Below are 57,671 nucleotides of genomic sequence, written 5' to 3'. Positions count from 1 at the left end.
AGATCTCGCCGGAGGACTTCGGGACCAACAGCCAGTGAGACGCCGGTGAGCGCCCCGTCGGCCCGCTGCCGGCGAACATTCGGTCAGCCTTTCCCCGGAAGAGGGCACGGGAAACCACACTCAGGGTGATTATCACCCGGCGTGGCGAGTGTGGCGATCGTTGACGCACCCCGGGTGACTGCCTACCTTCGACAAGGCAGGTCAAGGACGGAGGGTCGGCGTGAGAAGCAGCGGCGACAGTACGGCGGCGAGCGGGCCGTTTCCGCTTCACAGCAGCGCGGCCGGCCCCGGCGCGGAGACGGTCGGATACCGAGGCCCGACCGCCTGCGCCGCGGCGGGCATCACCTACCGCCAACTGGACTACTGGGCGCGTACGGGACTGGTCGAGCCGAGTGTCCGGCCGGCCTACGGTTCGGGCACGCAGCGCCTGTACAGCTTCCGGGACGTCGTCGTCCTCAAGATCGTGAAGCGGTTCCTGGACACCGGGGTCGCCCTGCAGAACATCAGGGCCGCGGTCCAGCACCTGCGCGCGCGGGGGTTCCAGGATCTGGAGCGGATGACGTTGATGAGCGACGGCGCGACCGTCCACGAGTGCACCTCTCCCGACGAGGTGGTCAGCCTGCTCCAAGGGGGCCAGGGGGTCTTCGGGATCGCCGTGGGGGTCGTGTGGCGGGACGTGGAGGCCGCGCTCTCGCAGTTGCACGGGGAGCGGGTCGACACCGGCGAGACGCTGATCGGGAACAACCCGGCGGACGAACTGGCCAGGCGCCGCCGAGACCGGGCGGTCTGACCGCGCGCCTTTTTTGGGGCTCGGTTCGCGGCGGACGTGGCCACCCCGGACGTACCGGGCACCCGGCCCGGACGACGGAAGCCGAATGTCAGTGGCGTGAGGGACGATCGGCAGTGTGAGAACCGCACCGACGATCCTGCATCTGGACATGGACGCCTTCTACGCCGCGGTGGAGCAGGCGGCCAAGCCCAGTCTGCGCGGAAAACCGGTGATCGTCGGCGGGCTCGGTCCGCGCGGGGTGGTCTCGACGGCGTCGTACGAGGCGCGGCGGTTCGGGGTGCACTCGGCCATGCCCATGGCCCAGGCGCGCCGGCTGGCGCCGAACGCGGCTTTCCTCACCCCCCGCTTCCGGCTCTATCGCGAGGTCAGCGACCAGGTGATGGAGCTGCTGAGCAGGCTTTCCCCGCTGGTGGAGCCGTTGAGCCTGGACGAGGCGTTCGTGGACCTGGAGGCGGGCGGCGCGGCGGACGACACCGCCTCGGCGCGAGCGTCGGGTGAGAGGCTGCGCGCGGACATCAGGGCGGCCACCGGGCTGGCCGGGTCGGTGGGGCTGGCGGGGTCCAAGATGCTCGCCAAGATCGGCTCCGAGCAGGCCAAGCCCGACGGTCTGGTCATCATCCCGCCCGGCTCCGAGCGGGAGATGCTGGGACCCCTGACGGTCCGGACGCTGCCCGGGGTGGGACCGGCGACGGGTGAGCACCTGCGCAGGGCAGGGATGACGACGGTCGCGCATCTGGCCGAGGCGGGCGAGGACGAGCTCGTACGGCTGCTGGGCAAGGCGCACGGAGCGTCGCTGTACCGGATGGCGCGGGGCCACGACGACCGGCCGGTGGTCTCCGAGCGTGACGCCAAGTCCGTGTCGGTGGAGGACACCTTCGACGTCGACCTGCACGACCGGGTGCGGGTGCGTGCCGAGGTGGAGCGGCTCGCGGAGCGGTGCGTGCGGCGCCTGCGGGACGCGGGGCGGTCCGGGCGGACGGTGGTCCTCAAGGTCCGGCGGTACGACTTCTCGACGCTGACGCGGTCGGACACGCTGCGCGGGCCCACGGACGACCCGGTCGTGGTGCGTGAGGCGGCGGCGCGGCTGCTGGAGGCGGTGGACACCACCGGCGGCGTGCGGCTGCTGGGGGTGGGCGTGACGGGGCTGGCCGACTACACGCAGGAGGACCTCTTCGCCCAGGCGGCGGCCGACGCCCCCGTCGGCAGGGTCGGCGAGGGGAGCGCCGTTGGGGGCGGCACCCCGGCGCCGCCGGCGGACCCGGCGGCGGGAGGCGGGGACGCCGGAGGCGGGGAAGCGGGGAGCACGGCGGATGACCGACCGGCGGTCGTGGCGGGACCGGCGTCGGCCGACGCCGGGGAGGGGCCCGCGCAGCGGCGCTTCCCCGCCGGTCACGACGTGCGCCACGCCGCGTTCGGGGCGGGCTGGGTGCAGGGCAGCGGGCTGGGGAGGGTGACCGTACGGTTCGAGGAACCGGGCTCCGCGCCCGGGCGGGTGCGCACCTTCTGGGTCGACGACCCCGATCTCGAGCTCTCCGATCCGCTGCCCCTCATACCGGGGGCGGTGGCGGGCGCGGTTGTGGGGCCGGCCGACGCGGACGCGGCCGTGACGGGTGGGGGGAACGAGCGCGAAGCAACCGCGGACGGGGCGGAAGGGGGGCCGGGACCGGAGGGAAGGGCCGGGGGCGGTACGCGGGACGACGCGACGGTGGGCGGTGCGGCGGGGCCTGCCGAGGGTCAGTCGTCCTGGTCGGCGAGGCGCCCGAAGCCGCGCTCCGCGTCACGGTCCGACAGGGAGGCGGACGGGTCGGCCGGGTCGGCCGGCTCCGGAGCGGGGAGGGGGAGTCCGTAGTGGTGGTAGAGCTCCAGCTCCTGCTCGGGTGAGAGGTGACGCCCTACGCCGAAGTCGGGCGCGTCCCTGATCAGGGCGCGGCCGAAGGGGACGCGCAGCCCGCCGTCCAGCAGTGTGCTGGGCGCGAGGGGGACGAAGGCGTCGCGGCTGAAGATTCCCGTGCGGACGGCCGCCCATTCGGGGACGCCGGTCGCGTCGTCCAGATACACCTCGTCCACCGTGCCGATCTTGCGGCCGTCCCGGTCGAATGCCTTGCGCCCTATCAGGCTGCGCGGATCGATGTCGGTTTCCACCGTCGCTCCCTTCGGTCGCACTGGTCGCGTTGGTCGCACTGGTCGCTACGGAATACCAAAGTGCAGATTTCGGGCGTCGGCCACTCGAAAGCCGCCTGTAACACCGCGCTGGTAGGCTGGCAGTCGGCTGCTGACCCCATGCGGGAGAGTCCTCCGGAGAGATGGCCGGGGGCGCCGAAGGAGCAAATCCTCCCCGGAATCTCTCAGGCACCCGTACCGCATGGACGAGGTCACTCTGGAAAGCAGGGCGGGCGTCGGACGGCTCCCGCTCTCACCGACGGTGAAAGCCGGACCGTGTGCGGCGGGCCGGTGAAGCTCTCAGGTCGAGATGACAGAGGGGGAGGCCGTCCGGGTGCCCGTTCGCGCGGGTGCCTCTCGCAGGTCGTGACAGACCAGGAGGCCTCTCCATGACCGACCGTCGCATTCCGCTCGCCGAGCTGGAGCGGGGCACACCCTTCGAGCAGCGCCACATCGGGCCCGACGCGGAGGCGCGGGCGAAGATGCTGGCGCAGGTCGGCTACGGCTCGCTCGACGAGCTGACCGCCGCCGCCGTGCCCGACGCCATCAAGAGCGTGGAGGCGCTGCGGCTGCCCGGTTCCCGTACCGAGCCGGAGGTGCTGGCCGAGTTGCGGTCGCTGGCGGACCGCAACGAGGTGCGGACGTCGATGATCGGGCTCGGCTACTACGGCACCTTCACCCCGCCCGTGATCCTGCGCAACGTGCTGGAGAACCCGGCCTGGTACACCGCGTACACGCCGTACCAGCCGGAGATCTCCCAGGGCCGGCTGGAGGCGCTGCTCAACTTCCAGACCGTCGTCGCCGAGCTGACCGGACTGCCGACCTCGAGCGCCTCACTGCTCGACGAGAGCACGGCGGCGGCCGAGGCGATGGCGCTGTCGCGCCGCGTCGGCAAGGTCAAGGACGGGGTGTTCCTGGTGGACGCCGACACCCTGCCGCAGACGATCGCCGTCGTCGAGACCCGGGCCGAACCGACCGGCGTCGAGGTCGTGGTCGCCGACCTGAGCGAGGGCATCCCGGCCGAGGTGGCCGAGCGCGGTGTCTTCGGAGTGCTGCTCCAGTACCCGGGCGCCTCCGGGGCCGTCCGCGACCTCGGGCCCGTGATCGAACGGGCCCACGAACTCGGCGCGGTGGTCACCGTCGCCGCCGATCTGCTGGCGCTGACGCTCCTCACCCCGCCCGGGGAACTGGGCGCGGACATCGCGGTCGGCACCACCCAGCGCTTCGGCGTCCCGATGGGCTTCGGCGGCCCGCACGCCGGCTACATGTCCGTACGGGAGAACTTCGCGCGCAACCTGCCGGGCCGGCTGGTCGGGGTGTCCGTGGACGCCGACGGGGACCGGGCGTACCGGCTGGCGCTCCAGACGCGGGAGCAGCACATCCGCCGGGAGAAGGCCACGAGCAACATCTGCACCGCGCAGGTCCTGCTGGCCGTCATGGCCGGGATGTACGCCGTGTACCACGGCCCGGACGGGCTGCGGGCGATCGCGCGCCGCACCCACCGGTACGCGGCGCTGCTCGCCGAGGGGCTGCGCGCGGGCGGGGTGGAGGTCGTGCACGGCGCGTTCTTCGACACGCTGACGGCCCGGGTCCCGGGCCGGGCCGCCGAGGTCGTCGCCGCGGCCCTGGCGAGCGGGATCAACCTCCGCCTCGTGGACGGGGACCACGTCTCGGTCGCCTGTGACGAGACGACGGGCCGTGCCCAGCTGACCGCGGTGTGGGCCGCCTTCGGGGTGGCCGCCGACATCGAGGCGCTCGACGCGGCCACGGACGACGCCCTGCCGGCCGGTCTGCTGCGCGCCGACTCGTATCTGACGCACCCGGTCTTCCACCGTCACCGCTCCGAGACGGCGATGCTGCGCTACCTGCGCCGGCTCGCCGACCGGGACTACGCGCTGGACCGGGGCATGATCCCGCTCGGCTCCTGCACGATGAAGCTGAACGCGACCACGGAGATGGAGCCGGTCACCTGGCCCGAGTTCGGGGCGCTGCACCCGTTCGCGCCGGCGGAGCAGGCGAGCGGCTATCTGACGCTGATCCGGGAGCTGGAGGAGCGGCTCGCCGAGGTCACCGGGTACGACGCGGTGTCCCTCCAGCCGAACGCCGGCTCGCAGGGGGAGCTGGCCGGTCTGCTGGCCGTACGGGCGTACCACCGCGCCAACGGCGACACCGGCCGCACGGTCTGTCTCATCCCCTCCTCCGCGCACGGGACGAACGCCGCGAGCGCGGTGATGGCCGGGATGAAGGTCGTCGTCGTCAAGACCGGTGAGAACGGTGACGTGGACCTGGCGGACCTGCACGCCAAGATCGAACGGCACGGCGCGGAGCTGGCCGTCCTCATGGTCACCTACCCCTCCACGCACGGCGTTTTCGAGGAGCACATCGGGGACATCTGCGCGGCCGTGCACGACGCGGGCGGGCAGGTCTACGTCGACGGCGCGAACCTCAACGCGCTGGTGGGGCTGGCGAAGCCGGGCCGGTTCGGCTCGGACGTGTCGCACCTGAATCTGCACAAGACGTTCTGCATCCCGCACGGCGGCGGTGGCCCGGGGGTCGGTCCCGTCGGCGTACGGGCGCATCTCGCGCCGTACCTGCCGAACCACCCGCTCCAGCCGGCGGCCGGGCCCGGGACGGGCGTCGGGCCCGTCTCGGCGGCTCCCTGGGGCTCGGCGGGCATCCTGCCCATCTCCTGGGCGTACGTGCGGCTGATGGGCGGCGAGGGGCTGAAGCGGGCGACCCAGGTCGCCGTGCTCGCCGCCAACTACGTCGCCAAGCGACTGGAGCCGCACTACCCGGTGCTCTACACCGGTCCGGCCGGTCTGGTGGCGCACGAGTGCATCGTGGATCTTCGGCCGCTGTCCAAGGCCACGGGAGTGAGCGTCGACGACATCGCGAAGCGGCTGATCGACTACGGCTTCCACGCGCCGACGATGTCGTTCCCCGTGGCGGGCACGCTGATGATCGAGCCCACCGAGAGCGAGGACCTGGCGGAGATCGACCGGTTCTGCGAGGCGATGATCGCGATCCGCCGGGAGATCGACAAGGTCGCGTCGGGGGAGTGGCCGGCGGACGACAACCCGCTGCGCAACGCCCCGCACACGGCCGCCGCGCTGGGCGGCGAGTGGGACCGTCCGTACAGCCGTACCGAGGCGGCCTTCCCGGCCGGTGTCTCGGCCGCCGACAAGTACTGGCCGCCGGTCCGCCGGATCGACGGCGCGTTCGGCGACCGCAACCTGGTCTGCTCCTGCCCGCCGCTTGACGCGTACGACGACTGACCGTCCGGGGCGCCGGGCAGGCCGTCCGGCCGGGGCCGTGGTCCCGGCCGCTCGGCGCCCGAGGGGCCGAACGGCCCGGTCCCCGCGCCCGATGTGACCGGTACGGTGCCGGGCCGGTCGGAGAGCGGTTTCCGGGCCGGCCTCGCGGCGGCGGGAGAACCAGGCGGAAGCGACCGGTCCGGCTCGGCCGAAGTGCCGGGTCGGCCGACGGAGCACGGGGCAGCCGACGGAGCACCGAGCCGGTCGACGTGCCGAGCCGGCCCCGACGGGCGCTGGATCGCCGGCCGCGCCGGGTCAGGACCGACAGGGCGGGGGCGCCGCGGGCGGCATGCCGCCCACCCGTTGTCCGCCGGGCGCTCGGGACGCTCCGGCCGCGCCGTGGCGGCGCGTCAGGCCGCCGTGATCGTCTGCCCGCCGCGCGACGACCGGTGCGGGGCGATGATCTTGCCGTCCGGCAGCAGCTCGCCGGTGTCCTCGAAGACGAGGACACCGTTGCACAGCAGACTCCAGCCCTGCTCCGGGTGGTGCGCCAGCAATCGTGCGGCGTCGCGGTCGGCGGAATCGGCTGTCGGACAGGCTGGCTGGTGCTGGCACATGGATGGGTTCTTTCGCTGCGTCGTGGTGTGTGTCCCGCGGCTTGACGTCGTCATGGCCGCTCCCCCGTATCTGTCTGGTCCGGTCCTAGTGTTGCCCCACGGACGGCGATCCGCAGGGATTTCGCGGCAGCTCTCCTTTCTGCTCAAAGACGTATCACCCGCACGGACGGTTCAGCTCAACTCGCCGGTCTTTTCGGGTGGTTCGACGTGGCCGAAGAGAACTAGTGTCCCTCCGGCGGCCCGTTCGCGGGCGTGGGACGCGCCCGGCGCGCCGGGTCGGTACCGCGGAACGCGCCGGTGCCCCGTGACCGGTGAGGTCGCGGGGCACCGAAGAGGCGCACGGGACGAGCGGGGCGGGAGCCCGTCATTCCCGTCAGGCCGGAGCGCGCAGCAGTGGCGGTGCCGCCCCGAGCCGTAGCCCGATCACCGGCAGCAGATCGGCGACCCGGTGCGGGCGGTGGGCCGCGATGCCCGGCGGGGCCGGTGCGAGAGGCACCAGGATGTCGGCCGGCCCGAGCGCGCCCTCGGCGGCGTCGTCCCGCGTGTCCTCGTGCAGCCAGAGCGCGAGCATGTAGAGCTCGGCCACCCACAACAGCCGCGGCTGGTACGGCGTGGTCAGCGACTCGGTCTGGCGCAGCGCGCGCTCCGTGGCGGTGAGGTAGGGGCCCTCGAAGAAGCGGGAGAACGCCCAGCCGTCCGCGGTGAGCATCGCGTCGGCGGCGGCGACCGCTCGGTCACCGCTGCGGATCAGGAAGCGCCAGCCGGTCAATCTGGTCCGTGGCGCCCGGCCCGCGGCTGCCGCTTCTCCCGCCGGCGCGACCAGGTCGAGCGTGTGGAGGGGCAGGGGCATTTCGGGGGTCAGCGGCCCCGGGGCGGCCTGGAGCGCCGGTGTGCGGGCATCGCGCACGGCGGTGGGGGAACTGAGTGCCGCGAGAACGCTGCGCAGGGCAGGCGCGGGGGCCGGAGGAACATGCAGCGGCATGGTGGGTTGCCTCTCACTTCAGGAGACACAGGGGTGATGCGTGAAGGGGAGCGTGAACCGGTGCGGACGTCACTGTCAGCGTGCGGGGTCAGAGGTGGGCCTCACAGATCGCAATGCCGGGACGCCGACTCTCCGCCTCGTACGCGAAGTTTATACGACATGTGTTCACGCCAGGTTTCTTCTAGCTCTCGCCGATATTGCGGACAAGGCGATATCCGGACCTCGTCCGGTGCGGTTACTGTGGATAAACGGCGAAGGCACGCGTCTGGCCTGGGTCGATTCCTTCGAACGGGTCGGCTGAAAATCACCACCAACTCTTCGGCGTTTTTCCCCGGATGTCGGGCATCGGAAACGCCGTAGTCAACGCCATGCCAAAGGAATGTGCCGATCGACCGGGGGCACCACTGTAGCGGTCGGCCGCCGTCCGTGGGGGTCCGTCGGCCGACCGGGACGTTATGGATCACGCTGTGTGGGCATTATCGATCGTGACGCGATGCTCGTGCCGCGGGCTGCCCACGAGGAGGGACACTTCGATGGGGGAGAAGGTCGAGGCGGGCGGTTCCGACCTGTCCGATCGGCAGAAATACCGCAGGAAGCTCCAGCAGTGCCTGGCGGTACTGGAGCGGTTGCTGGCGGACGGGAGGTTCGACCGCCCCAAGAATCTGATGGGGCTGGAGATCGAGCTCAATCTCGCGGGCACCGACGGGATGCCCCGGATGCTGAATGCGGAGGTGCTGCGGCGCATCGCGAGCGGGGATTTCCAGACCGAACTCGGCATGTTCAACATGGAAGTAAATATCGCTCCGCACCGTATCGGCGGTCGGGTCCTCGATCAGCTCGCGGAGGAACTGCGCGCCGGGCTCGGATATGCTCACCGTAAAGCGCGTGAGGTCGACGCGGGGATCGTGATGATCGGAATTCTCCCCACCCTCACCCAGCACGACGTGGTCTCCGAGAATCTCTCGGACGTCCGCCGCTACGCACTCCTGAACGAGCAGATGCACGCGGCCCGCGGGGAGGATTTCACGCTGGACATCGAAGGGGTGGAACGGCTGTCCACCACCTCGTCGTCGATAGCCCCGGAAGCGGCCTGCACCTCCGTGCAACTGCACCTCCAGGTGACGCCGGACCGCTTCGCCGATGTGTGGAACGCCGCGGAGGCCGTGGCATCGGTCCAGGTGGCACTGGGTGCCAATGCTCCGTTCCTGTTCGGCCGCGAGCTGTGGCGCGAGTCCCGGCCGCCGCTGTTCGAACAGGCCACCGACACCCGCCCGCCCGAGCTCAAGGCGCAGGGCGTGCGCCCCAGGACCTGGTTCGGCGAGCGCTGGATCGACTCCGCGTACGACCTTTTCGAGGAGAACCTCCGCTACTTCCCGCCCGTGCTGCCGATCTGCGACGACGAGGACCCGCAGCGGGTCCTGGACGCCGGCGGTGTGCCGGGGCTCCCGGAACTGGCGCTGCACAACGGCACGGTCTACCGCTGGAACCGCCCGGTGTACGAGGTCGTCGACGGCGTACCGCACCTACGGGTGGAGAACCGGGTGCTGCCCTCCGGCCCCACGGTCACCGACGTCGTCGCCAACGCGGCGTTCTACTATGGCCTGGTGCGGGCGCTCGCCGAGGACGTCAGGCCGGTCTGGAGCAGACTGTCCTTCGCCGAGGCAGCGGAGAACTTCGACGTGGCGTGCCGGTACGGCATCGACGCCGAGCTGCGCTGGCCACGCCCGGGCCGGGCGGGCGGGACCACGAGCGTTCCGGTGGTCAAGCTCGTACGGGACGAGCTGCTGCCGCTCGCCGCCGCGGGCCTCGACGCCTGGCAGGTCGAGCCGGCGGACCGTGACTTCTACCTCGGGGTGATCGAGGAGCGGTGCAAGCGGCGGGTGAACGGGGCGTCGTGGCAGGTGGACACGTTCCACCGGGCGCTGGAGGCCGGGCTGGACCGGGACGCCGCACTCGCCGCCACCACCCGCCGCTACTGTGAGCTGATGCACGCGGGCGAGCCGGTGCACACCTGGCCCGCCGGATTCCCCGCGCGGGCCGCGGTCCGGGCGGTGTGAGCGGTTCCGGTGCGAGTGGTACCGGTGAGGGCGGCTCCGGCGTGAGGCGTGGTCCGCCCGGGCGGCACCAGTGGACGTGCGCGCGGTGCGAGCCGTCGTCCGTCCGGCGGCGATACGAGTGTGGTCGCGCGGGCGGTGCGAGCCGTCGGATCCGGGCCTGACCGCACTCTCTCCGGGCCGGTCGGGCAAGCTGTGAGGTCACAGGATCTGGCCCTCGGCCGGTCGCGTGCGCTCCGGCGTTCCCGCGCGCCCGTCGGCGACACCACGGGTCCGGGGACGACTCAACTGGAGGCACGTGTGCGGGTGGAGGCGGGGCGGATGGCAGGTTCCTTTCCTCAGGAGGCCATCTCGCGGAAGACCCTGCGGCACGAGACCGTGCTCGTGCTGGCTCTCTCGCTGGGCGCGAGCGGGGTGTCGGCGCTCATCAGCTTCATCGGCTCGGTGACCAGGCCCGAGTCGCTGGGCAGCCAGGCGGCCAACCTCAATTCGTCGGCCGCCCCGGGACGGCCCTGGCTGGACCTGGCCTGGCAGCTGTTCGGCATCAGCACCGCCCTGGTGCCGGTCGCCCTGGTCGCGCATCTGCTGCTGCGCGAGGGCAGCGGCGTGCGGGACATCGGCTTCGACGGCCGTCGGCCCTGGCCGGACCTGGGACGGGGCGCGCTGGTGGCGGCGGGGATCGGCAGCACGGGGCTGGCGTTCTACCTGGCGATGCAGGCGGCGGGGTTCAACCTGACCGTGGTCCCGGAGTCGCTGCCGAACGTCTGGTGGAAGTTCCCGGTCCTGATCCTGTCGGCGGTGCAGAACTCCGTGCTGGAGGAGGTCATCGTCGTCGGCTACCTGCTCCGCAGGCTGGGGCAGCTGGGCTGGACGCCGACGGCCGCCCTGGCGGCGAGTTCGGTGCTGCGCGGCTCCTACCACCTGTACCAGGGCGTCGGCGGCTTCGTCGGCAACATGGTGATGGGCGTCGTGTTCGTGCTGCTGTACCGGCGCTGGGGGCGGGTCGGTCCGCTGGTGGTGGCGCACGCGCTCCTCGACATCGGCGCCTTCCTCGGCTACGCGCTGCTGGCGGGCAAGGTGGGCTGGCTGCCGACGGTGTAGCGGGACCGGGCGTCCGTGCGCCGCCGGACCGAGCGGCGTACGGAGGCCCGGGACGGCGGCGTACGGACGGGGCGGGCGGCGCGCGGGCGTCGCCCCGGCATCCGGTCTGCCGTGCGGCGTCACGCGTCGGGGGAGCTGAACAGTTCGCCGTCGATGACCGTCACCGCCCGGCCGGTCAGCAGCGTCCGCTCGCCGCGCAGTGCCGTACGCACGAACCCGGTGCGGGCCGAGACCTGGAGCCCGGTCAGGTCCGCACGGCCGAGGGCCGCCGCCCAGAACGGCGCGAGCGCGGTGTGCGCGCTGCCCGTCACCGGGTCCTCGGCGATTCCGACGGCCGGGAAGAAACCGCGCGAGACGAAGTCGTAGCCGCCCGCGGGGTCCTCGGCGACGGCCGTGGCGATGACGCCGCGCCGGGAGTGGGCGGTGAGCGCGCCGAAGTCGGGGGCGAGGGCCCGTACGGTCCGCTCGTCGGCGAACTCCACCAGCAGGTCGCCGAGATCCTCCGACGTGTCGTACGCGGATACCGGCTCGGCTCCCAGCGCCGCGGCGATCCCCTCGGGGATCTCCACCCGCGTCAGGGAGGACGTCGGGAAGTCGAGGGTGATCGAGCCGTCGTCGTGCGTGGTGGCGCCGAGGATCCCCGCACGGGCGGCGAAGCGCACCGTTCCGCTCGCACGGCCCGCCGAGCGCAGGACATGGGCCGTGGCCAGGGTGGCGTGACCGCACATGTCCACTTCCGTCGTGGGCGTGAACCAGCGCAGCGCCCAGTCGGCGTCGCCGCCGGCCGGCAGGGGGTGGGCGAAGGCGGTCTCGGACAGGTTCACCTCGGCCGCCACCCGCTGGAGCCAGGAGTCGTCGGGGAACGGCCCGGCGTCAAGGAGCAGGACCCCGGCGGGATTGCCGCCGAAGGGCCGGTCGGTGAAGGCGTCGACGATTCGAATCCGCATGCGCCGAGCCTAGGCCCAGTCCGAGGCCGGGTCCCAGGCAGCGTGTGTCTTGTCGTGCGATCGGTTCCGATATATCGTTGAGATATCGCGACCGATCAACGATGAATGGAGCGAAGCGATGCGTCCACATGGACATGAACACGGACACGAATACGGCCACGGGCGTGGATCAGGGGCCGGGCACTGCGGGCCCGGTCAGCACCTCCGGGGCGAGTTCGAGGGCCTGCGGCGGGCCTTCGGGCCGTTCGGGCCGCCCTTCGGGGGGCCGGGCGGTCCTTTCGGCGGCCCGTTCGAGCGCGGCGGCCGGGGGCGCGGCGGCCGGGGGCGGGCACGCCGCGGCGATGTGCGTGCCTCGATCCTGGTACTGCTCAAGGACCGGCCCATGCACGGCTACGAGATGATCCAGGAGATCGGCGAGCGCAGCGGCGGCGCCTGGCGGCCCAGCCCCGGGTCGGTGTACCCGACCCTCCAACTGCTGGAGGACGAGGGGATGATCACCAGCGAGAGCGGCGGCGGCAAGAAGCTGTTCACGCTCACCGAGGCCGGCCGTACCGAGGCCGAGTCGGTGCCGGACACCCCCTGGGAAGAGGCCGGGCGCGGCATCGACTGGGAGACGATGAACGAGATCCGGCAGGCCGGTTTCGGGCTGATGGAGGCGTTCGGTCAGGTCTGGCGGACCGGCACGCCCGAGCAGCGGCAGAAGGCCGTCGAGATCATCAACGATTCCCGCAAGAAGCTGTACCTGGTACTCGCCGACGAGGACGCCTGACCGGGCCCGGCCGGGTGGTCGGCAGGGTGTTCGGTCGCGCGCCCGGGTGCCGCCGGGGCTCCGGTGCGCCGGGGGCGTTCCGGGGGAGACCCGGGGTGATCTCATCCGTAAGGATGAGGAGCGGCGCAGGCGTGCACCACTCCGGTGGGATGCGGAAATGCTTCCCACCGGGGATGCCTCGGGCAGAGGGGACTGATGGGGTGGCAGTGTGCGAAATCCACCTCCGTGTGTCCCGGGCTCGTCAGCGGTGACGCGCGTCGGCTCCCCGCCCGCCCCGGCCGGCCTCCGGGCGTCCGGCCGCGCCCAGCAGCCCCCGCGCTCCCGGGCGCACGTCGAGGACGACGGCCGGCTCACCGCGGAACTCGCCGAGGCCCTGTCGGGCGCGCGCCGCAGGGCGCGGCGCGACGGGGACGGGCAGATCGACACGGCCCACCTGCTGCATTCCCTGCTGGAGGCGGACCCGGAGGTGCGCGCGGCGCTCGGCGGTGTCGGCGACAGCGGCGGTGACGCACCGGTGATCAGGGTGCTCGGCTACCTCGTACAGCGCAGCATCGGCTACGGACTGCGCTGGCACGGCAGGGTGGAGGACTCCGGGGCCGTTCCGGTCGTACGGTCCCGGGCCGGGCGGACCGTGGCCGGCTGGTCGCCGTCCGCCGTCTCCGCCCTGGGGCACGCGTGGGAGTGGGCGTCCCGTCGTGCGGATCCGCGCGTCCACGGCCTCGACGTGCTCGCGGCGCTCGCCGCCGACCACGAGTGCCGGGCCGTCGAGGTGATGGAGCGCGCCGGGGTCGACACACGGGCGCTGGCCGGGCGGCTCCACCGGGCGTCCCGACGGGCACCGTCCCGACAGGTGTCGTCTCGACAGGTGTCATAAGGGTGACGCTCCTGTACTCAGCTGTCATGATGGCGGCATGCACGGGCGACAGGGGAGGAGCGTCGGCCTGGGGCTCGCCCTGGCGTCGGCGTTCGCGTTCGGAGGTTCGGGTGTCGCGGCCAAGCCGCTGATCGAAGCGGGGCTGGACCCGCTGCACGTGGTCTGGCTCCGGGTCACCGGCGCGGCCGTCGTGATGCTGCCCGTGGCCTGGCGCCACCGTGCGCTGCTGCGCCGCAGCCCCACCCTCCTCGCCGGATTCGGCCTGTTCGCCGTGGCGGGCGTGCAAGCCTGTTACTTCGCGGCCGTGGCGCGTATCCCGGTGGGGGTCGCGCTGCTCATCGAGTACCTCGGCCCGGCGCTCGTGCTGCTCTGGGTGCGCTTCGTCCAGCGGCGGCCCGTGACCCGCGCCGCGGCGGTCGGGGTGGTCCTGGCGGTCGGCGGACTCGCCTGCGTCGTCGAGGTCTGGTCGGGGCTGGGCTTCGACCCCTGGGGTGTCCTGCTCGCACTCGGCGCCGCTTTCTGCCAGGTCAGCTACTTCCTGCTGGCCGACCACGGCGGCAGTGGCGGGGCGCGGGAGGCGGTCGGGGACACCGGGGAGCGGGCGGAGGAGGCGGAGCGGGCCGAGCGAACAGATCGGGTCGAGCCGACGGAGCGGGCCGACCCATTGGGTGTGGTCGCGTACGGGCTGCTCGTCGGAGCCGTCGTCCTGACCCTCGTGGCCCGCCCCTGGGGCATGGACCGGTCGGTGCTCAGCGGCGACGTCGACCTGGGCACCTCGCGCGTGCCGGCGCTCCTGCTGCTGGGCTGGGTGGTGCTGATCGCCACCGTGCTCGCCTACACGACGGGCGTGCTCGCCGTGCGCGGGCTCTCGCCCCAGGTGGCGGGCGTCGTGGCCTGCCTGGAGGCGGTGGTGGCGACCGTACTGGCCTGGGTGCTGCTGCGGGAGCACCTCGCGCTGCCGCAGATCCTCGGCGGCGCTCTCGTGCTGACCGGCGCGTTCATCGCCCAGTCCACGACACCGAAGGCCCCGTCGGGGCCGGTGGCCGGCGGACCGGGAAAGGGCGCCGTGGCGATCGGCGGGGGAGCCGAAGCGAGTGGTGTGCCCGAGGTGGGTGGCGTGGCCGACGCGGGGGGCGATCGGGTGCCGTTGTCCGAGGAACGTTCCGGCCCGTAAGGTACCGCGCATGCGTATGAACGTACTTTCGCCGCCCGCCGCATAGCGCGGGCGGCTCTCCGCCGACGAAGACCGGGCTCGGGCGCCTCTCCGCCCCGAGCGGTTCGTCGCTGCCCGCGTGACGGAACCCAGCGGCCATCCATCCGTTCGTCGTACGGAGACCTCACGTGTCCACCCCCTCTTTCACTTCCGCCGCCGGCCTGCCCGTCGGCCGGAACCTGTTCTTCCTCGCCGTCGCCGGCGTCGCCTGGGGAACCGCCGGCGCCGCTGCCTCGCTGGTCTACCGGATCAGTGACCTCGGTCCCCTGGCCCTCTCCTTCTGGCGGTGCGTCGGCGGACTGGTGCTGCTGCTCGGCGTGCTCGCGCTGCGCCCGCGGCGCGAATCCGCCCCCAAGGAGCCGCGCGGGCGACGGCTGGTGCGCGTCCTGGGCAGCGGTGTCGGTCTCGCGGTCTTCCAGAGCGCCTTTTTCGCGTCCGTCGAGGTGACCGGCCTGGTGGTCGGTACGGTGGTCACCCTCGGCGCCGGGCCCGTCCTCATCGCCCTCGGCGCGCGGGTCGCCTGGGGCGAACGGCTCGGCGGCGGCGGACTGCTCGCCGTGGCCGGCGCGCTCGCCGGGCTGGTCGTCCTGGTGATGGGCGGAACGGAGGCGACCGTTCGGCCCGCCGGCGTCGCGCTCGCGGTCCTGTCGGCGGCCGGATACGCCGGGATGACCCTGCTCACCCGGTGGCTGGGACGTGCGGGCGGCGGGGCCGACGCGATGACCACGACCGCCTGGGCGTTCGGTATCGGCAGTGTGGTGCTGCTGCCGCTCGGCGCCGTCGAGGGACTGCTGCCGCACACCGCCCAGCCCGTGCAGGTGGGGTGGTTGCTGGTCTACGTGGCGGCCGTGCCCACCGCCCTCGCCTACGCGCTGTACTTCGCGGGCGCCGCCGTCATCCGGTCCGCGACGGTGTCCGTGATCATGCTGCTGGAACCGGTGAGCGCGGCGCTGATCGCGGTCACGCTGTTCGGTGAGCGGCTGACCCTCCCCACCGTGACGGGCACGTCCCTGCTGCTCGTCGCGGTGCTCGGGCTGGCCCTGGACGAGGCCCGGGGAACGGCGAGGAGGCGGGCGGCGCTCACGGCCGACGGTGTGTAGCGGGCCGGGAGAGGCGGGGCTTGGCGGACCGCCGCGAAGCCCCGGCCGGCTGTGGCGACGTGCCCGCGTGACAGGGCCCTGGGCCCGCCCGGTCGCCGGCGCGGGCGGCCGTCGGCGCGTGAGGTCGTCGCGCGGAAGGCCGCCGGGCCGCCGGGTGTGCGCCACAGGCCCGCCGGGTCCGCCGGACACGGCTTCTCAGAGTGAGGCGAGATACTCCGGCACGGCGACGGCCCGGTCGAGGTCCTCGGCCGGTACGGGGGAACCGTAGCCGCGTGTCAAGGGGACGACTCCGGCCCAGTACGGGAGCGTCAGGTCGGCCGGCTCGTCGTTGGGGCCCCCGGATCGGACCTTGGCGGAGACCTCGTCGAGATCGAGGGCGAGCACGGCGGTGGCGGCCAGTTCCCGGGCGTCGGCGGGGCGCGAGTCCCGGGAACGGCCGGGCACCGCCTGATCGACGATCGCGTCCAGCGCGGTGCGCCGTTCCCGCTGGTCGGTCACCTGGCGGGCGACGCCGTGCACGACGACCGAGCGGTAGTTGAGCGAGTGGTGGAAGGCGGAGCGCGCCAGCACCAGAGCGTCGACATGCGTGACGGTCAGACAGACGGGCAGGCCCGGGCCCGTCCCGTCGGCCCCTTCCGTATCGCCGGTCGCCGCCGCCCCGGCGCCCTTGGCCGCCCCGCCCTTCCGGCCCGCCATGCGCAGAGGGCGTGAGCCGGTCGAGCCATGGACGTACAGCCGCTCGCCCACCCGGCCGTAGAGCGTCGGCAGGACGACCGGCGCGCCGTCGCGGACGAAGCCGAGATGGCAGACGTACGCCTCGTCCAGGATCCGGTGCACCAGCTCCCGGTCGTACGAGGCCCGCTGTCTGGCGCGGGTGGGGACGGTGCGCGCGGTGGGCCGGTACCCCGCTCGCGCGGACTGTTCCGGCTCGGTCGTGGGCGTCTGCGGCACGGATGTCCCAGAGGTGGGCGTGTCGGGCGGTGCCATTGCGGACTCCTTTGCACTAGTGCATAATGCTGTTTGTGCTAGGAGAGTATCGGATCACGGGCCGGCGCGCGACGGAGATCGCGGCGAGCGTGGAGCGCGCGGTCGGCGCTGGGGAGCTGCCGCCAGGCCAACTGCTGCCACCCATGCGAGAGTTGGCGGCGACCCTCGGCGTCAATCCCAATACCGTCGCCGCCGCCTACCGCACTCTGCGCGAGCGCGGTGTCATCGAGACGGCGGGCCGTCGGGGCAGCCGGGTGCGGCCCCGGCCCGCCAGTACCCCGCGCGGCTCGATCCGGGTCGAGCCACCGCCGGGCGTCCGGGACGTGTCGGAGGGCAATCCCGACCCCGCGCTGCTGCCACCGCTGCACGACGCCCTCGCGGCGGCGGCGCGCCGCAACGCCGAGCGGCCCGGCCTCTACGGCCAGGCGCCCGTCGACGCGGAACTGGCGCGGCTGGCCCGGGCCGCTCTGGACGCGGACGGGGTGCCCGCCGGGCCGATCGCCGTGACCTCCGGTTCGCTCGACGCGATGGAGCGCACCCTGGCCGCGCACCTGCGTCCGGGGGACGCGGTCGCGGTGGAGGACCCCGGCTGGGGCGCGCTGCTGGACCTCGTTCCCGCGCTGGGGCTGCGCCCCGTACCGATCGGCCTGGACGACGACGGTCCGCTTCCGGGCGACCTCGAACGGGTGCTGCGGTCGGGTGCCCGGGCGCTCGTCGTCACCTGCCGGGCCCAGAATCCCACGGGCGCGTCGATCGGAGCCGCCCGCGCCGAGCGGCTGCGCGCCCTGCTGGCCGCTCACCCCGGCGTCCTGCTCATCGAGGACGACCACGGGCACCGCATCGTGGACCTGCCGACGTACCCGCTCGCCGGCCGTACGGACCACTGGGTGTTCGTACGTTCCACGGCCAAGGCGTACGGTCCTGATCTGCGGGTGGCCGTGCTCACCGGCGACGCGGTGACGGTGGACCGGGTGACGGGCCGTCAGGCCCTCGGCCCCGGCTGGGTCAGCCGGCTCCTCCAGCGCGCGGTCGTCGAACTGTGGACCTCGGGGGCCGTGGACACGGCGGCCGTCGCGCGGTCGTACGGGGAACGGCGCGACGCGCTCGTCGCGGCGCTCGCCGAACGGGGAGTGCGCGCGCACGGCCGCAGCGGGATGAACGTCTGGGTGCCGGTCGCGGACGAGACCAGCGCCGTGGCGCGGCTGCTCCGCGCGGGGTGGGTGGTGGCGCCCGGCGCGCGCTTCCGCATGGCCGCCCCGGCGGGGGTGCGGCTGACGGTCTCGGGGCTGTCGCCCGAGGACATCGGTCCGGTCGCCGACGCGCTGGCCTCGGCGGCGGGGCCGGGGCCGGCGCGCAGTTACGGCTGACGGCTCGCGACCCGTGCGCGACCACGGTCTCTCGGGGTGTGTGCGGCCACGGCATGCCGCCTTGCGCGTCCAGGCCCGCGACCGGGTGAACGCGGCCCCCGGCCGGGCGGTACAGCCGGGTCCACCGACCCGGACCGCCGCCACGGCGGCGCGGGCGGTCGACGGCTGACAGACTTCACCCGCTGCCGACGAAAAGTGAAGTCTGCCAGCTGTCGACCGCCCGCGCCCCCGGGGCACTCCCGGACCGGCTCGGCAACCGCCCTGCGGCCCTACGGGACAAGGAGTTCCGCGCTCCCGCTCCCGCTCACGCGAGGGTGATCGAGTCGCCGTCGACCTTGATCGAGGCCGCGGGCAGTGGTTTGGTCGCGGGGCCGGCCTGCACACTGCCGTCCGCCGCGCTGAACCGGCTGCCGTGGCAGGGGCAGTGGATCGTGCCGTCGCTGATGTCCTTCACGGCGCAGCCCGTGTGGGTGCACTTCGACGAGAACGCCTTGAACTCGCCCGCCGTCGGCTGGGTGACCACCACACCCTTGTCCTCGAAGACCTTGCCGCCGCCTTCCGGGATGTCGGCGGTCTTCGCGAGGACGGCACCCGCCGCCCCGTTCGCCCCGCTCGCCCCCGCGCCGCCGGACACCGCCGGGTCGCCCGCGCCGTCCGAACCGCCCGCCGCGTCCGGCTCGCCGCCGCACGCGGCCAGCGCCGTGCTCAGCCCCATCGCACCGGCCGCGGCGACCACGGTTCTGCGGCCCACGGTCCTGGGGGCCGCGATCCGGGGGATGCCCTGCGATGACGTCATTCCCAGCTCCGTTCCCCCGGCTCTCGGTCGGCCGGGTTCGTCAGGGAGTACGCGGCGCGGCGCCGGACCGTTCAGGTGCCAACGCTTTTCCCAGGAAATCGAGTTCACGCAGCAACAGGGTGTCCGCCACCCCCGGCCGGGCGACGAGGTGCCCCGTGCCGGGCAGCGGCAGGACGGTGTGCGGCCGGCCCGCGGCGAGCAGCGCCGCCGACAGACGCAGTGTGTGGGCCGGGACCACGTTGTCGTCGGCGAGCCCGTGGACCAACAGCAGCGGCCGGGTCAGCCGGTGGGCGTGGGACAGCAGCGAGGAGCGCTCGTACGCCTCGGGCGTGATGCCGGGGTGGCCGAGGAAGCGCTCCTCCCAGTACGTGTCGTACATCCGGCGGTCGGTCGGCGGGGCCCCCGCGACGGCCGCGTGGAACACGTCGGGCCGGTGCAGCACGGCCGCCGCGGCCAGATAGCCGCTGAACGACCAGCCCCTGATGGCCACGCGGTCCAGGTCCAGGTCGGGATGGTGTGCCGCCGCCGCGTGCAGCGCGTCGATCTGGTCGGTCAGTACGGGCGTCAGCCGGTCGCCGGCGATGGCCCGCTGCCACTCCAGCCCGCGCCCGGGGGTACCGCGCCCGTCCGTGACCAGTACCGCGAAACCCTGCTCGGCGAACCACTGCCGGACGGCGGTGTGCCAGGCGCGCGCCTCGGTCACCACCTGCATGGCCGGGCCCGCGTACGGGCTGAGCAGCACGGGCAGTCTGCCCGCGCCCGGCTCGTGCCAGGACGGCAGATGGAGCTGTGCGCGCAGCCGCCGGTCCCCCAGGACAAGGGGGACCGGACGCGGAGTGACCAGCGGTTCCTCGGTGAGGACCTCGATCCGGCCGGTCTCCGTGCCGCCGCGCACGACCGTGACCGTCTGTCCGTCCGGCGTTCTGCTGTCCAGCACGACCGTGTCACCCCCGACGGCGGCCGTGTGCACCCCGGGGGCGGACGTCAGCCGCTCGAAGCCACGTCCCGGTGCGTACGACCAGACGTGGGTCTCCGTCGGCTCGTCGACCGCCGTCGCCTCGAAGAACACCCGCTCGCCCACGGTCCCGAGGGCCGCGCGGACCTCCGTGCCGGCCGGGGCCGGGGTGTCGCCGATCCACAGCGTAGGGTCGTCGCCCCGCACCCCGGGCAGGACCGGTGTGCCGGACGCGGTGCGCAGCGGGGCGCCGCACGGGACGGCCACCCAGTACGGGTCGGTCCGCTGGGCCAGGAGGCCGACCTCGCCGGTCGTCGGATCGGCGCCGACGACCCACACCGTGCGCTGGTCGCGCGTCTGGAGACTGATCAGCGGGCCGAAGGCGTCCCAGTCGGCGGCGACCACGTAGTCGAAGGCGGGATCCCGCCAGACGGCGTCCGGACCGGGGGAGCCGGGGCCCGCGGGTGTCCCGGATGCCTGCCGGGGCAGTCGTACCGGCGTGCGGCCGCCGGTCAGCCCGAGTATGTGCAGTGAGGTCTCGGCGTTGGCGGTGCCGGCCGCCGGATAGCGGATCGCCCGCGGCGGTGCGGCCGGGTCCGACGGGTCGCCGAGGTACCAGCGCCGCACTTTCGACGTGTCCACCCGCGCCACCAGCAGCGCGGTGCCGTCGGGCGACCACCAGAAGGCCCGGGTTCTGCCGATGGACTCGACGGCGACATGGTCGGGCAGACCGTATGTCACATCGGGAGCCTCCGGTACGGCGAGCGGCCGGTCGTCGGAGCCGTCCGCCCGGACGACCCGCAGGGCGCCTCCGGTGACATACGCGACGTGGTCGCCGTCAGGGGAGGGACGCGGGTCGGTCACCGGACCGGGGGTGGGCACCCGCCACGGCGCGCCGCCGTCCGTCCGTACGAGCTCCAGCGCGCCGTCCACGGTGTACGCGACGAGGCGCGCGTCGCGGTCGGCCGCGTACGCCCCGATTCCCGCGCCCTTCTCCTCCGCGTCGGCCGTCCCGCCGGCGAGGAGGCGTTCCGTGCCGTGCTCGTACAGCCACAGCAGGGCCCGCGGATCGGAGCCGGACGCGGACCGCAGGAACAGGACGCGGTCGCCGTCGGGGGAGACGGTGAACCGCTGCGGAGCACCGAGCGAGAAGCGCCGCGTGCGGGCGAACTGCCTCGGGAAGGCGGTGGTTTCCATTGGGCATCACGCTCTTTCGGGTCGAGTACGGGATCCGGGCACGGGTGTGCGCCGGATCTGGTGAGAAGGCGGCAACGCGCATACGAAGGCGGCAACGCGCGTACATCGGAAGGCCGGAGGCGAGGGCGGCGGAACCGGGGGCGGCTCGTCCGGTGGCTCTCCGGGAAAGGGCCGTGCGGGGGCCGAGTTCATCCCGGCCGGTGGGGCGCGTGTGCTGGGCTCGCGCCTGGAGGTTCACGCCTTCACGTTCACGCCCTCGGGCTCGCCGTACGGCGCGATGGGCGGCTCTCCTCGGCCGACAGGCCGCACGGCATCTTACCGTCCCCGGGAGACGGAGCGGGAGTGAGCCGCCGTGAGCCGCTCGGTGACGCGTCAGGTCGCGTGCCATCCGCTCCAGCGCGCCACGGCGACCTCGATGACCGGTCCGTCGGGCGGCCGGTCGGCGTACTGCCGGTACTTCGCCGTGAGCGGGCGGAGGCGGCGGGCGGCGTCGGGTGACCCGTCCGGTGGCGGGTGCACGCGCGCCTCGCCGTCGGCCCGGACCCACCACAGACGGTCCCAGTCCTCCTCGTAGTGGTCGACGAGCAGACAGACCGCCGGGTTCTCGGCGATGTTGGCCAGTCGTTTCAACCGCGTCGTCCGCTTCGGTTTGTGGTCCACGGCCAGCACGACCGTGTCGCCCTCCAGGGCGAACACCACCGGCACCAGGTGCGGGCGGGCCGCGGCGTCGGCCGTCGCGAGACGGGCGACGCGCGCCGCGGCGAACCGCTCCCGTGCCTCGGCGCTCGTCAGAGCGGGCATCGCACCCTGGCCCCGACTGCCCCGACTGCCCCGACTGCCCCGACTGCCCCGACTGCCCCGTCTGCCCCGACTGCCCCGACTGCCCCTACCGTCTGGGCCGTTCGGGCCGCCCCGACCGCTCCCGTCCCCCCGCGCTCTTCGGACATCGCCCTACCCCGTCTCAGCGGTACCGGGCGGCGAGCTCGGCCAGCCGGTCCAAGTGCTTCAGCGTCTCCCGTTCCGGCATCGTCGGCAGGTAGAACAACACCCGCTCGACCCCCAGCCGGAGGTAGCCCTCGATCTGTTCCGGGGCATCGGGAGCCGCGTACACCGTCACCGGCACCTCGCGGTCGGCGAGTGCGCGCAGCCGCTCGATCTGCGGGCCGAGCTCCTCCGGCGGCACGCTGTTGGCCAGCCACGCGTCCCCGAGCCGCGCCACCCGCCGGAACGCGCCCTCGCCGCCGCCGACGTAGATCGGCGGGTGGGGGCGCTGCACCGGCTTGGGCCAGGCGTAGACCGGGTCGAAGTTCACGAACTCGCCGTGGAACTCGGCCCTCTCCGCGGTCCACAGCTCCCGCATGGCCAGCAGCCGTTCGTCGGTGAGCCGGCCGCGGGTGGCGGGATCGGTGCCGTGGTTCCTCATCTCCTCCCGGTTCCAGCCGACACCGATACCGAAGATCACCCGTCCGCCGGAGACCAGGTCCAGCGAGGCCACCTCCTTCGCCGTGACGATCGGGTCGCGCTCCGGGATCAGCGCGATGCCGGTGCCGAGCAGCAGCCGCTCGGTCGCCACACCGATCGCGGTCAGGGAGACGAAGGGGTCCAGCGTGCGGTAGTAGATCTCCGGCAGCTCGCCGCCGCCCGGATAGGGCGACTGGCGGTCGGCGGGGATGTGGGTGTGCTCGGCGATGAAGAGGGAATCGAACGAGCGCTCCTCGAGCGCGATCCCCAGGGGAACCGGGCCGATGCCCTGGTCGGTGATGAAGGTCGAGACTCCGATTTTCACGACGGCTCCGTCGAGGGTCGAGTACGGGATCGGACGGGTGGCCCCGTTGTGACGGGTGGCACAGGTGTGTCGACTACCCGCTCCGGCGCTCCCGATCCCCGGCCGCCCGCGAGAACCACCCCGCCGCGCGGCATCAGGTCCGTCATGTGCGCCCAGCGCCCATGGTGCGCCGAATCTCAAACCGAACCGTTTGGTCTCCTGTCGCGCCGGACAGGATGCAGGCGGCGTGTGGCTCCCCGTCGTCGTACGGAGCGGGTTCCTTGCCCGTCGGGGCCGGTGTCGGGGGAGGCGCGCTCTCTGCTGATCGCCATGCGCGTCGAGCCCGGTCGTGCGGTGTCGGGACCACCGCCGTCGGGTGACGTGCGTGCTCGTGACTCACGAAAGGCTGACCATGGCGACCGAACCACAGTCCTGGTTCCCGGGCCCCGACGACCGTACGGACCGTCGTATCGCCGAACTCCGAGCCCACGACCCCCAGGTGCGCGACGCCATGCCGCTGCCCGCGGTCGACGCGGCGATCGGGCGGCCGGGCCTCACCCTGAAAAAGATCATCGCGACCGCGATGGAGGGGTACGCGGACCGACCCGCGCTGGGCGAGCGGGCCCGGGAACTGATCCGGGACCCGGCGACCGGCCGGGCGGAGTACCGGCTGCTGCCGCACTTCGACACGATCACCTACGCACAACTGTGGTCCCGGGTCGAGGCGCTCGCGGCCGATCTGCACCACGACCCCCGGCAACCCCTGCGGGCGGACGAGTTCATCGCCGTCCTCGGCTTCACCAGCACCGACTTCGTCACCATCGACCTGACCTGCGCCCGGCTCGGTGCCGTCTGCGTGCCCCTCCAGTCCAGCGCGTCGGCCGCCCGGCTGGGGCCGGTCATCGCGGAGACCGGGCCGCGTATCCTGGCAGCCGGCGTCGAATTCCTCGACACCGCCGTGGACTGCGCCCTGGACAGCGGATCCGTGGGCCGCCTCATCGTCTTCGACCACCGTCCGGAGGCCGACGACGAACGCGAGCGCTTCGAGGCGGCCCGACAGCGGCTGACCGACGCGGGCAGCACGGTCGTCCTGGAGTCGCTGGCCGATGTTCTCGACCGGGGCCGGGGCCTGCCGCCCGCCCCCGAGCTGGAGGACGGCACGGACACCGGCCGGCTCGCCCTGCTCCTCTACACCTCGGGCAGCACCGGCACGCCCAAGGGCGCGATGTACACCGAGCGCCTGGTGGGCCGGATGTGGCACGGGTTCTGGCCCGGGAAGTCCAGTCTGCCGCTCATCATGCTCAGCTACATGCCGATGAGCCATCTCGCCGGACGGGCCACGCTGTACACCGTCCTCGGGAGCGGCGGCACCGTCTGCTTCACGGCCCGCAGCGACCTGTCCACCCTCTTCGAGGACCTGGGACTCGTGCGCCCCACCGACCTGCTGCTGGTACCGAGGGTGTGCGACATGCTCCTCCAGCACTACCGCGGAGAACTCGACCGCAGGACGGCCGCCGGCGGCGACCCCGCGGTCCTCGAAGCCGAGGTCAAGCGGGATCTCGGCGAAAGGTCCCTCGGCGGACGGCTGCTGTGGATCGGCAGTGGTGGAGCGCCGCTGTCCGACGAGATGACGGACTTCGTCGCCTCCTGCGTGGACGTCCCGCTGCACGACGGATACGGCTCCACCGAGGCGGGCGGCATGCTCGCCGACCACCGGCCGATACGCCCGGCGGTACGCGACTACCGACTCGTCGACGTCCCCGAACTGGGCTACTTCCGCAGCGACCATCCGCACCCGCGCGGCGAACTCCTCATCCGTACCGACGCCCTCATCCCCGGCTACTACAAGCGGCCCGACGTGATGGCGGGCCTCGTCGACGAGGACGGCTATTACCGCACCGGCGACATCTTCGCGGAGAGGGGCCCCGACGAACTCTTCTACGTCGACCGCCGCAACAATGTGCTCAAGCTCTCCCAGGGCGAGTTCGTCGCCGTCTCCCGCCTGGAGGCCGTCTTCGCCGGCAGCCCGCTGGTGCGGCAGATCTTCGTCTACGGCAGCAGCGAACGCGCCTATCTGCTCGCGGTGGTCGTCCCCGTGCCGGAGGCGGCCGAGCGGGCCGGAGGCGACCCGGCGGAGCTGAAGGCGCGGATCGCCGCGTCCTTACGGGGGACCGCCAAGGAGGCGGGGCTCAACTCCTACGAGATCCCACGCGACTTCCTGATCGAGACCGAACCGTTCAGCACCGAGAACGGGCTGCTCTCCGACATCCGCAAACTGCTGCGGCCCCGTCTCACGGAACGTTACGGCGAGCGCCTGGAACGCCTCTACGCCGACCTCGCCGCACGCGAGAACGACGAACTGCGGGCGCTGCGGCGCTCCGGACGCGACCGTCCCGTGGCCGACACCGTGGTCCGCGCCGCCCAGGCCGTACTGGGCACCCCCGCGGACCCGGCCGCGCGCTACACCGACCTCGGCGGCGACTCACTGTCCGCGGTGTCGTTCTCCCAGCTGCTCGGCGAGATCTTCGGCGTCGAGGTCCCGGTGGGCGTCGTCATCAGCCCCGCCCACGACCTGCGGCGTCTCGCGGAACACGTCGAGCGGGCGCTCTCGTCCGGCGACCGGCGCCCCTCGCCCGCCACGGTGCACGGGGCCGGCGCCACCGAGGTGCGCGCCCGCGACCTCGCCCTGGACGCCTTCGTGGACGCCGAGACCCTCGCCGCCGCCCCGTCGCTCCCGCATGTGGCGGGTCCGGCCCGCACCGTGCTGCTGACCGGTGCGAACGGCTACCTCGGCCGCTTCCTGTGCCTGGAGTGGCTGGAACGGCTGGCGCGCACCGGCGGCACCCTCGTCTGCGTCGTCCGGGGCTCGGACGCGGCCGTCGCGAGGCGGCGCCTGTACGAGGCGTTCGACAGCGGCGACCCCGAACTCCTCGCGCGCTTCGGGGAACTGGCCGAGGGCCGGCTGGAGGTCCTCGCCGGTGACATCGGTGAGCCGGACCTCGGTCTGGACGGGCCGACCTGGAACCGGCTCGCGGACACCGTCGACCTCATCGTCCACCCGGCCGCCCTGGTCAACCACGTCCTTCCCTACGAGCAGCTCTTCGGCCCCAACGTCGTGGGTACGGCCGAGCTGATCCGGCTGGCGCTGACCCGGCGCGTCAAGCGGTTCACCTATCTGTCGACCGTCGGCGTGATCGCCGCCCAGGCCGCCACCGCCGACGAGTCGGCCGACATCCGGGTCGCCAGTCCCGTCCGCCGGCTCGACGACTCGTACGCGAGCGGCTACGCCACGAGCAAGTGGGCCGGTGAGGTGCTGCTGCGCGAGGCGCACGATCTGTGCGGGCTGCCCGTGGCGACATTCCGCTCCGACATGATCCTCGCGCACAGCCGGTACGGCGGACAGCTCAACGTCCCCGACGTGTTCACCCGGCTGCTGCTGAGCCTCGCCGCCACCGGGATCGCGCCCGGTTCCTTCTACCGCGCCGGCCCCGGCGGTGTCCGCCGGCCCGCGCACTACGAGGGGCTGCCCGTCGACTTCACCGCCGAGGCCGTCACCGCCCTCGGCGAGCGCGCCACCGAGGGCCACCGCACCTACAACGTCCTCAACCCGCACGACGACGGCGTCTCCCTCGACGTCTTCGTGGACTGGCTCGTCGACGCCGGCCACCCGGTACGGCGGATCGACGACTACGACGAGTGGCTGGCCCGGTTCGGGACAGCGATGCGTGCGCTGCCGCAGGAGCAGCGGCAGCACTCGCTTCTGCCGCTGCTGCACGCGTTCGCGGAACCCGCCGAACCCGTCGCCGGTTCCGCCGTGCCCGCCGACGCCTTCCGTGCCGCCGTCCTGGAAGCCGGGGTCGGGCCCGACGCCGACATCCCCCACCTGTCGGCATCCCTCATCGGCAAGTACGCCGCCGACCTGCGGGCCCTCAAACTGATCTGACGCCGTCCGCCGGCGGGCCGGGCACGTTACCGCGGCCCCGGGCGGTACCGCCGCCGGCCGCGGCGTCGCCGTCAGCCGGTGGTGTCCCGCCCGGCCCCGGCCACCAGGCCGGTTCCGTCGCCCGGCCCGGTGGCGGCCGGGCGCGGGAACAGCCGCCGTACGCTCTCCACCACGGCCGCGCGCCGGGCCGCCGTGGCCGGGTCCCGGGCCAGCTGTGCCGCTGCCGCCGCCATCTCCGTCTGGGTGAGCCAGGCGGTGGCGATCTGGGTCACCAGCGCGAGCACGTCGACCGGGTCCCACGCCGGGTCCAGTTGCCCGGACTCCTGAGCCTCCCGCAGCTGGCGTACCTTGAGCAGGACGGCCGTCCGGGTCGGCGCCTCCCTGTCGAGCAGCGGCCTTTCGGCCGGCTCCAGCCGCCCCCAGCACAGCAGCCGGAAGCGCTCCGGGTGCTCGGTGAAGTAGTCGAAGAGCCGGCCCGCGTACCCCGGCAGATCGGCCGGGTCCATCCGGGTCGCCTCCACCACCTCGGCCAGCTCCCGGCCCGCCACGAACGCGTACAGCGCCTCCTTGCTGCGGAAGTACGCGTACACCCGTTCCTTGCTGGTCCGGGCCTCGCGGGCGATCCGGTCCACCCGCGCGCCGGCGATCCCGTACCGCGAGAACTCGGCCTTCGCCGCACCGACGATCCGTTCGCGTGTGGAGTCAGGGGTGCTCGAAGCCGTCATGGACCCAGGATAGTCAACCGAACCGGTTCGTTTGACGCCCGCTCAGGGCACCCGCAGGCCTGGCGTGTCTGGACGGAGAATCTGAAAATATATAGAGTGTCTGGGTGGCGCTGGATTGAAGTCCGACGGCCGGATGGCGGCCGGACGGGGCGGTGCCCACCGTTGGCCGTGAGGGAGGCGCGGGAAGTGAACGTCGGTGACGGCGAAGTGGACGACGAGGGCTCCGCGGCGCCGGACGGAATCCCGCCCCGACGAGCGCCGCGTTCGTTCTCGGCGGACGACGAACACCTTCTCGCCGAGACCGAGAAGATCGCGACCGCGTTGGCGAGGATGTTCCCCGGGCTCTGCGAGGTGGTGCTGCACGATCTGCGGGATCCCGCGCACGCGATCCGTCTGATCGAGAACAACCTCTCCGGCCGGAGGATCGGCGACTCCGCGACCGAACTCGGACTGGCTCGCGTCGAGGACCCGAACTACCCCGGTGTCGTCCAGAACTACGCCAATCGGTTTCCCGACGGTCGACCCGCGAAAAGCACATCGATCGGTATCAAGAACGCCGCAGGCGACTACATCGCGGCTCTGTGCCTCAATTTGGACGTGTCGACCCTTTCCCCGGTGACGCTCGCTCTCTCGAATCTCGTCGCCACCGATCCCGCCCACCGGGAGGAGCCGCTGGAGACGCTGGGCGACCGGAACCGGCGGGTGCTGCGCGAGGTGGTCGAGGCGGCCGCCGCCGAGAGCTCCACCACTCCACGCGCTCTTTCCCGAGATGCCAAGAAAGCGCTGGTGCGCAAGTTGCACGAGGACGGCTACTTCGAATCCCGCAACGCCGCGCAGACGATTGCCGATCTCCTCGGGATCTCCCGGGCCAGCGTCTACACCTACACGAAATGAGGGCGGCACGAATGAGGGCCGGCGAACTCGCCCCCACGAGCGACGACAGGGGGGCCACGCTGTGAACACCACCCCCCTCCCCGCTGAGACGCTCAGCGACCCCGACACCCCCTTCGCCGTCGTCGACGTGCACAAGGCCCGGCGCAACATCAACCGCCTGGCCGCCAGGGCCGATCAGCTCGGCGTGACCCTGCGCCCGCACGTCAAGACGTCCAAGAGCCTCGACGTCGCCGCCCTCCTGCACGACGGCACACCCTGCCCCGTCACCGTCTCCACCCTCGCCGAAGCCGAAGCCTTCGCCGACGGCGGCTACACCGACATCACCTACGCCGTGGGCATCGACCCGCACAAACTTCCCCGCGTCATCGCCCTCCTGCGCCGCGGGATCGCCCTGCGCGTGCTCCTCGACAGCCGTGAGCAGGCGCAGTTCGTCGCGGACACCGCCCGCGAGGCCGCCATCGCCATCCCCGCACAGATCGAGATCGACTGCGACGGCCACCGCGGCGGCCTCAAGTCCGACGCCCCCGAGCTCACCGAGATCGGGCACGTCCTGCACGAGGCGGGCTGCCTGGACGGCGTCCTGACCCACGCGGGCGAGTCCTACTTCGCCTACGGCGCAGCGGAGCGGCGTCTGGCGGCGGAGAACGAACGCGGCACCGCCGTCGCCGCCGCCGAGAGGCTGCGCGCGGCCGGCCTGCCCGTGCGCACCGTCAGTGTCGGCTCCACTCCCACCGCCCATGCCGCCGAGGACCTCACGGGCGTCACCGAACTGCGCGCCGGTAACTACGTCTTCTTCGACCTGGTCATGGCCGGGCTGGGCGTCTGCGGCGTCGACGACCTCGCCCTGTCGGTCGTCGTCACGGTCATCGGCCACCGCCCCGAGTACGGCTGGATCCTCACCGACGGCGGCTGGATGGCCATGTCCCGCGACCGCGGCACCGCCGCCCAGGCCGAGGACCAGGGCTACGGCCTGGTCACCGACCTCGCCGGCCGCCTCATTCCCCAGCTGCTGATGAGCGCCGCGAGCCAGGAGCACGGCACCCTCACCGCCCGCGACGGTGCCGACCTGCCCGACCTGCCCATCGGCACCCGGCTGCGTATTCTGCCCAACCACGCCTGCGCCACCGCGGCCCAGCACCAGGGTTACCACGTCACCGACAGCTCCCCGAACAGCACCGCTCCCGCGCCCGCGATCGAAGCCTTCTGGCCGCGCGTCACCGGCTGGTGACCGCCGTCCGAGCACCGCGCAGGCTTCCGGCCCGACTTCCCACCGACGGAAGGAATCCGCTGTGTCCGTTGCACCGCCCGTGTCGTTCGACGACGTCCGCGAGGCCGCCGTACGTCTTGACGGCATCGCCCGCCGTACCCCCGTCCTCACCTCCCGCACTCTGAACGCCCTGGTCGGCGCGGACGTATTCATCAAGTGCGAGAACTTTCAGCGCGTCGGCGCCTTCAAGTTCCGTGGCGCTTACAACGCCGTCGCCCAGCTGCCCCCCGAGCAGTTGGCCAAGGGCGTCGCGGCCTACTCCTCCGGCAACCACGCCCAGGCCATCGCCCTGGCCGCCCGCGAACTGGGCACTACGTCGGTCATCCTCATGCCCGCGGACGTACCCCGCTCCAAGATGGAAGCGACCGCCGGCTACGGCGCGGAGGTCGTCACCTACGACCGCTACACGCAGGACCGCACGGCCCTCGGTGAGGCTCTCGCCGCGGAACGCGGCCTGGCCCTCATCCCTCCCTACGACCATCCCGACGTCATCGCCGGACAGGGCACCGCGGCCCTCGAACTCCTCGGTGAGACCGGCGAGCTCGACACCCTCCTCGTGCCCGTCGGCGGCGGCGGTCTCATCGCGGGCAGCGCCGTCACCGCCAAGGCGCTCCACCCCGGCATCAGGGTCGTCGGTGTCGAACCCGAGGCGGGCGACGACACCAAGCGCTCCCTGGAAGGCGGCGAACGCGTCACCGTCCCCGTGCCCCGGACCATCGCCGACGGCCAGGCCGTGCCCACCCCCGGCGAGATCACCTTCTCCATCAATCAGCGCCTGGTCGATGCCGTCGCTCTCGTCAGTGACAAGGAAATCGTCGATGCCATGCGCTTCGCTTTTGAACGGCTGAAGATCGTCCTCGAACCCAGTGGCGCCACGGGCCTGGCCGCCCTCATGAACGGGCGTCTGGACACCCCACCGCGCAGAATCGGCATCATCGCCTCGGGCGGCAACATCAACGCCCAGCGGTTCGCGCAACTCATCAACGGCTGATCCTCCCCGGACGGTTCGGCCGGTACGCGACACGTGAAATCCACGTGGCGCAAGGGGAGTTCGCCACGAGGGGGAAGGCGGGATGCGTCGGCGTCCCCGTCGATCCCGCCAACTGATCTCCCGTGCCGTGTCGAGGCGTTCGCGGACTGTCCGGTTTGGTCACTTGGCGGCTGCTATGGTGCGCCGATGTCAGCGATCAAGAAGTTCCAAGTCACCTTTGACTGTGCGGAACCTGAGCGCCTCGCTCGTTTCTGGTGCGAGGTGTTGGGGTACGTCGCACCGCCGCCACCGGAGGGATTCACCACGTGGGAGGATTTCAACCGCACCCTGCCGCCTGAGAAGCAGGGTGCGTGGTTCGCCTGCAGTGATCCCTCAGGTGTGGGCCCGCGCCTGTACTTCCAGCGCGTCCCCGAAGGCAAGATCGTCAAGAACCGTGTGCACCTCGACGTCCGGGTCGGCACCGGGCTCGTGGGGGACGAGCGCCTCGCCACGCTCGAAGCCGAGTGCGCGCGACTCGTCGCGCTCGGCGCGACCCACGTGCAAACGCTGTATGCCGACGAGGAAAACGAGTCGTGCATCCCCATGCTGGACATCGAGGGCAACGAGTTCTGTATCGACTGAGCACTCTGCGCGCCTGGGAGGCAGGGAGCTGCCTCCCCTGGGCCTCTCTGGTCCTCGTACGGGGCGGGGGAGGTGCGGATGAGCGGGCCGGTGCCCCGATAGCCGCCGTCCGCGATGACTGTGGCCCGGCCGACGGCGGTCCTGGCTGGCCCGGATCACCGGCTTCCGCCGCCGGACCGAGGAGGAGACCTGAGCCTGACCTGGTGGACGCGGCCGGCCGCCGAGACGGCGGCCTCGTGCCGTCGGGTCAGGGCGCAACCGTATGTGGCGCCGTGGTTCATGGCCACCCGAGATGCCGCGGCCGCACCCGACCGCGCCCGCTCTCGCCCTGCGAGGACACCACGCGGGGCGGGTACGCCGTGAAGAAGGGCGAGGTGAGCTGGTACGCGGGCCCAGCCAATGGTCCAAGCGGCACCCGGAGATCCGGCTGCTCCGACGGCATGCCGTATCGGACCGGCGACTATCTCTCGGTCCTGCCCGAGAACGGCCCTGGCCTGGTCGCCAGGACGATCGAGCGCCTCGGATCGCGGAGGGGACCGCAGACCGCGCCCTGATCTGCGGCAGCGGGCCAGGGGCACACCGAGACCGCCGCCTGAGTCCGCTGCGTCCCGGCGGTCTCACGGCTGGCGCGACTGGCCGGGACGACTGGCCGGGACGAGTCCGCTAACGCGCCACGCGGTAGCGGAGATAGAGGACTCCGGAGCTGAAGGTGCCGGTCTCGACGAGTTCGAGATCCACCCGGCGCTCGCGTCGGGGAAAGAACGGAATGCCGCCGCCAACCAGCACCGGGTAGACCATGGCCCGGTACTCGTCGATCAGACCCAACTCGGCCGCCTCGGCGGCGAGAGTCGCGCCGCCGATCGCGATCTCGCCTTCCCCCGGCTCGGCTCGCAACCGTTCGATCTCCTCCGCCAGTCGGCCGGAGGCCAGGCGGGCGTGGCCTTGCACCGCCGACAGCGTGCTGGAGAACACCACCTTTGGCAGCGGCTTCCAGAGCGCGGTCCACTCGAGCATGGAGTCGTCGAGCGATGGATCCTGGTCGGCGGTCTCCCAGTACAGCATCGTCTCGTACAGCCGTCGTCCCAACAGGTGGACGTCGACCTGTCGAATCTCGTCGATCCAGAAGCGAAAGACCTCCTCGTCGGGCGCCGTCCAGTTGAAGCCGCCGTCCGGCCCGACGATGTAGCCGTCAAGTGAGACACCCATCGAATAGGTCACACTGCGCATCAGAAGTCCTCCTCGGTAAGGGGTCGACAGTAAGACTGCCGAACGCCGCAGGACTCATCGCGGCTCGCGGGATCTCCCGGGCCGAGTCACCTACGGCGTACCCATGCCTCGAGCATGCCGGAGGCGCCCGGGTGATGCCGCTGTCCGCCCCGCCCGCGTCGCACACCGAGGCGGTCGAGCGGTACCTCACCGGCGCGGGCATCGCGAAGTCCTCCGCGCGCATCTACCAGATCTCACTGACGACGTGGGGGGTGACCTCTACGCCCTCGTACGGATCGACGGGTGAACCGCAGTTGGCCTGGCACTCTGGCAGAGGGAGCCGGAGCCCTACAGCAGTCCTCCCAGCGGGAGGACGCGCTCGGTGAGCTGTCCGCGCAGCCGGTCTCCGGCGGTGTCGGCTTCGGCGAGCCAGTCGGCGGCGACCAGCAGTTCAGCGTGTTCGACGACCTGGTCGGGTGGCAGGGCACAGAACGCGGCGGCCTGGTCCAGGAGCAGCCCGCCGTCCTCGGCGCGTCCGAGGCGGCCGTCGGGGCGGGCGTGGGCGGCGGCGTAGAGGGCCAGGAGCCGGGCAGCCGCAGTGGCCTTTTTCTTGCGGATCTTCCGGTCACCCACGACTTTCTGTGCCCAGCCGGAGATCCTCGCCCGGGTGGTCTTGCCGAAGGCGAACGGGCGTGGCCGCTCGGGCAGCAGCGCGGGGACGGTGACCGCGACGGGGTCCTCGGGACGGGAGGCCATGACCTCGGCGACGGTGCCGGGCAGGCGCAGCCAGTCGGCGTCGACCAGCTGCTGAAGCACCCGCTCGGCATCGTCGGGGAGCCAGCCCGTGAGGTCCTGGCCGGTGACGTTCCCGGTGCCGGCGCGTGCGGCCCGTAGGGCGATCATGAGAACCGCCAGGCGCGCCTCGGGCTCCGGGTGCGGGGCGTGCGCTCGGACGTAGTCCAGCACGGTGCGGGCGTGTACGGCTTGTTGCCGGGTCAGCAGCCGTTCCACTGCCGGCATGTTGCCGTCTGGTGTGTCGCCGATGGGCCGGCCACCACGGTTGGCGTGCATCTCGAGGGTGGTCTGCGCGGCCTTCTCGGCTCGGTGTGCGTCGTGGCGCAGGGAGCCGTCGCCGCTGACATCGGCCCACAGGCGGAAGGCGCGGGCCTTGCGCTCGTGGAGTTCGGCGAGGAGGGCAAGGTCGGGTTCGGTGCACTGCTGGTAGGCACGGAAGGCGTCCCCGAGCTCGATGAGCTCCAGGCGCAGGACGTCGGGCTCGAGGTCGGGCGGCACGATCCGCTGCGCGATCTTCCCCCACCGCTTCGCCCGCCGGGACGCCTTGGCCGGTGAGGCGGCGCGAGTACGGGGGACCGATGCTGGTGCGGTGGCGGGGGAGGAAGAAGCACCGGTCACCGGGGAGGGAGCATGGTCGGAGAAGACCGCCGCAACGCCATTCCCCGGCGTGGCGGCCGGAGTGTGCGCCGTCTGGTCCGTCCCGGCCGGGGTGGTGCGGGCCGGGGGCGCGGCGGTGTCCAGGACACGGCATTCGGGGGTGGCGGCCGCGCACCGCGCGCACATCTCCGCGATCCGCCACAGTCTTCCGGCACGGTCCGCGTACACGGTCAGGGCCATCGGGCCGCCGCACCGCGCTGATCCCGCCGCCGGCCGGGTGCCGCCGCGTGGTCGTGGTCCGGTGGCGGGGTCCGGGGTGTGCCAGGCGCAGTCGGCGGTGCGGCAGGCGCACCACGCCTCGCCGCGTGGCCCGCCGCCCGCGCGGATGTGGGCCAGGTGCAGGTTGACGTGTTCGACGGCGGCTTTGCGTCCCGCGGCGGCGCCGCCGGGGAAGCGCTGATCGGGGCAGGCCGGGCGGGAGCAGGAGAGCCGGACCGTGCCGGCGGAGGGGCCCCCATAGGGGTCCAGGCGCACAGTCCACACCCGTCCCGCGACGCGGTCCTCCTGCCATGTGCCGTCCTCCACCGCCATGTGCGCACCTTTCAGCGTTGCTTGGTCCGTTGCTCCGGGCCGTCCCATCATCGGGGATGATCGGCGATCAGCCGCCGCAGAGCGGACGTTTCACCCCGGAGTGCCCTGCCCGCAGGGCAGAAGACCAGGATCCGGCTGGATCCGACCACGCCGGGTGGCCGGCTCGGCTTGGAAAGAGCCTCGAGACGAGGCACCGGCCGAAGTGAGGGGGGATCGTTCTCGTGGCGTCCAAGCCTTCCTGGAAGGCGACGCGGCTGCCGCGGGAGGCGGCGGCCACCAGGCCGGCGCGGTACCTGCGGGCGGAGCGGCGCCGGGGCTGAGTGCTGTACCGGTGGAGCGAGGACGTCGTCGTCCCTCTGCGCCGCGCAACCTGAGGAACCCCTGAAAACCAGAACTCATGTACGTGGGGTCAATGAGTACCTCTCCCCGTGCCGTTCCCCTTGACCTCAGGTACATGAGGATGGTCATCGTCCCCTCCACGATGACGTCGAGAGCTTCCCCACGAGAGTGAGGCTCGTGGACAGCCGTCATGGCTGCCCGGGCCCTCACGTTCCCGCCTGATCCGCCAGCGGTTACCCGGGATCCACCGCCCGGCCACGGCCGACGAGCACAAGGCCTGGCAGGGGCAGATCGTCCGGGCCGCCGAGATCACTGGGAGTTCGAACTGCCCCGGCAGGCCCGGGGGGCGGGAAGACCAGGCGCCGCCAGGCTGCGGTCGAGTTGCGCGGCGAGGTCGGGGTGGGTGGTGGTGAGGTGGGGACGGATGGCGTTGATGGGGTGGATGAGCTCGGCGGGGTCGTGGTGGGCGAGGGCCTCGTGGAGCCGGCCGAGCGGGAGGCGGGCCGCGGTGGGCAGGTCGGTGAGGGCGGTGATCTGGCCGGCGAGGCGGCGCAGGTCGGCTGCGTTGCGGCGAGCCCAGGCGGTGATGGTGCGTTCGGCGGCGCGACGTTCGCGGGTCGCCTGGACGCGTTGTTCACCGGTGGTTCCGACGGGTCCGGGCCGGTTGCGCAGGTAGCGGCGTTCGGCGGCCTGGCGGCTGGCGACGCCGAGGGGGTGGGCGAGGTCGGCCCAGCTGGCACCCGCGTGGCGGGCGGTTTCGATCAGGCCGGTCTCCCATCCGGCGAGCTGCTCGCGTACCTGCCTCAGCAGCAGGAGGGAGGCCAGGGCCTGATCGGTGCCGATGTCGTGAGTCTCGGTAGCGCCGGTGACCTCGTGCTGGGCGGCACGCAGGGCTTCGTCTATGGACTGAAGGGCTGCCGCGGTGGCGAGGAACGGCACTGGGCCGGTCGAGTCGGCGCCGGGTGAGGTCGACTGGTCGGCTGGGGGGCATGGACTCCTCCCTGAGTGGTCACCCTTTGGACGACGCCATGACTTGTCATCCACTGGATGACATGTTACAACGGTTTCAGTGAGGCGCATTGGCAGCAACTGCCGAACCTTTGGGAGGTGTTTTCCGATGTTGATGCGCACTGACCCCTTCCGTGAGCTCGACCGGCTGGCGCAGCAGCTGATGGGCCCGGGGACCTGGTCGCGGCCGTCCCCCATGCCCATGGACGCCTACCGCGAGGGTGACCAGTACGTGGTGGCCTTCGACATCCCCGGCGTCAGCGCGGACGCGCTGGACATCGACGTCGAGCGGAACATGCTGACCGTCAAGGCCGAGCGCCGGCCCGCGGCGAAGGCCGACGACGCGCAGATGGAACTGTCGGAACGGCCGCTGGGTGTCTTCTCCCGCCAGATCGTGCTGGCCGACTCGCTGGACACCGAGCACATCCAGGCCGACTACGACGCAGGCGTGCTCACCCTGCGCATCCCGATCGCCGAGCGCGCCAAGCCCCGCAAGATCGCCATCGACGTCGGATCCGGCCACAAGGAGATCTCCGGCTGAAGCCGGACCCGAAGAGGGGCTGAACAGCGGCGGAGGACGGGCATCCGATCCCCCCTCGCCCGTCCTCCGCGCCCCATGGACCGAGAAGGGGTGACGGCCGACGTGACCGCGCGACGGGAAGCGTTTCTCGCCCATGTGCTGGAACGGGGCGAGTACGACACACTGCGGGAAGCCGAGCGCGTGGCCCGCGTGGTGCTGGCCCTGCTGGGAGCACACCTGGTCGGCGAGGTACGCGCCCGGCTGGCGGCTCGTCTGCCGGAAGACTTCGCCCTGATCCTCCTCAACCCGCTGCAGAGCGCTGAGCCGCTGCCCCCGGAGCGGTTCGTGCGGGCTACCGCGGCCTGGATCGAAGGGGCCACCGAGCAGACCGCGGCCTGGGACGTCAGCGCCGTCCTCAGCACGGTCGCCGACACAGCCGACGACGACCTGCTCAAGGAAATCCTGCTCCAACTCCCCGCAGGCTACGACCTCCTCTTCGGCCGTCCCGGCCCACCGGACCGCCCATCCCCCGGTAGCGCCCCGTGAGGTCCCGGCGACGACTTCGTCAGAGGACGTCGTAGGTCAGGTGCGTCACGGTCGTTGTCGGGGCCACGCTCCGCCGCCGCAGCGTGCGGGGCGTTCCGCCGGTGAACAGGGGTGTACCGGCGCCCAGTACGACGGGTGCCAGGCGCGGTGCGGCGTCAGCGCGTCGACCAGCCCGGCATCGAGCGCCGAGGCGATGGTGGCGCCGCCGCCCATGAGGACGACGTCGAGGTCTTCGCCGCCGTCCGTCGACGCCGCCTCGGCGCGCTCGCGCGCGGCGGCGACGGCGTCGGGCAGACCGGTGGTGACGAATGTCCAGTCGAGGCCGGTGAGCCGTACCGATTCCGGCGGCGAGCTCGTCACGACGACGAACGCGGGCTTGCCGACCTCTTCGGCGCCGTAGCCGCACATGTCGTTCCCGCCGTGCGGCCCGTCGACCACGTCGAAGAGCCGGCGACGGAGGACGACGGCGCCCGAGCGGGCGCTCTCTTGGGCGCCGCGATCCACGAGGCCAGTTACGCGCCGGACCAAACCCCGGCTGGGCAGCACCCACCCCAAGACCGAGGACGCCTTCGCGCTCGCCGACGCCGGTACTGCCGGCCGGCGCACCGGCAGGCGGCCTGGCGGGCCCGGCGCCGCCTGCTGCTGCACGTGAGGGGCGTCGCGCGGCTTCCCGCACAGCCGCCCTCGCCTGCTTCGCCCGCCCCGCGGCACTGTGCTGCCGTCGCGCAGGTTCCTGAGCTGGCGGGGCAGCTGGTGCGGGCGGCGGTGGTGGCGGACCGGCGGGCTGGGGTGAGCTGGGAGCAGATCGGCGCGGGGCTGGGCATCAGCGCGGAGGCGGCCCGCAGCCGTTTCGGGCGCCTGCGCGGCGCTGCCCGGGTCGGCCGCAGCGGGTGACGGCCGTGCGGTCTGCCGCTGTTCCCGGTTCCGGCGGGATCCTGCCCGATTCCGTTCTGGCCGACGTGGTGCGGGAGACCGGCGCATCGGTGGGCCTGCTCTATCTGCTGTCTCCGGGGGAGCCGGTGCTGCGGCTGGAGATGGCTTCGGGTGTGTCCCGGCGGATCGCCGCCCCGTGGACCCGCGTCCCCGTGAGCACCGCGATCCCGGTGACGGACGCCATGCGGGAGCGGCGGCTGCTGTGGCTGGGCAGCCAGGAGGACATCGCGCGCCGCTATCCCCGGGTCGGGATCGTCCTGCCGTACGATTTCATGCTTGCCGCGGCCCCGATCATCGGTGCCACTGCCGTGTGGGGTGGCATGGTGCTGCTGTGGCCGGTCTGGCACCCGCCGCAGCTCAGCGCGGCTGAGCAAGAGGCCATCGCCGCCGGCTGCCGCCGCGCGGCAGCCATCCTGGACCAGGCCTGAATGACCAGTTGCGAGAGAGTTCTGCGAGAGCCCGCGAGCCGATCACGTTTCCGCAGGTCGCGATTCGCGGAAGCCCACGGAACGACTGTCCGAAGTGCGAAGCGCCGGTCGGCAGTCCCTGCCGCACCCGGGGCGGGAAGACCGCGACGAAGTACCACACCCCGCGCTTCATCCTCGTCCCCGTGCTGCGCGAGGATCCATTTCTGGGTCCGTCGTGACCCTGGCTCGGCGGCTCGGACACTCCTCGCCGGCGATCACCCTCGGTTACTATGCTCACCTCATGCCGGAAGCCGGCAGCAAGGGGCGCGGCACCATCGACGGTCTGCTTGGGGAGCGGGGAGACCGGCTTGCCGGCCGAAACTCCCCAGATTCTCCCCAGTGCCGTTGACCGGTGATTCCTGCCTCTGCGCCCCGGAGGAGTCGTCCGTGGATGTAAGGATGAAGAGATGGGTGGCCTGGGAAAGTGTTGGAAGAAGTCGTAGCGACCCGCTATGTCACGCCTTTGCGTGAGGGTGGATCGCTGCCGGGGATCGTCGAGGCGGACGACCTGGGCACGTACGTCATGAAGTTCACCGGCGCGGGCCAGGGCGTCAAGACCCTGGTGGCCGAGGTCATATGCGGGCAGCTCGCCCGGAAGCTGGGCCTGCGCGTTCCCGAGCTGGTGCGGATGTGGCTCGATCCGGTCATCGGACTCTCGGAGCCGGACCAGGAAGTGCAGGAACTGCTGAAGGCGAGCGGGGGGCTCAACCTCGGGATGGACTATCTCCCGGGGTCGATCGGGTTCGATCCGCTGGCGTACCGCGTGGCTCCGGAGGAGGCCGGGAGGATCGTCTGGTTCGACGCCCTCATCAACAACGTCGACAGGTCCTGGCGCAACCCCAACCTGCTGGTGTGGCACGGCGATGTCTGGCTCATCGACCATGGTGCCAGCATGATCTGGCAGCACAACTGGCCGGGTGCGCGGGCGTCCGCGGCCAAGCCGTACAACGCCTCCGACCATGTCCTCGTTCCCTTCGGGCCGGATGTCGCCGCGGCCGCCGCGGAGCTCGCGCCGCTCGTGACGGAGGAACTGCTGGACGCGATCACCGCCGAGGTGCCCGACGAGTGGCTCGCGGACGAGCCCGGCTTCGACTCCGCCGACGCGCTGCGCCGCGCCTACGTGGAGCCGTTGCTGGCCCGTGCCGCGACGATCCACGAGCGGATCAGTTTCGACGCGCCCGTCCGTACCGGGCCCGCGCAGCCGCCCGGCTGGCTGACCGAGCACCTGACGCCCTGGCCGCACACGGTGGGGCGAAAGGACCGGCGGGACGGCGGGACGAACGAGGAGAAGGGCGGCGGCCGGTGAGCGGCAAGGGCCACGCGGGCGACACGGGCGGCAGGGACGTCTACGAGTACGCGCTGCTGCGCGTCGTGCCGCGGGTGGAGCGCGGCGAGTGTTTCAACGCCGGGGTGCTGGTCTACTGCCGCGCGCGGTCCTACGTGGCGGCCAGGACGCACCTGGACGAGGCCAAGCTGCTGGCCCTCGACCCGGCGGCCGACGTCCAGGGGGTACGGGCGGCGCTGCGCGCCGTCGAGGGCGTGTGCCAGGGCGGCGAGCAGGCCGGGCAGGCGGCGGGCGACGACGCCGGGCGGCGGTTCCGCTGGCTGATCGCGCCGCGCTCGACCGTCGTCCAGCCGGGCCCCGTCCACACGGGACTGACGGCGGACCCGACGGCCGAGGCGGAACGGCTGCTGGACCTGCTGGTCCGCTGACGCGAGGCCGGTACCGGGAGCGCGAGTCCCCCTCCTGGTCCCGGGGCCGTTGACACCGGGTGCCGTGGCTTCTAGCGTCTCGTCTGCCGAAGGTACTAAGCGGTTGCTCAGTGCGTCGGCCGCTTGGGCCACGCCGGCCGGATCAGCCAGATCAGCCACGTCGGCCGTGTGAGAGTCGCAGATCCAGGTTCCCAGGGCGAGGAGATCAGGATGTCCACCACTGAGCAGCGTGTCGCCGTCGTGACCGGGGCGGCACGCGGCATCGGCGCCGCGACCGCCGTACGGCTGGCGGCCGAGGGCCGCGCGGTCGCCGTCCTCGATCTCGACGAGTCGGCGTGCGAGGACACCGTCGAGAAGATCACCACGGCCGGGGGCACCGCTCTCGCGGTCGGCTGTGACGTCTCCGACGCGGCGCGGGTGGAATCAGCGGTCGACCGTGTCGCCGCCGAACTGGGCGCGCCGACGATCCTCGTCAACAACGCGGGCGTGCTCCGGGACAACCTGCTCTTCAAGATGAGCGAGTCCGACTGGGACACCGTGATGAACGTCCACCTCAAGGGCGCCTTCCTGATGTCGAAGGCGTGTCAGAAGCACATGGTGGACGCCGGTTTCGGCCGTATCGTCAGCCTGTCCTCCAGCTCCGCCCTGGGCAACCGGGGCCAGGCCAACTACGCCGCCGTCAAGGCCGGTCTCCAGGGCTTCACCAAGACGCTCGCCAAGGAACTCGGCAAGTTCGGGATCACGGCCAACGCCGTGGCCCCCGGGTTCATCGTCACCGAGATGACCGCCCGGACGGCGGCCCGGATCGGCGTGAAATTCGAGGACTTCCAGGCCGCGGCCGCCGCCCAGATCCCGGTCCAGCGCGTCGGCAGGCCGGAGGACGTCGCGGGCGCCATCGCCTTCTTCACGGGCGACGACGCCGGTTTCGTCTCGGGGCAGGTCATGTACGTGGCGGGCGGCCCGCTGAATTAGGGCCGCGACCGGCACCGGGCCGACGGGGCGGACGAGGCGTGGGAGACGGCGGAGCGGGAGTGACGGAGTGACGGGAATGGTGGAGCGGGTACCGGAGAGCGGGAAGGTCGCCCTGGTCACCGGCGCGAGCCGGGGCATCGGTTACGGCGTGGCCGAGGCTCTGGTCGCGCGGGGCGACCGGGTGTGCGTCACCGGACGTGACGAGGACGCCCTGCGGGAGGCCGTCGGGCGGCTCGGGGCCGACCGGGTCATCGGGGTGGCGGGGAAGGCGCACGACGAGGCGCACCAGGCGGCGGCGGTCGACCGCGTCATGGCGGAGTTCGGCCGTGTCGACTTCCTCGTCAACAACGCCGGAACGAACCCGGTCTTCGGCCCGATCGCCGAGCTGGACCTGGGCGTGGCGCGCAAGGTGTACGAGACGAACGTCCTCTCCGCGCTCGGCTTCGCGCAGCGGACCTGGGCGGCCTGGCAGAAGGAGCACGGCGGCGCGATCGTGAACATCGCGTCGGTCGCGGGCCTGTCCGCGGCACCGTTCGTCGGCGCCTACGGAATGAGCAAGGCGGCCATGATCAACCTGACGCTGCAACTGGCGCACGAGTTCGCGCCGGGGGTACGGGTCAACGCCCTGGCCCCCGCCGTCGTCAGGACCAGGTTCGCGCGGGCGCTGTATGAGGGCCGCGAGGAGGAGGTGGCGGGCGCGTACCCGCTGGGCCGGCTCGGGGTGCCCGAGGACATCTCGGGTGCCGTCGCGTTCCTCACCTCCGAACAGTCGGCGTGGACGACCGGACAGACGATGGTGATCGACGGAGGGATCTTCCTCAACGCGGGCGTGGTGTAGGCGCGCCGGGCGACGGCGCGCGTCGTCGGGTCCGCGGGCGGCGGAGTCCGAGCGCGTGAGGCGTTGTCAGTGGTCCCCGGTAGGTTCTGTGGCAGACAGGTGATTGCTACCGGAGGTTGTTGACGTGACCGACACCGACATGCTGCCCGAGTCCTGGCGCGGCGTCCTCGGCGATGAACTGGAGAAGCCCTATTTCAAGGAGCTGACCGACTTCGTCGAGGAGGAGCGGGCGAAGGGGCCGGTCTATCCGCCGCGCGAGGAGGTCTTCGCCGCGCTCGACGCCACTCCCTACGGCAAGGTGAAGGTCCTCGTCCTCGGGCAGGACCCCTATCACGGCGCGGGGCAGGGGCACGGACTGTGCTTCTCGGTCCGGCCGGGCGTGAAGACGCCTCCCTCGCTGCGGAACATCTACAAGGAGATGAAGGAGGAGCTCGGCCATCCGGTGCCGGACAACGGCTATCTGATGCCGTGGGCCGAGCAGGGCGTCCTGTTGCTCAACGCGGTGCTGACCGTCCGTGAGGCGGAGCCCAACTCCCACAAGGGGAAGGGCTGGGAGAAGTTCACCGACGCGGTGATCCGCGCGGTGGCCGAGCGGCCCGACCCGGCGGTGTTCGTCCTGTGGGGGGCGTACGCGCAGAAGAAGCTGCCGCTGATCGACACGGAGCGCCATGTGGTGGTCAAGGGTGCGCACCCCTCGCCGCTGTCGGCGAAGAAGTTCTTCGGATCACGGCCGTTCACGCAGATCAACGACGCGGTCGCCGCGCAGGGACACGAGCCGATCGACTGGCGTATCCCCGACCTCGGGTGACCGGTGGCCGCTTCGGCGAGCTTCCGCCGGTCCTGTCCCGCCCCTTCGGGGCCGACAGGGCCGGTCGCCGGGCCCGAGCCTGAAGTGGATCGCCCGCTCCGCCCGATAGCGTCTGCTCCGGCGGGCACCGGCGACGGGCCGGACGGTGTGGGTGAGAGCGGAGGCGGCAGTGGCGGAGCGTCGGGAGGCGTCGGCGGACGCCGTCATGACCAGGATCGGGCAGGCGGTCATCCTGCTCCACGGCGGTGACCGCGAGGAGGCGCGCAACCGCTTCGGTGAACTGTGGTCGGAGATCGGTGAGTCGGGGGACGCGCTGCACCGCTGCACCCTCGCGCACTACCTGGCGGACACCCAGGACGACCCGGGGGACGAATTGGCCTGGGACCTTCGGGCGCTGACCGCCGCCGACGGACCGGCGGGTGACGGCGGTGCGGGCCCGGAGGACGGGGGAGCGGCGGCGGGCATGGGCCCGATCGGCCCGGAGGACGGTGCCCGTCCGGGGGACGGGGCGGGAGGAAGGCGACCAAGGGCGGCCGGCCCCGAGTCGGAGGCGCTGCGCGCTCTGTATCCCTCGCTCCACCTCAACCTGGCTGAGGACTACGTGAAGCTTCAGCGGCCGGACGCCGCGCGCGTTCACCTCGACCGGGCGAGACGTGCGGCGGACGCCCTGGGCGGCGCCGGGTGCGGGCACGGGGTCCGGGCGGGGATCGACCGGCTGGAGCGGTGGTTGCGGGAGACGTGAGCGCCGGCCCGGGGCCGCCTGCCGGCCCCGGGCTCAACCCCGGTCACACCGGACCGCGTGAGGTGCGGACAACGGTGGCCCGACCCGGTCCGCCCCCGGCCTGCCGGGGGAGCAGGCCGGGGAGAGGTCTCATCTCCCGTACACGTCCAGGCAGACCCGGTCCGACAGGCTCTCTCCTCCCCACCGGCCGTATGTCTCGCCGATCGCGCACACATCGGTGGCGAGCGCGGCCACCGCCGGTGGTACGGGGGAGAGCCGCTGGGCGGGGCGTTCGGAGGGCTTCCCCGGGCGGGGGAGTGGCACGGCGGGCCGCCCGGCCAGGTGCCCGGAGCCGTATCCGGGCCCGCTCGTCCGGCCGTGCGCGGGGCTGCGGGGTTCGGGGGCAACGCGGGGGGCCGGCCTCGGTGTTCCGGCGACGGGCGCGATCCTCTCCAGTGCCTCCCGCGCCGGCGACTGAACGATCCGTGTGCCCCTCGCGTCCCCGGCCCGGGGGGCCGCACCGGTCAGCCCCGGACGAGGGCCCGGTTCCGGCGTGGGGCCGGGCGCCACGGCCACGCATCCGGAGACGGCCGTGACCGTCACCCCCACCAGGACCCATGCCGCGCTTGTCGTCTTGTACACACGCGCAACTCTGGTGGGCGGGACGGGAGATGGGGCTGCAAAAGGGCTCGTATTGGTCCGGACGGGTGACAGTGGTCAACGTGGCGCCGGGGCGGCCTCCCGCGCGCGAGCGGTGGATCAGTCGCCGGTCGCGCCGTCGACGCGCTCCCGCAGGAGATCCGCGTGGCCGTTGTGCCGGGCGTACTCCTCGATCATGTGCGTGAAGATCCAGCGCAGGCTGTAGGGCTCACCGGTGGTCCGCTCGCGCCGCCCCTTGCCCAGGGCATCGAGGTCCAGCGGGCCGGCCAGCTCCCGGGCACGGGAGATCTCGGCCTGCCAGGTCGCGTACGCCTCGTCCCATGTGGCGTCCTCGCCCACATGGAAGTCACCGTCGCGGTCGGTCTCGTCGTAGTAGAGGGGCGGGGCGTCCTCGTCGGCCAGGGTTCGGCGGAACCAGGCCCGCTCCACCTCGGCCATGTGCCGGACGAGGCCCAGCAGGCTCAGCTCGGACGGTGGCACGGACGTCTGCCGGAGCTGGGCGTCGGACAGCCCCGCGCATTTCGCCGCCAAGGTCGCGCGGTGGTAGTCCAGCCAGCCTTCCAGCATGGCGCGCTCGCCCGCGACGGTGGAGGGCTCGGTACGTTCGATCGTCGTCATGCCGGCCATCCTGCGGCACGGGTCACCCGTTCGGCCAGGCGTTATCCGCCCGAACCGGGATCAGCGGCGTCCGCGGGGACGGTGCGAGTCGACGGTACGCGCGGTGCGGGCGAGGGGCGGGTCAGGGACCGGACGCCCACGACCGCGCCGAACACGGCCAGCACGGCGAGTGCGCCACGGACCGGCCAGTCGCCGAACCGGACGTACGGAGTCGTGCCGCGGGCCAGGGGAGCGGTGTACACCTCCGCTCCGCGGCGCTCCGTCCCGATCGGCGTGCCCACCCGTTCGCCCTCCGGCCCGAAGGCCGCGCTCTCGCCCGTGAGCGTCGCGTGCACCATCGGACGGCCGGTCTCCGCCGCGCGCAGCGCGGCCAGCGAGGCGTGCTGCTCCGGTGCCCAACTGCCCTGGAACGACGAGGTCGAGGACTGCGCCACCAGCACCCGCGCGCCGTTCCTGACCAACTGCCTGCTCATGTCCGGGAACGCCGTCTCGAAGCAGATCAGCGGGCCGAACACGGTCCCGGTCCGCGGTCCGGCGGCGTCCTCGCCCGGTGGTGTCATGACCACCTGCCCTGTGCCTCGCAGCCGGTCCTCGCCCGCGGCCTTGCCCATCGACGTGACCCAGCCCAGTGCCGTCCGGGCGGGTATGTACTCCCCGAAGGGGACCAGTCGCATCTTGTCGTAGGTATCCCCCGTCGGGCCGTCCGGGCCCACCAGGACGGAGCGCTTGAAGATGCCTCCCCGGCCCGCCGCGTCCGTGGTGCGCGCGTCCACGTTGACCAGGATGCCGGCACCGGCCGCACGCGAGAGCGAGGCGAGCCGGGCCGCCAGGTCCGGACGGGCCGTGAGATCGGCGCCGACGCTGCTCTCGCCCCAGACCACCAGGTCGAGGTCCTGGCCGCGCAGCGCACGCGTCAGCTCGGCACCGCGCGCGAACCGGCGCTCGACGGAGTCCGGCCCGGCGAAGACGCCCGGCTGGACGACCGCGATCCGTACCCGCCCGGCCGGCGCGGGCCGGGGCGCCCAGGTCCAGGCGGTGGCGGCGGCCACCGCGCACAGGGCGAGGCCCACGGCCGCCACGACCCGTGCCCGGGCGACCGATATCAGCACGGCGAACGCGGTGTTCACCGCGACCAGCAGCAGGCTCACCAGCCAGACACCGCCCAGGGAGGCCAGCCGAAGGGCGGGCGGCACGCTCCACTGGCTGGCGCCCATCACGCCCCACGGCCCGCCGAGTCCCTGCCAGGACCGGACCAACTCGACCATCAGCCAGCCCGAGGGCAGTACCACGAGGGCGGCGGCGGCCCGGCGCGCGGAGGGAGACCCGCCGAGCGCGGCACGCACCAGCCACCCCCACGGTGCCCACAACAGCCCGAGCAGCGCGGCCAGCACGACGATGAACACATGGAGGCTCGGTATCAGCCAGTGATGCACGGCGACCATGAAGCCGAGGCCGCCCAGCCAGCCGTCCAGCGCGGCCCGCCGGCCGGTCGGCGCCGTCCGTACGAGCAGCGTCCAGGGCACGAGCGAGACATACGCGAACCACCACCAGGACGGCTCGGGGAACGCGAGGGCGGACAGCGCTCCGGCCACCACGGCGGCCGCCCCACGCCACCACGGCGAGGCCAGGAGCGCGGCGAACCGGTCGCCCGGCCCGAACTTCCCGATCGCTCCGGCCGTTCGGCGCGGTCGGGACCATCCGCGCCGGGTGTCCGGCGTATGCGGCGCGCGCGGTCCGGGCACCGGGGTCCGCGACCGGCCCCGCCCGGCGGTCGTGCCGTCCCGCCCGGACGGTTCGTCCGCTCCCTCTCGTGTGTCCGTACCGCGTCGACCGATCTGGATCCGCATGCGCACCTCCTCGGCCGGGTGAATTCCGTTGTCCTGCCAGTCCTTCCCCGGCCGCGCGGCCCCGATGCCGGTGCGTCAACCGCGGGCCATGTACACCGCCCGAGTGAGTGGAGAGGCCCGGAGCGGCAACCGCGTTCGGGGCACTCGAACGTCCGTATCGCCGCAAATGGCACGAAGGAGTTGTTTGCCCCGTGATGGCTCGCCAAGATCGTCGAGGGCCCGGCAGTGTCCTCCCCGGCCGGACGTTCCGGCCGTGAGCAGCCGCCAGGAGGAACGATGTCGTCGAAGAACCGGAACTGGGTCGCCACGTCCGTCGCCGTCATGGGAGTGGCGCTGGCCCTGTCCGCGTCCGGACCCGCCGCGTCGGCCCAGCCGGAGCATGCCGCGGGGGCCAGGGCCGTGACGGTGGACCGGCTCAGCCTGCGACTGGCCTCCGACCCGGGCCAGCTCGCCAACGTCAAGGGCGGTGGCACCGAGAACGGGGCGCCGGTCATCCAGTACCCCTGGACCGGTGGATCGAACGAGCGCTGGGACGCCACCGCGACGGGCAACGGCTACTACCGGCTGGCGTCCGTACGGAGCGGCAAGTGCCTCAACGTCAGGGGCGGGGGGAACGAGAACGGCGCCGAGGTCATCCAGTACACATGTGGCTCGGGTGCCAACGAGCAGTGGAAGTTCGTGCCGAAGGGCAAGGGGTACCAGCTGGTCGTCAGGTCCAACGGGAAGTGCCTGAACGTCAAGGGCGGCGTCGGGCAGAACAACCCGCTGATCCAGTACACGTGTACGTCGGGCGGGGCGGCCAATGACGTCTGGCTGCCCGTCTGGGAGCCGGCCAGCTGATCTCCGTACGCGTCCCGTCCGCCCGGCCGGCCGGAAACGGCCGTCCGGGCGGACTGCTGTCCAGACCCCGGGAGGGGGAGGAGTCAGCCCTCCTCGCCCTCCTCCTCGTCGTCACCCTCGAAGGCGTCGCCGATCTCGTCCACGACCTCGGCCGCCACCATCCCGCCGACCACGCCGACCGCCACACCGGCGGCGACCCCGGCCACCACGGCGCCGGTGCTCGGGCCCGAACGCCGGTGCTCGTCGTGGTGCTTCTCGGAGTGGCCGTAGTGACCGCCCTCGTACGAGGGCTGGTGGCCGTACGGGGCCGAGCCGTGGCCGCCGCGAGCGCCGTGGCGTTCGACGAGCTGCTGGATCCAGGACTCCACCAGGGCGTTCCAGTCCGTCCGGTGGAGGTCGTCGTGCGCCACCGTGAAGCGGGTGAGCACGTCGTGCCCCTCGGAGAAGAACCCGCCCCGCTTGTCGGCCTCGATGACGACCTCCATGCCGGTGGGCGTGGCGAGGAAGGTCACCTCGATCTCGTTCACCGCGTGCGCGTAGCGCTCCGGCGGGGTCAGCTCCAGCTCCTGGTAGAACGGGAGCCGCTGGCCGGTGCCGCCGATGCGGCCGAGCTCCAGATCGGCCGATTTGAAGCCCCAGCCCAGCTGCCCGAACGCCTCCAGGACCGCCTCCTGCACCGGCAGCGGGGCCACCTCCAGCTGGTCCAGGTCGCCCTTGTCCCGGGCCCCGGCCACCTCCAGTTCGGTCCGCACCCCGAGGACCACGCCCAGGGCCTGCCCGTACAGCTGGGTCACGGGCGTCTCCCACGGCAGGGTCAGGGAGAACGGGACGACCTGTTCCGCGCCCTCGGACAGCCGGAAGCCGCCGCCGACCGTGACCCGGTCGAAGACCACCGCGCCCTCGTGCTCGCCCTCCTCGCCCTCGGCCTCGACGCGGGCGACCAGGTCCAGTGTGATCTCCTCGATGTGCGCGTCGGCCTGGCCGCCGCGCAGGCGGACCTGGCCGGACAGCGTGCCGCCCGGTACCGCCGGCCCACCGTCCAGCACGGTGTCGACCGAGGGGCCGCCCACTCCGAGGGCTCCGAGCAGTTTCTTGAACACCATCGTGGCGTCCACTCCTTCATGGGCTTGAGTCGTTCGACGAGTCGAACGATGTGGCGCTGAACGCTCTCAGAACTACCGCAGGAGGTAAAGCGGTTCCCAAGAGGGCCGTTCGAAGGATGCGTTTTCGGCCATGCGGGGGGAGTGGAAAAGGGAAGGCGGAGACGGGCGCCGTCGCGGTCAGTAGACGTCGCGGGCGTAGCGGCGGTCCGCTGCCAGCTGTTTGACGTACGAGGCCGCCGCGTCCTCGTCCAGCCCGCCGTGGGCCACCGCGATGTCACGCAGCGCCCGGTCCACGTCCTTGGCCATGCGCGAGCCGTCGCCGCAGACGTAGAAGTGCGCGCCGTCCTGGAGCCAGGACCAGAGCTGGGCCCCGTGTTCGCGCATCCGGTCCTGTACGTAGACCTTGGCGCGCTGGTCGCGGGAGAAGGCCGTGTCCAGCCGGGTCAGGGTGCCCTCGCGGTGCAGCGCGGCCAGCTCGTCCGCGTAGTAGAAGTCGGTCGCCCGCCGCTGCTCGCCGAAGAAGAGCCAGTTCGGGGCCCGGTCGCCGCGGGCCCGCCGCTCGTCCAGGAACCCCAGGAAGGGGGCGACGCCGGTGCCGGGGCCCACCATCACCATGGGCGTCGCGGGATCGGCGGGCGGCCGGAAGTGGGCGGAGCGCCGGACGTGCACGGGCACCGGGCTGCCGGGTTCCGCGTCGGCGAGGAACGCCGAGGCGACGCCCTTGCGGGGGACGCCCCGGCGGCTGTCGTAGCGGACGACGGACACGGTCAGGCTGATCCGGCCGGGGTCGGTGAGCGGGCTGGAGCATATGGAGTACAGCCGCGGCCGGAGGCGGTCGAGGGTGGCCGCCCACTGCGCCGCGCCGGCCCGGACGGGGTGCTCCGCGATGATGTCGGCGGGCTGCCTGCCCCAGGTCCACTTCGCGAGTTCGCCCTTGTTGTCGGGGCGCAGCAGCGTCTTGAGCCTGTGGTCACGGGTGTGGTCCGCGATGAGCCGCAGCAGGTCGGGGGTGACCTTGGCGAGGTCCAGGTGGCGGTGCAGGGCCTCCCCGAGGGAGACGTCCCCGATGCCCGGCAGCTCGATCCCGGACGCCGGGTCGAGGCCCGTCACGGCGAGCCATTCGGCCACGAGGTCGGGGCAGGTGCGGGGGTGCACCCCGAGCGCGTCCCCGGCCCGGTACTCCAGGGGCGTTCCGCCGTCGCCGGTCTCGAAGGTGAACCGGCGCACTTCCTTGGCGGCCCCGGGAAGGCTGAGCAGGCGGTTGCCGGTGAGCCGGGCGGTGACCGGCGCGGTCCTGGAAAACGGCGAGGACGACGCGGGAGCGGGGGGAGCCGTGGGAGACCCGGCGGGTGCGGCGGATGTGGCGGACGCCGGCGCCGAGGGCCCGGTGGGTGTCCGCGCCGCGCCGTCCGTACCCGGTGCCGTGTTCCGCGCCCCGCCCGGCTCCACTGTCGCGCCGAGGGCTGCGATCACCTTCTCCAGCCACTGCCCGGCGGGTGTCCCGTAGTCGGGTTCGCAGTCGGTACGCGGCACCAGCCGTACGGCACCCAGCTGGTCGAGCCGCTCGTCCAGGCGGCGGCCGTGCCCGCAGAAGTCGTCGTACGAGGAGTCCCCGAGGGCCAGGACCGCGTACCGCACCCCGTCCAGCCGGGGCACGTCGGGCGCGCTGAGCGCCTCCCAGAAGTGGGACCCGTTGTCGGGCGCGTCGCCGTCCCCGAAGGTGCTGGTGACGATGAGCAGGTCGGCGCCGCGCGGCAGGGCGGCCGGCGCGCTGTCCGCCATGCTCAGCAGCCGGGCCGCGCGGCCGTCGTCGGCCAGTCTGCGCGCGGCGGCCGTGGCGACCTCCTCCGCGTTGCCGGTCTGCGACGCCCACAGGACCACCACCTCGCGCCCGGGCGCGCGACCGCCGTCACCGGCCGTGCCGCCGTCACGGGACGTGCCGCCGTCCCCGGGCTCGGGCCCCTCCCCCGGTGCGGCCGTGGCCGTGCCGGGGACGCGGGAGAACATCCCGGCCAGCACCCCGTTCACCCAGAGCGCCCGCTCCGGTGCGAAGGGGGCGTGCGCGGGGAGCACCGGAGTCCCGGGCGCCCCGGCGGCCCCGGCCGCGATCCCGGTCAGGAAGCCGGACAGATAGTGGCGTTCGTCCTCCTCCAGCGGTGGCGGGGCGGGAGCGCTGATCCCGAACAGCTCCGCCAGAACCGCCACCCCACCGGCCGCGGAACCCACGGAATTCACGGAAGCGGGCGTCGCCCCCGCCACTCCGGTTCGGTACGTTCCGTCCGCACTCGCACTCGCACCCGCCCCTGCGTTCCGGGCGTCCGCCCGGCCCGCGTCCGCGCCGTCTCCCGGCCGTGCCGCGAGCCGCGTCAGCGAGACCGCGCACATCTTGAACTCCGGCTGGAAGGAATCCGGGTCGACCGCGTCGTTGGTGACCGCGTTGACACTGAGGTACTCGCCGAACAGGTCGTTCCAGTGGAACGGCGCGAAGCAGTTCCCGGGCCGCACCCGGTCGGTCGGCACGGCCGGCAGCACCGCCCGGCCCCGCCGCGAGGCGACCTCCACCGAGTCGCCCTCCTCGATCCCCAGCGTCCGCGCGTCCTCCGGGTGGATCTCCACGAACGGTCCGGGGTTCAGCTTGTTGAGCTTGGAGACCTTGCCGCTCTTGGTCAGGGTGTGCCACTGGTGCTGCACCCGGCCCGTGTTCAGGACGAACGGGAAGTCGTCGTCGGGCAGTTCGGCCGCCGGCAGATGGGGCCGGGCGTGGAACACCGCGCGCCCGGAAGCGGTGGGGAAGACCAGCCGCGGCCGGCTGCCGTCCGGCCGTTCGACGACCGGCCGGCCCGCCCCGTCGTTCAGGTAGCGGACCGGGTTGCGGTCCGGCCCGTCCTCGGCGGCGCTGGGCCACTGCACGGGCGTACGGCGCAGCCGCTCGTAGCTGACCCCGCGCAGGTCGTAGCCGGTCTTCGGGTTCCAGGCCCGCTTGATCTCCTCGAAGACCTCCTCGGCGCTCTCGTACCCGAAGGCGTCCTCGTAACCCATCGCGCAGGCGATCCGCGCGATGATCCGCCAGTCCGGCCACGCCTCGCCCGGCGGGTCCACCGCCCGGCTGCTCAGCGTGAGGCTGCGTTCCGAGTTGACGTACACGCCCTCGGACTCGGCCCACAGGGCCGCGGGCAGGACGACATCCGCGTACGCGTTGGTCTCCGTGTCGGTGAACACGTCCTGTGTGACGACGAACTCGGCCGCCTCCAGCCCCTCGATGACGGTCTTGCGGTTGGCGACCGACGCGACCGGGTTGGTGCACATGATCCAGCAGGCCTTGACGTCCCCGGCGGCCATCCGCTCGAACATCTCGACCGTGCCCCGGCCCGGATCGTCCGCCCGCAGGCTGCCCGGCGCGATGCCCCACAGGTCCTCGACGAAGGCCCGGTCTTCCGCCACCAGCACCGACCGCTGTCCCGGCAGCCCCGGCCCCATGTACCCCATCTCCCGGCCGCCCATGGCGTTGGGCTGGCCGGTCAGGGAGAACGGGCCGCTGCCGGGGCGGCAGATCGCACCGGTCGCCAGATGCAGATTGACCAGGGCGTTCGTGTTCCATGTGCCGTGCGTGCTCTGGTTCAGGCCCATGGTCCAGCAGCTCATCCAGGCGCCCGCCGCACCGATCAGCTGGGCGGCCCGGCGGAGGTCCGCCTCCGGGACACCCGTGATCCTGGCGACCTCGGCGGGCGGGTAGTCCTGGAGGAAGGCGGGCATGTCCGCCCAGCCCTCGGTGTGCTCGGCGATGAAGTCCGGGTCGGTGTGGCCGTTCTCGACCAGCAGGTGGAGCAGCCCGTTCAGCAGGGCCAGGTCCGTGCCCGGCCGGACCTGGAGGAAGAGATCGGCCTTGGCCGCCGTCGCGCTGCGCCTGGGATCGACCACGATCAGCTTGGCGCCCGCCTTCACCCGCTCCATGAGCCGCAGGAAGAGGACGGGATGGCAGTCGGCCATGTTGGAACCGGTGACCAGGAAGACATCGGCGTGCTCGAAGTCCTCGTACGAGCCGGGCGGGCCGTCCGCGCCGAGCGACTGCTTGTAGCCGGTGCCCGCGCTCGCCATGCACAGCCGCGAGTTGGACTCGATCCGGGCGGTCCGCACGAAGCCCTTCGCCAGCTTGTTGGCCAGGTACTGGGCCTCCAGCGTCAGCTGGCCCGAGACGTAGAAGGCGAGCGCGTCGGGGCCGTGCTCGTCGACGACCGCGCGCAGCCGCCGGGCGGTCTCCTCGATCGCCGCCTCCATCGCGCACGAGGCGGGCGCCTCCCCGCGGTCCGTACGGATCAGGGGCCGGGTCAGCCGGCCCGGCGCCGCGAGCATCTCGGCGCTCGTCGCGCCCTTGGTGCACAGCCGGCCGGCGTTGGCCGGGTGCGCCTTGTCGCCGGACGCCTTGACCACGGTCCGCCGGCCGTCGGGCCCCGTCGCGACGTCGAGGACGATTCCACAGCCGACACCGCAGTACGAGCAGACGGTCCGCACCCGGTCGGTGGTGCTGGGCCGCGGAGCGGGTGCGGTCACGGGCGGGCCTCTTTCGTGGTCGGGTTGCCGTGCGCGCCTCCGGCGGACGAGCGGTGGACGCGCGGCCCGGCGGACGGTCGGCACACGACAGTACGTAGAACCCGTTACCCAGGTGTCACGTCAAGCGGACGAGACCGGTTACGGCCGCTGCACACCGCCCCCGGCCGCTCAGTGAGATCGCCACGGGCCCCTCCGCCGTCGGCGAAGGGGCCCGTGACCTGCGGTGACGCGATGAGCGATCAGGAGACCTGAGCGGGGAGCAGCGGTACGAGCCGGTCCCAGCGCGCGATCTCACAGCCGTCCGAGCGCGAGAACGCGGCGTCCACCGGGCGGCCCGCCCAGGTGCCGGTGATCCGCGCCGTGGCGGGGCCGCCGTACATGGTCGTACACATCGCGCCGGCCGACCCCGCCGTCGACTCCGGCGCGAAGGTGTCACGGCCCCAGCGGGTCATCCCGTCCAGCCGGTCGCACGCCTCCTGGGCGGCCCAGTGGCCGCCGCCGGCCGGGTGGCAGGACAGCTCGAAGGAGCCGTCGGCCCCCGGCGTGCCCGAGTCGGCCACGGTGACGGTGAGCCGGTCGGTCGGCGCGGCGGGACCGTCCTGCACGGCAGCGCCGACCGGTACGGGAGCGGCGGTCACGGGGGGAGCGGCGACGGAGAGCGCCAGCGCGCCGAGAGCGCCGGCGCACACGGTACGGACCGATCGACGGACGAACATGATGGAGGTGCCTCCTGGCTTCCGGGCCCTGCGCAGGTGCGTACGGGCATGGTCGCCCCCACAGCAGCACGCGCCGCGCCCGATTCCCCGCATCTCACCCGAACGTGGGCCGGTCGTCCATCGGCTTGACGCGCGCGCCGGGCCCGTCCGGACTCCGGCGCGCGCTGGACGTCAGGCCGTGGCGCGCCTGAACTGCTGGTTCGTCGCGCCCGAACAGGCGTACGTAATGAGCCGTGCCGAGTCCGCCGTGGAACCGGACGCCACGTCGAGGCACTCGCCGCTCGCCCGGGAGGCGAGCGTGACGTACCCGCTCGTGTTCGCGGCGACCTTCCACTGCTGCCCGGCCGCTCCGGTGCAGGCCCGCTGCTCGACGGCGTCGGCGGTTTCGGTCAGGCAGAGCGAACTCTGCCGGCCCAGCAGCCGGACATGGCCGTCGCCGGTGTCCGCGAACCAGAACTTCTGGTTCCCGCCGCCGTTGCACGTGTACTGCGTGAGCGCCACACCCTCCTGGACCGACTGCCCGGGCACGTCGGCGCACTTGCCGCTGTGCCGGGCCGTCAGGGTCTCGTACGGGCCGCCCGAGCCGGTCACCGTTCCCGCCGCCGTGTCGATCGTGACCTGCGGGTACCAGTCCATCGTGAGGCTGGTGGCGGTGGGGAAGGCCAGCGGGAGCCACACGTAGCGCGAGTCGTTGACCTTCTTGCCGAACGAGTTGCCCCACCGGTCGCCCAGCTAGAGGTAGGAGGTGGCCGACGTGCCCTGGACGGTCAGCACGTACGCGGTCTGGGAGTCGAAGGCCGTCGCGTCACCGACGTTCCGCATCGCGCTCCAGGGCCCGGCGAGCGAGGTGGCGGTCGCGTACTGCTGCTGGTTGGGGTTCCAGCCCGTGGCCCCCGACGTCAGCATGAAGTACACACCGCCCCGCTTGAACAGCGCGGGCGCCTCGCGGTGCCCGCCCGGCCAGGGATTGGCGACCAGGCTGTCGACCGCGGTGTAGTCGGCCGTCAGCCGGTAGATCTGGAGGTCGTAGTTCTCGCGCGCGGCCGAGATCATGTAGCCCGTGCCGTCGGTGTCGGTGAACACGGTGATGTCCCGCGACATATGGACCCCGAGCGGCCGGAAGCTGCCCTTCCAGGTGTAGTCGCCGTCGACGGTGGCGGAGGTGGCCACGGCGGCACGCGCCTGACTGTAGTCGGTGGCGCTCTCCTTGTGCATCCACATCACGAACCGGCCGGTGGCCGCGTTGTACATCACCTTGGGCCGCTCGATGTTGGCCGACGCGAGCTCGGGATCCGTGGCCTGGGTCAGCACATGGCGGCGGAACTCCCAGGTCTTGAGGTCGGCCGAACGGTACGCGGAGACATACCGGAAGGTGTTGTCCGCGTTGCGGTTCTCGCCGAACCAGTAGTACCAGGCCCCGACCTTGATGACACCGCCGCCGTGGGCGTGCACCACCTGGCCGTCCGTGCCGGTGAACTGGGTGCCGTTGGTGACCGTGACGTCCGCCGCCGCCCGGTCGTCCCCGGTGCGGGCGGACGGGACCGGCGCGGCGCCGGCCGCCGCCGGGAGCAGGGCGCCCGCGACCGCCAGGCAGAGCGCGAGCAGCAGTGTGCCCACCCGGCCGTGCGCCCGACGGCCGTGCGCCTGACGGCCCTGCGCCCGTCGGCCGTGTGTCGCGTCGTGCCGTGTGTCGCGTCGTGTCCCGTTTCCCGTGCCGTACGGAATGCCATGCCGCACGCCATATCTCGTGTCCTGTCCCATCCCGGTCACACTCCCGCGTCCGTACCGCGTCGGAGCGCGAGGCCGGGGACCGGGCCGTCCGCCACCGGGACGCCGAAGTCCGGGGTGCCGTCCGGCCGCCAGCCCAGTGGCTGGACTCGGGTGTGGCGGTTGGGGTCGTTCAGTGGATCGCCGGTGATCTCCTTGTACTGGCGGGCGTGGTAGACGAGGACGTCCGTACGCCCGTCCTCGGCGACCGTGAAGGAGTTGTGCCCCGGACCGTACTGCCCGGTCGTCCCGTTACTGGCGAACACGGGCGCCGGGGACTTCGTCCAGGACGCCGGATCGAGCAGGTCGGCCCGGTCGTCGGCCGTCAGCAGACCCATGCAGTAGTGGTGGTCGGTCGCGCTCGCCGAGTACGTCATGAAGACGCGGCCGTTGCGCTGGATGACCGCCGGGCCCTCGTTGACCTTGAAACCGACGCACTCCCAGTCGTACTCGGGCGTCGTGAGCCGCACCTGGGGGCCGGTCAGCGTCCACGGATTCGCCATCCGGGACAGGAACACACCGGTGTTGTTGTCCATGTCCGGCTCGTGCTGCGCCCAGGCGAGATAGCGCGTGCCCCGGTGGGTGAAGGTGGTGGCGTCGAGCGAGAAGGTGTCCCAGGCGGTGGTGAGCCGGCCCTTCTCGGTCCAGGTGCCGCGGAAGGGATCGGGATGGGTGTTCTCGAGCACCCAGATCCGTATCCTCCACACGTCGTCGGTGCGGCCCGCGGCGAAGTAGACGTACCACGCGCCGTCGACGCGGTGCAGCTCCGGTGCCCAGATGTGCGCTCCCATGTCGCCGCTGGTGTGCTTCCTCCAGATCACCGACTCGTCGGCGGTCGCCAGCCCGCGCAGGGTGCGCGAGCGGCGCAGGACGATCCGGTCGTACTCGGGCGCGGTGCCGGTGAAGTAGTAGAAACCATCGGTGTGGCGGTGGACATGGGGATCGGCGCGCCGTTCGATCAGGGGGTTGCGGACAGGGGCGCCGGAGGGTACGGCGAGGGCGGTCACCGGTACGGCGGACAGGGCGCCGGCGGCCAGGGCTCCCTTCAGCACCACTCTGCGACTGGGGATGTCACCGCGGCTCATGCAGTCTCCCTTGACGGTGGGACGGAGGCTCACGTCCGGCATGTCGAACACCATCTGTGATTCCGAACGCGCACACCGTAAGGGCGGGGTACAGGGAGGTCAACGGGGCGGGGGCGACGAACTCCGGGCCGTGTTCGCGGTGTTGGCCGACTGTTGACCGGCCCGGCACGTCGTCGGGCCGGGCGCTACCTCCTGCCTCCTACCTCCTGCCGCCTCGCTCGACCTCGTCCTCGTACTCCTCCGCGTACTCGTCGTCACCGGCCTCGTCCTCGTAGCGGCGGCCCCTGCCGTTGCCGGAGCCCTCGTCCTCGTACTCGTCGCCCTCGTACCGCTCCTCCCGCGCGGCCTCTTCCTCCTCCACCACTTCCTCGTGCGTGCGTACGACCTCCCCGTCCCGGATCTCCCCGCGCCAGGCGTCCTCCGGCTCCTCGTCGGTGAGGGTCACGTACCGCTGGAAGTTCTTGAAGTCGAGCCGCAGCCGACGGCCCTGGGCGCGCCAGATGTTGCCGGTCTTCTCGAAGAAGCCCGACGGGTAGTACTCGACGACCAGGACGATGCGCGTCAGGGCGGGCGCGAGTTCGTGGAAGCTGACGGCTCCCCTGGTGGTGCCCCGGGAGCCCTCCGACGTCCACACGATGCGCTCGTCCGGCACCTGCTCCAGCACGGTCGCCCGGAAGCTGCGCGACGACGGGCCCACCTTGGTCTTCCAGGTGCTCGCCGTGTCGTCGTCGCTGTCCTTCGACACGTCGCGCACACCCTTGGTGAATCCGCTGAACCTCTCGTACTGGGTCCAGTAGTCGTAGCAGGTGCGCAACGGCATGCCGACGTCGAGGACTTCGATGATGTTCGTGACCTTGGGCGAGCCGGCCTTGCCGCCGCCCCCGCCCCCGCCGAGGAGGCTCTGGGCCTTTTCCACGGCGTTCTCCTTGAGGCCCTTCGCCTTCTCCGAGAGCATGGCCTTGACCGGGGACTCCCCGTGCAGGAGGCGGGAGCCGATCGAACCGATCGAGCCGACCGCGGGCAGATGCCCGCCGTTCTCCGCGATGTCGGTGAGCCGGCCGGTG

49 protein-coding genes, 3 pseudogenes and 1 riboswitch (2 of these 53 only partly in view) are annotated in these 57,671 nt (G+C 72.5%); of the genes and pseudogenes, 29 read left to right on the top strand and 23 right to left on the bottom strand.

Going from position 1 to position 57,671, the window contains the following annotated elements; all coding sequences use genetic code 11:
* The 3 genes from IG02_RS0131710 to IG02_RS0131700 form a co-directional block, all read left to right on the top strand.
* Window positions 1-38, top strand: the end of a protein-coding gene (locus IG02_RS0131710) for a bifunctional nuclease family protein (protein WP_005475662.1). 436 nt of this gene lie to the left of the window's left edge; the window shows 38 of its 474 coding nt (coding positions 437-474); the start codon falls outside the window, past its left edge; it ends in the stop codon at window positions 36-38.
* Window positions 39-220: 182 nt separating this feature from the next.
* Entirely contained in the window at window positions 221-790 is a 570-nt protein-coding gene (locus IG02_RS0131705; protein WP_030755724.1) for a MerR family transcriptional regulator, read from the top strand.
* A 115-nt stretch (window positions 791-905) separates the two neighbouring features.
* Window positions 906-2,639 (top strand): DNA polymerase IV, encoded by a 1,734-nt coding sequence (locus IG02_RS0131700; protein WP_078854987.1) that lies wholly within the window; start codon window positions 906-908, stop codon window positions 2,637-2,639.
* On the opposite strand, the gene IG02_RS0131695 is transcribed toward IG02_RS0131700, so the two are convergent.
* On the bottom strand, window positions 2,525-2,932 hold the full coding sequence (locus IG02_RS0131695) for a PRC-barrel domain-containing protein (protein WP_030755720.1): 408 nt from the start codon (window positions 2,930-2,932) through the stop codon (window positions 2,525-2,527). The two genes, IG02_RS0131700 and IG02_RS0131695, sit on opposite strands and share 115 nt — an antisense overlap.
* A gap of 131 nt (window positions 2,933-3,063) precedes the next feature.
* Window positions 3,064-3,161, top strand: a riboswitch (glycine riboswitch).
* 178 nt (window positions 3,162-3,339) lie between these two features.
* Here IG02_RS0131695 and gcvP point away from each other — a divergent pair.
* Entirely contained in the window at window positions 3,340-6,225 is a 2,886-nt protein-coding gene (gcvP, locus tag IG02_RS0131690) for an aminomethyl-transferring glycine dehydrogenase (protein WP_030755718.1), read from the top strand.
* Window positions 6,226-6,614: 389 nt separating this feature from the next.
* On the opposite strand, the gene IG02_RS0131685 is transcribed toward gcvP, so the two are convergent.
* Both IG02_RS0131685 and IG02_RS0131680 read right to left on the bottom strand, forming a co-directional pair.
* Window positions 6,615-6,821, bottom strand: coding sequence for a DUF5999 family protein (locus IG02_RS0131685; RefSeq protein ID WP_030755715.1), 207 nt, complete (start codon window positions 6,819-6,821; stop codon window positions 6,615-6,617).
* A gap of 373 nt (window positions 6,822-7,194) precedes the next feature.
* The gene (locus IG02_RS0131680; RefSeq protein WP_030755712.1) at window positions 7,195-7,803 is read right to left on the bottom strand and encodes a hypothetical protein; all 609 of its coding nucleotides are present in this window, start codon (window positions 7,801-7,803) and stop codon (window positions 7,195-7,197) included.
* Window positions 7,804-8,336: 533 nt separating this feature from the next.
* Here IG02_RS0131680 and IG02_RS0131675 point away from each other — a divergent pair.
* Together IG02_RS0131675 and IG02_RS0131670 are read left to right on the top strand one after the other, a co-directional pair.
* A complete protein-coding gene (locus IG02_RS0131675; RefSeq protein ID WP_030755709.1) occupies window positions 8,337-9,860 on the top strand; it encodes a glutamate--cysteine ligase in 1,524 nt (507 codons plus the stop codon).
* Window positions 9,861-10,157: 297 nt separating this feature from the next.
* A complete protein-coding gene (locus IG02_RS0131670) occupies window positions 10,158-10,958 on the top strand; it encodes a CPBP family intramembrane glutamic endopeptidase (RefSeq protein ID WP_030755705.1) in 801 nt (266 codons plus the stop codon).
* Window positions 10,959-11,077: 119 nt separating this feature from the next.
* Here IG02_RS0131670 and IG02_RS0131665 read toward each other — a convergent pair whose 3' ends face one another.
* A complete protein-coding gene (locus tag IG02_RS0131665; protein ID WP_030755702.1) occupies window positions 11,078-11,905 on the bottom strand; it encodes a PhzF family phenazine biosynthesis protein in 828 nt (275 codons plus the stop codon).
* 118 nt (window positions 11,906-12,023) lie between these two features.
* Between IG02_RS0131665 and IG02_RS0131660 the strand changes: the two genes are divergently transcribed.
* From IG02_RS0131660 to IG02_RS0131645, 4 genes are all read left to right on the top strand, one after another.
* The gene (locus IG02_RS0131660; RefSeq protein ID WP_030755699.1) at window positions 12,024-12,674 is read left to right on the top strand and encodes a PadR family transcriptional regulator; all 651 of its coding nucleotides are present in this window, start codon (window positions 12,024-12,026) and stop codon (window positions 12,672-12,674) included.
* A gap of 247 nt (window positions 12,675-12,921) precedes the next feature.
* Window positions 12,922-13,548: a Clp protease N-terminal domain-containing protein gene (locus tag IG02_RS0131655; protein ID WP_051765975.1), complete on the top strand. Its 627-nt coding sequence runs from the start codon at window positions 12,922-12,924 to the stop codon at window positions 13,546-13,548.
* A gap of 37 nt (window positions 13,549-13,585) precedes the next feature.
* A complete protein-coding gene (locus IG02_RS0131650) occupies window positions 13,586-14,722 on the top strand; it encodes an EamA family transporter (protein ID WP_078854986.1) in 1,137 nt (378 codons plus the stop codon).
* Window positions 14,723-14,889: 167 nt separating this feature from the next.
* Entirely contained in the window at window positions 14,890-15,861 is a 972-nt protein-coding gene (locus IG02_RS0131645) for a DMT family transporter (protein WP_030755691.1), read from the top strand.
* 195 nt (window positions 15,862-16,056) lie between these two features.
* Here IG02_RS0131645 and IG02_RS0131640 read toward each other — a convergent pair whose 3' ends face one another.
* The gene (locus IG02_RS0131640) at window positions 16,057-16,848 is read right to left on the bottom strand and encodes a pyridoxamine 5'-phosphate oxidase family protein (protein ID WP_078854985.1); all 792 of its coding nucleotides are present in this window, start codon (window positions 16,846-16,848) and stop codon (window positions 16,057-16,059) included.
* A 35-nt stretch (window positions 16,849-16,883) separates the two neighbouring features.
* Here IG02_RS0131640 and IG02_RS0131635 point away from each other — a divergent pair, with 35 nt between their 5' ends.
* On the top strand, window positions 16,884-18,215 hold the full coding sequence (locus IG02_RS0131635) for an aminotransferase class I/II-fold pyridoxal phosphate-dependent enzyme (protein ID WP_030755685.1): 1,332 nt from the start codon (window positions 16,884-16,886) through the stop codon (window positions 18,213-18,215).
* Between the two features lie 304 nt (window positions 18,216-18,519).
* Here the strand turns inward: IG02_RS0131635 and IG02_RS0131630 are convergent, their stop codons facing one another.
* The 4 genes from IG02_RS0131630 to IG02_RS0131615 all read right to left on the bottom strand — a co-directional run bounded on the left by IG02_RS0131630 (window position 18,520) and on the right by IG02_RS0131615 (window position 22,949).
* A complete protein-coding gene (locus IG02_RS0131630) occupies window positions 18,520-19,011 on the bottom strand; it encodes a Rieske (2Fe-2S) protein (RefSeq protein ID WP_030755682.1) in 492 nt (163 codons plus the stop codon).
* A gap of 40 nt (window positions 19,012-19,051) precedes the next feature.
* Window positions 19,052-21,163 carry a prolyl oligopeptidase family serine peptidase gene (locus tag IG02_RS0131625; protein ID WP_037804815.1) on the bottom strand — a complete coding sequence of 704 codons (2,112 nt, stop codon included), beginning with the start codon at window positions 21,161-21,163 and terminating at the stop codon, window positions 19,052-19,054.
* A gap of 372 nt (window positions 21,164-21,535) precedes the next feature.
* A complete protein-coding gene (locus tag IG02_RS0131620; RefSeq protein ID WP_030755675.1) occupies window positions 21,536-21,964 on the bottom strand; it encodes a TIGR03668 family PPOX class F420-dependent oxidoreductase in 429 nt (142 codons plus the stop codon).
* A 160-nt stretch (window positions 21,965-22,124) separates the two neighbouring features.
* Window positions 22,125-22,949, bottom strand: coding sequence for an LLM class F420-dependent oxidoreductase (locus tag IG02_RS0131615; RefSeq protein WP_030755672.1), 825 nt, complete (start codon window positions 22,947-22,949; stop codon window positions 22,125-22,127).
* A gap of 391 nt (window positions 22,950-23,340) precedes the next feature.
* Between IG02_RS0131615 and car the strand changes: the two genes are divergently transcribed.
* Window positions 23,341-26,871 carry a carboxylic acid reductase gene (gene car / locus IG02_RS0131610; RefSeq protein ID WP_078854984.1) on the top strand — a complete coding sequence of 1,177 codons (3,531 nt, stop codon included), beginning with the start codon at window positions 23,341-23,343 and terminating at the stop codon, window positions 26,869-26,871.
* Window positions 26,872-26,942: 71 nt separating this feature from the next.
* On the opposite strand, the gene IG02_RS0131605 is transcribed toward car, so the two are convergent.
* Entirely contained in the window at window positions 26,943-27,596 is a 654-nt protein-coding gene (locus IG02_RS0131605) for a TetR family transcriptional regulator (RefSeq protein ID WP_051765973.1), read from the bottom strand.
* Window positions 27,597-27,836: 240 nt separating this feature from the next.
* Here IG02_RS0131605 and IG02_RS0131600 point away from each other — a divergent pair, with 240 nt between their 5' ends.
* The 4 genes from IG02_RS0131600 (at window position 27,837) to IG02_RS0131585 (ending at window position 31,369) form a co-directional block, all read left to right on the top strand.
* Window positions 27,837-28,490 (top strand): helix-turn-helix transcriptional regulator, encoded by a 654-nt coding sequence (locus IG02_RS0131600; RefSeq protein WP_030755666.1) that lies wholly within the window; start codon window positions 27,837-27,839, stop codon window positions 28,488-28,490.
* A 61-nt stretch (window positions 28,491-28,551) separates the two neighbouring features.
* Complete coding sequence (locus IG02_RS0131595) at window positions 28,552-29,718, top strand: DSD1 family PLP-dependent enzyme (protein WP_030755663.1); 1,167 nt, start codon at window positions 28,552-28,554, stop codon at window positions 29,716-29,718.
* Between the two features lie 61 nt (window positions 29,719-29,779).
* Window positions 29,780-30,748 (top strand): threo-3-hydroxy-L-aspartate ammonia-lyase, encoded by a 969-nt coding sequence (locus tag IG02_RS0131590; protein WP_030755661.1) that lies wholly within the window; start codon window positions 29,780-29,782, stop codon window positions 30,746-30,748.
* A 186-nt stretch (window positions 30,749-30,934) separates the two neighbouring features.
* Window positions 30,935-31,369 carry a VOC family protein gene (locus tag IG02_RS0131585; RefSeq protein WP_030755658.1) on the top strand — a complete coding sequence of 145 codons (435 nt, stop codon included), beginning with the start codon at window positions 30,935-30,937 and terminating at the stop codon, window positions 31,367-31,369.
* A 663-nt stretch (window positions 31,370-32,032) separates the two neighbouring features.
* Here the strand turns inward: IG02_RS0131585 and IG02_RS0131580 are convergent.
* The 3 genes from IG02_RS0131580 to IG02_RS0131565 all read right to left on the bottom strand — a co-directional run bounded on the left by IG02_RS0131580 (window position 32,033) and on the right by IG02_RS0131565 (window position 35,836).
* Window positions 32,033-32,596, bottom strand: coding sequence for a dihydrofolate reductase family protein (locus IG02_RS0131580; protein ID WP_030755655.1), 564 nt, complete (start codon window positions 32,594-32,596; stop codon window positions 32,033-32,035).
* 327 nt (window positions 32,597-32,923) lie between these two features.
* Complete coding sequence (locus IG02_RS0131575; RefSeq protein ID WP_030755653.1) at window positions 32,924-34,558, bottom strand: hypothetical protein; 1,635 nt, start codon at window positions 34,556-34,558, stop codon at window positions 32,924-32,926.
* A gap of 648 nt (window positions 34,559-35,206) precedes the next feature.
* On the bottom strand, window positions 35,207-35,836 hold the full coding sequence (locus IG02_RS0131565) for a hypothetical protein (protein WP_051765971.1): 630 nt from the start codon (window positions 35,834-35,836) through the stop codon (window positions 35,207-35,209).
* 178 nt (window positions 35,837-36,014) lie between these two features.
* On the opposite strand from IG02_RS0131565, the gene IG02_RS0131560 reads away from it, so the two are divergent.
* Both IG02_RS0131560 and IG02_RS0131555 read left to right on the top strand, forming a co-directional pair.
* Entirely contained in the window at window positions 36,015-36,446 is a 432-nt protein-coding gene (locus IG02_RS0131560) for an Hsp20/alpha crystallin family protein (RefSeq protein ID WP_030755647.1), read from the top strand.
* Window positions 36,447-36,548: 102 nt separating this feature from the next.
* Window positions 36,549-36,971 carry a DUF2267 domain-containing protein gene (locus tag IG02_RS0131555; RefSeq protein ID WP_037804855.1) on the top strand — a complete coding sequence of 141 codons (423 nt, stop codon included), beginning with the start codon at window positions 36,549-36,551 and terminating at the stop codon, window positions 36,969-36,971.
* 19 nt (window positions 36,972-36,990) lie between these two features.
* Here the strand turns inward: IG02_RS0131555 and IG02_RS37145 are convergent.
* Window positions 36,991-37,454: pseudogene (locus IG02_RS37145) on the bottom strand (dihydrofolate reductase family protein); the annotation flags it as partial.
* Window positions 37,455-37,619: 165 nt separating this feature from the next.
* Here IG02_RS37145 and IG02_RS41150 point away from each other — a divergent pair.
* From IG02_RS41150 to IG02_RS0131510, 10 genes and pseudogenes are all read left to right on the top strand, one after another.
* Window positions 37,620-37,865 (top strand): hypothetical protein, encoded by a 246-nt coding sequence (locus IG02_RS41150; protein WP_199814123.1) that lies wholly within the window; start codon window positions 37,620-37,622, stop codon window positions 37,863-37,865.
* Between the two features lie 5 nt (window positions 37,866-37,870).
* Window positions 37,871-38,332 carry a hypothetical protein gene (locus IG02_RS41145; protein WP_158712413.1) on the top strand — a complete coding sequence of 154 codons (462 nt, stop codon included), beginning with the start codon at window positions 37,871-37,873 and terminating at the stop codon, window positions 38,330-38,332.
* A gap of 8 nt (window positions 38,333-38,340) precedes the next feature.
* On the top strand, window positions 38,341-38,550 hold the full coding sequence (locus IG02_RS44020) for a hypothetical protein (protein ID WP_078854981.1): 210 nt from the start codon (window positions 38,341-38,343) through the stop codon (window positions 38,548-38,550).
* A pseudogene (locus IG02_RS43735) lies at window positions 38,541-38,720 on the top strand (site-specific integrase); the annotation flags it as partial. The gene IG02_RS44020 and the pseudogene IG02_RS43735, both read left to right, overlap by 10 nt.
* Before the next feature lie 75 nt (window positions 38,721-38,795).
* On the top strand, window positions 38,796-39,677 hold the full coding sequence (locus IG02_RS0131535) for a HipA family kinase (protein WP_030755641.1): 882 nt from the start codon (window positions 38,796-38,798) through the stop codon (window positions 39,675-39,677).
* Window positions 39,674-40,084: a DUF3037 domain-containing protein gene (locus tag IG02_RS0131530; protein ID WP_051765967.1), complete on the top strand. Its 411-nt coding sequence runs from the start codon at window positions 39,674-39,676 to the stop codon at window positions 40,082-40,084. Before IG02_RS0131535 ends, IG02_RS0131530 begins: the two co-directional genes overlap by 4 nt.
* Before the next feature lie 210 nt (window positions 40,085-40,294).
* A complete protein-coding gene (gene fabG / locus IG02_RS0131525) occupies window positions 40,295-41,056 on the top strand; it encodes a 3-oxoacyl-ACP reductase FabG (protein WP_030755638.1) in 762 nt (253 codons plus the stop codon).
* Between the two features lie 76 nt (window positions 41,057-41,132).
* Window positions 41,133-41,894: an SDR family oxidoreductase gene (locus IG02_RS0131520; RefSeq protein WP_030755636.1), complete on the top strand. Its 762-nt coding sequence runs from the start codon at window positions 41,133-41,135 to the stop codon at window positions 41,892-41,894.
* 124 nt (window positions 41,895-42,018) lie between these two features.
* Window positions 42,019-42,702: a uracil-DNA glycosylase gene (locus tag IG02_RS0131515; protein WP_030755635.1), complete on the top strand. Its 684-nt coding sequence runs from the start codon at window positions 42,019-42,021 to the stop codon at window positions 42,700-42,702.
* Between the two features lie 169 nt (window positions 42,703-42,871).
* A complete protein-coding gene (locus tag IG02_RS0131510; RefSeq protein ID WP_063756874.1) occupies window positions 42,872-43,444 on the top strand; it encodes a tetratricopeptide repeat protein in 573 nt (190 codons plus the stop codon).
* Window positions 43,445-43,573: 129 nt separating this feature from the next.
* On the opposite strand, the gene IG02_RS40005 is transcribed toward IG02_RS0131510, so the two are convergent.
* The 3 genes from IG02_RS40005 to lnt all read right to left on the bottom strand — a co-directional run bounded on the left by IG02_RS40005 (window position 43,574) and on the right by lnt (window position 46,548).
* Window positions 43,574-44,065: a hypothetical protein gene (locus IG02_RS40005; protein ID WP_234314981.1), complete on the bottom strand. Its 492-nt coding sequence runs from the start codon at window positions 44,063-44,065 to the stop codon at window positions 43,574-43,576.
* Window positions 44,066-44,182: 117 nt separating this feature from the next.
* Window positions 44,183-44,701 (bottom strand): DinB family protein, encoded by a 519-nt coding sequence (locus IG02_RS0131505; protein WP_030755631.1) that lies wholly within the window; start codon window positions 44,699-44,701, stop codon window positions 44,183-44,185.
* Between the two features lie 41 nt (window positions 44,702-44,742).
* Entirely contained in the window at window positions 44,743-46,548 is a 1,806-nt protein-coding gene (gene lnt / locus IG02_RS0131500; RefSeq protein WP_078854979.1) for an apolipoprotein N-acyltransferase, read from the bottom strand.
* 276 nt (window positions 46,549-46,824) lie between these two features.
* Here lnt and IG02_RS0131495 point away from each other — a divergent pair, with 276 nt between their 5' ends.
* Window positions 46,825-47,388: an RICIN domain-containing protein gene (locus IG02_RS0131495; RefSeq protein WP_037804813.1), complete on the top strand. Its 564-nt coding sequence runs from the start codon at window positions 46,825-46,827 to the stop codon at window positions 47,386-47,388.
* Window positions 47,389-47,471: 83 nt separating this feature from the next.
* Here the strand turns inward: IG02_RS0131495 and IG02_RS0131490 are convergent, their stop codons facing one another.
* The 6 genes and pseudogenes from IG02_RS0131490 to IG02_RS0131465 all read right to left on the bottom strand — a co-directional run.
* Complete coding sequence (locus IG02_RS0131490; RefSeq protein WP_030755625.1) at window positions 47,472-48,491, bottom strand: sporulation protein; 1,020 nt, start codon at window positions 48,489-48,491, stop codon at window positions 47,472-47,474.
* Between the two features lie 177 nt (window positions 48,492-48,668).
* Window positions 48,669-53,039, bottom strand: a complete 4,371-nt coding sequence (locus IG02_RS0131485; protein WP_030755624.1) for a molybdopterin-dependent oxidoreductase — start codon at window positions 53,037-53,039, stop codon at window positions 48,669-48,671.
* Between the two features lie 239 nt (window positions 53,040-53,278).
* Window positions 53,279-53,755: an SSI family serine proteinase inhibitor gene (locus IG02_RS0131480; RefSeq protein WP_030755621.1), complete on the bottom strand. Its 477-nt coding sequence runs from the start codon at window positions 53,753-53,755 to the stop codon at window positions 53,279-53,281.
* A 171-nt stretch (window positions 53,756-53,926) separates the two neighbouring features.
* Window positions 53,927-55,372: pseudogene (locus tag IG02_RS37140) on the bottom strand (RICIN domain-containing protein).
* A 149-nt stretch (window positions 55,373-55,521) separates the two neighbouring features.
* Window positions 55,522-56,607: a family 43 glycosylhydrolase gene (locus tag IG02_RS0131470; protein WP_037804850.1), complete on the bottom strand. Its 1,086-nt coding sequence runs from the start codon at window positions 56,605-56,607 to the stop codon at window positions 55,522-55,524.
* 199 nt (window positions 56,608-56,806) lie between these two features.
* Window positions 56,807-57,671, bottom strand: the 3' portion of a protein-coding gene (locus IG02_RS0131465) for an SRPBCC family protein (RefSeq protein ID WP_051765965.1). It continues 131 nt past the right edge of the window; only the last 865 of its 996 coding nucleotides appear in the window; its start codon lies beyond the right edge, outside the window — the gene reads right to left on this strand; the stop codon is at window positions 56,807-56,809.

The sequence above is a fragment of the Streptomyces sp. NRRL F-5135 genome (genome assembly GCF_000719775.1).
Taxonomy (GTDB): Bacteria; Actinomycetota; Actinomycetes; order Streptomycetales; family Streptomycetaceae; genus Streptomyces; species Streptomyces hebeiensis.
Note: the sequence above shows the minus strand (reverse complement) of the source record. Positions and strands in the feature narration are given on the sequence as shown.

Coding starts and splice junctions, on each gene's coding strand:
- gcvP (WP_030755718.1), top strand. CDS start 3,340: ATGACCGACCGTCGCATTCCGCTCGCCGAGCTGGAGCGGGGCACACCC.
- IG02_RS0131685 (WP_030755715.1), bottom strand. CDS start 6,821: ATGTGCCAGCACCAGCCAGCCTGTCCGACAGCCGATTCCGCCGACCGC.
- IG02_RS0131680 (WP_030755712.1), bottom strand. CDS start 7,803: ATGCCGCTGCATGTTCCTCCGGCCCCCGCGCCTGCCCTGCGCAGCGTT.
- IG02_RS0131675 (WP_030755709.1), top strand. CDS start 8,337: ATGGGGGAGAAGGTCGAGGCGGGCGGTTCCGACCTGTCCGATCGGCAG.
- IG02_RS0131665 (WP_030755702.1), bottom strand. CDS start 11,905: ATGCGGATTCGAATCGTCGACGCCTTCACCGACCGGCCCTTCGGCGGC.
- IG02_RS0131660 (WP_030755699.1), top strand. CDS start 12,024: ATGCGTCCACATGGACATGAACACGGACACGAATACGGCCACGGGCGT.
- IG02_RS0131650 (WP_078854986.1), top strand. CDS start 13,586: ATGCACGGGCGACAGGGGAGGAGCGTCGGCCTGGGGCTCGCCCTGGCG.
- IG02_RS0131640 (WP_078854985.1), bottom strand. CDS start 16,848: ATGGCACCGCCCGACACGCCCACCTCTGGGACATCCGTGCCGCAGACG.
- IG02_RS0131630 (WP_030755682.1), bottom strand. CDS start 19,011: ATGACGTCATCGCAGGGCATCCCCCGGATCGCGGCCCCCAGGACCGTG.
- IG02_RS0131625 (WP_037804815.1), bottom strand. CDS start 21,163: ATGGAAACCACCGCCTTCCCGAGGCAGTTCGCCCGCACGCGGCGCTTC.
- IG02_RS0131620 (WP_030755675.1), bottom strand. CDS start 21,964: ATGCCCGCTCTGACGAGCGCCGAGGCACGGGAGCGGTTCGCCGCGGCG.
- car (WP_078854984.1), top strand. CDS start 23,341: ATGGCGACCGAACCACAGTCCTGGTTCCCGGGCCCCGACGACCGTACG.
- IG02_RS0131605 (WP_051765973.1), bottom strand. CDS start 27,596: ATGACGGCTTCGAGCACCCCTGACTCCACACGCGAACGGATCGTCGGT.
- IG02_RS0131585 (WP_030755658.1), top strand. CDS start 30,935: ATGTCAGCGATCAAGAAGTTCCAAGTCACCTTTGACTGTGCGGAACCT.
- IG02_RS0131580 (WP_030755655.1), bottom strand. CDS start 32,596: ATGCGCAGTGTGACCTATTCGATGGGTGTCTCACTTGACGGCTACATC.
- IG02_RS0131575 (WP_030755653.1), bottom strand. CDS start 34,558: ATGGCGGTGGAGGACGGCACATGGCAGGAGGACCGCGTCGCGGGACGG.
- IG02_RS0131560 (WP_030755647.1), top strand. CDS start 36,015: ATGTTGATGCGCACTGACCCCTTCCGTGAGCTCGACCGGCTGGCGCAG.
- fabG (WP_030755638.1), top strand. CDS start 40,295: ATGTCCACCACTGAGCAGCGTGTCGCCGTCGTGACCGGGGCGGCACGC.
- IG02_RS0131520 (WP_030755636.1), top strand. CDS start 41,133: ATGGTGGAGCGGGTACCGGAGAGCGGGAAGGTCGCCCTGGTCACCGGC.
- IG02_RS0131505 (WP_030755631.1), bottom strand. CDS start 44,701: ATGACGACGATCGAACGTACCGAGCCCTCCACCGTCGCGGGCGAGCGC.
- lnt (WP_078854979.1), bottom strand. CDS start 46,548: ATGCGGATCCAGATCGGTCGACGCGGTACGGACACACGAGAGGGAGCG.
- IG02_RS0131495 (WP_037804813.1), top strand. CDS start 46,825: ATGTCGTCGAAGAACCGGAACTGGGTCGCCACGTCCGTCGCCGTCATG.
- IG02_RS0131490 (WP_030755625.1), bottom strand. CDS start 48,491: ATGGTGTTCAAGAAACTGCTCGGAGCCCTCGGAGTGGGCGGCCCCTCG.
- IG02_RS0131480 (WP_030755621.1), bottom strand. CDS start 53,755: ATGTTCGTCCGTCGATCGGTCCGTACCGTGTGCGCCGGCGCTCTCGGC.
- IG02_RS0131470 (WP_037804850.1), bottom strand. CDS start 56,607: ATGAGCCGCGGTGACATCCCCAGTCGCAGAGTGGTGCTGAAGGGAGCC.